Here is a 56,874-nt window from a genome sequence, read left to right on the forward strand (position 1 = left end):
GCTCAAGCATGCCGTGGACGAGATCCTCGACGGTGCCGCCCCGGTTCGCAACGGCTGTGAAGTCGCGCAGGTACTGCCGGCTTGCCGTCAGGTTCTCGGGCAGATCCGGGGCACCCACGCTCTTATGACCGGCAACCACGATCTTCGGGTTCAGCGCGGCAACCGCGTCGATGCTTGCAATCCATGCTTCACGCTTCGCCTCGTCGGCTTCGTACATCATCATGTGCACGTTGTTGTAGACGACGTCGCCGCAGACGACCGCCTCAGACGACGGGACGTGGAAGATCGTCGAACCCTCCACGTCGCCCTGCCCAACGTGAATGACCTTGACGACCTGCCCGTCGACGAGGATCTCGTCGCTCTCCAGCACCTCAGGCACGACCGGGGGCTCGGGGAGCTCCCCGGGGAAACGCGTGGTCCAGTAATTTGTAGCCTTGTTGAACTCCACCTCCCACGCGGCGCGAGCAGCGACTTCAGGAGCCGCGTAGCCACGTGCCTCGGGGAAATGCTCGAGGAGCCGTGCGAGGCCGAGCCAATGATCCGAGTGTCCGTGGGTGATGTAAATGCCCCTGATCTTCTTGCCGAAATCCTTGGCCCACGCGCCGATCTCGTTCGCATTGCCGATAGTAAGCATGGCGTCGATCAGGATCCCCTCGGTCGGTCCCGAGATCAGCGTGCAGCTCATCGGGGCCCAAGTGGCCACCTCGCCCTCACCGAGCTGATCGGGACACGCATAGGGGCGCATCGGACTAACGTAAACATCAATCGAGAGCGGACTGGTGTTCATGACTCTCTCCCTTTCATGCCTACGACGGCGAACTGCATTGCGAGGTGGGACTGAGTATAGGGCGATCCGCCGGTTGTGAATATGACGATCGACATCGAGTGGCTTCCATTGTCGCGGGATGTCGTCCTAAAGTACGCAAAAAACGCTCCTCCGGGATGATTCCGGAGGAGCGTTTTTGTGATGGAGGGTCGTGGGAATCTAACTCATTTGTGGAGGAGCGTTCCTGCCGATGACACCTTGACCGGGACCCCACTTGCCAGCGACTCCTGCGCGGCATCCGCAACGCGGGAAGCCGCCACGGCGTCCTCCGGGGTGCACGGGTTTTCCCGTTGGCCCAGGACCAGTTCAACGAAGGCTGCCATTTCCGAGCGATAGGCCTGATCGAAGCGTTCGGCGAAGGTCTTGTGGGGTTCTCCGGACGGGAAGGCAATCCCGGCCTCGGCTGATTCCAAGGCTGTCTTGTCGTCCAGGCCAACCATGAGGGAACGCTTGGAGCCTTGGATTTCGAGGCGGACGTCATGCCCTGCACCGTTGTAGCGGGTTGCCGAGACTGCGCCAACAGTCCCGTCGTCGAACGTGATCAAAGCCAAGGCCGTGTCCACATCGCCCACTTCGCCGATGGCGGGATCACCGTTGTTGGAACCCTTGGCATAGACCTCCACGATCTCGCGGCCGGTCAACCAGCGCAGGATGTCGAAGTCGTGGACCGAACAATCGCGGAACAGCCCGCCGGACGTAGCGAGGAACTCCACGGGCGGCGGAGCCATATCGCAGGTCACGGCGCGCAGCGAGTGGATCCAGCCAAGTTCCCCCGTCTGGTAGGCGCGCTTGGCCTCGAGGTAACCGGCATCGAAGCGACGCTGGTGGCCGATCTGCACCACACCATCATTGGCGCGGATATGTTCCAGGACAGGCAGCGAATCGGCCACATTCATGGCCACGGGCTTCTCGCAGAACACCGGGATACCGGCATCCACTCCCGCGCGGATCAGTTCCGGGTGCGTGCCCGTTCCGGTTGCGATCACCAGCCCATCCAGTCCGGAGGCGATCAAAGCCCCCACCGACGGCAGGAATTGGGCGCCGAGACCGGCCGCCACCTTGCGGGCGTGTTCTTCGGCCACATCCGTGAGCCGCAACTCCACGTTGATGCCCTGCGCATTCAGTTCCCCGTTGAGGGCCGCGATGTTGTTGGCGTGCATGACGCCGATCCGCCCTACTCCAACCAGCCCGAGAACGACGTCCTTCATAGTGCTACCTCCGTTGAAAAAGCTGAGTCGTCCTGGGATTCCGCGACGCCAAGCGTGAACGCCCTGCGGAACGCCTCAAGCGCCCCCAGGTCGTCGCCGCTGGCCCATGCCTCCATGCCGACGGTGCCTTCGTAGCCCGCAGCGACGAGCGCCCGGGCCACAGCCAGGTAGTTGATTTCGCCGGTGCCGGGCTCGCAGCGCCCCGGGACATCCGCCACCTGGATCTCGCCGATGTGCGGCAGGGCGGTGCGAACCAGCTCAATGAGGTTCCCCTCCCCCAATTGTGCGTGGTACAGGTCCAGCATCATCTTCACGTTGGGGTGTCCCGCCGCCTCCACGAGCGCCAGGGTGTCCTTTGCACGGGCCAGCGGAATTCCGGGGTGATCCAGCACCGTGTTGAGGTTTTCGAGGCAGAACGTCAATCCGTGTTTTTCCCCGAGCGCTCCAAGGCGCTCCAGGGTCCGGGCACCCGTGATCCACATGCTGCCGTTGGAGCGGTAGACGGGACGGGCTGCTTTGCCGTCGATGAGCTCGGCCGAGTGCACCACCATGCGGCTGACGCCGAGTTCCAGGGCGGTCGGAATCAGCGTCTCCGCCGTCCTCACCACGTCATCGGCGGTGTCGGCGTCAACCAGGCTCCCGGAGGTGTACCCGGTCATGGACGAAAAGACCGCGCCGCTCGCCTTGAGTGCCGCAATGTCCTTGCTCCTCGAGTCCCAGAGTTCGACGTCGAATCCGGCCTCATGGATCCGACGTACCCGTTCGGTGAACGGCAACTCCGTGAAGACCATTTCGGCGCAAACTGCCAGCCGCATCAGACACCCGCCTTGCTGTTGCTCGAAACAGCTGTAACGGCCACCGGTCCGCCTTGCTGGACCGACTCGATGCAGGCCAAAGCCATTGCCAGGGCTCGCCGCGCGTCAGCGCCTCCCGGGGTGAGGGTGAAAGCGCCCGACGGCGGTTGCGTGCCGTCGCGGCGCGCGCGGACTGCCGCTGCGAAGTCCACGAGTTCTTCGGTATAGGCATCGCGGAACAGTTCCACGTTGAGCCTCGGAGTCTCCGCGGAAAGGCCCTCGGCGGTGTACCTCACGGCAGCCGTTTCAGTGGGCCGTCCGGCCTGCACCATGCCCTTGGAGCCGAAGACTTCGCCCCTGACGTCGTAGCCGTAAAGAGCGCTGAAGTTGGCTTCCGCCACCGCCAAGGCTCCGTTGCTGTAGCGGATGGTGACGACGGCGGTGTCCAGGAATCCCTGGTCACGCAGGCCCGGTTCCACCAAGGCGTCCGCGACGGCGTAGACCTCCACCGGCTCGGCACCTTCGTTGAACCAGTTCAGGGTGTCGAAATCGTGGATGAGGGTTTCCAGGAAGATCGTCCAGGCCGGAATCCTGGCTGCGTGCCCGATGCTCCCGGTGCCCGGATCCCTCGTCAACGAGCGCAGGAGCTGCGGCTCCCCCACAATGCCTTCGGCCAGGTCCTTCTTGGCGGCCTGGAAGTCGGTGGCGTAACGGCGGTTGAAGCCGATCTGGAAGTGTACCCCTGCTGCTTCGACGGCGAGGAGCGCGGCGTCGAGCTCTTCGAGGTTCTGCGCGGCTGGCTTCTCGCAAAACACGTGCTTGCCGGCGGCTGCGGCCTGGGCGATCAGGGAAGCGTGGAAACGCGCCGGGCTGGCAATGATGACGGCATCGATGTCGGGATCCGCCATGATGTCCGCGGCGTCGGCGGTGACCTTCGCCGTGCCAAGCTGGGCAGCCACGGACGCTGCAGAGTCCACGTTGGGATCGGCGACGGCGGCCAGGACCGCACCGGGAACCCTGCGAGCTATGCTTTCGCCGTGGAACGCTCCCATCCAGCCGGAGCCTATGAGGCCAAGCCGCACCGGCGTGGGGAGACTGGAGGAGTGCTGTTCGATGTAGGCCATGGGCCTGTCCTTTCGATAGTCAGTACAACAATTGCTTAGGCGGCGTTGCCTTCGCCCGGAAATTCAATGCCCACTTGGCGGCGGATCTCGTCCGCAACTTCCATCGTCCGGATGGAAGAGGCCAAGGGACGTTGTCGGGTTTCGGTCTCACCGGCGGCGATGGCGCGGGCCACCGCTGCGGCTTCGTAGTGCAAGCCTTCCAAATGCCCGCCCGCCGCTTCGTTGTGACGAAGCCGCGTGCCATCCGGGAACCGGATCTCGAAAGCACCGGGCATATTGAAGGGGCCGTCGATGGTCAACGTGGCCTCGGAGCCAACGATCGTTGCCGCGGTCGGAGTGAAGTTGTGCAGGTGCGTATTCATGACGGCCTGGCTTCCGCCGGGGAATTGCATGATGGCGGAGAGCTGGGCATTGACACCCGATTCGTGGGGCTCGCCGAAAGCGCTCAAGCGTTCCGGGGCGCCGAGGATCTCTGTGATCAGGGCCAGCGGGTAGGTGCCCAGGTCCAGCAATGGCCCACCAGCCAGTGCTGGGTCGAAGATTCGGTGGCTGCGTTCGAAGTGCTCGCCGTATTCCGCCAGGACGGTTGTCACAGTACCCAGCATCCCGGCGTCGAGCACTTGCCGGATCACGTCGAACTTCGGAAGGAAGAAGCTCCACATGGCCTCGGCGGCGAAAACGCCGGCTGCCTTGGCCCGCGCGGCGATATCCCGGGCCTGCGCAGCATTCAGGCCGATCGGTTTCTCGATGAGGACGTGTTTGCCGGCGTCGATGGCGAGCACAGCAGCCGCGTGGTGGAAGTTGTGTGGCGTGCACACGTACACGATGTCTATGTCCGGTGCGGCGGCCAGTTCTTCGTAGCTCCCATACGCGGCGGGCACGCCGAAGGCGTCCGCGAACGCCTTGGACCGATCCAAGGAACGGGAGCCGACGGCGGCAATCATTTGCCTTGAATGGGCCTTCGCCGATTCCGTGAAGCGCTCGGCAATCCACCCCGGGCCCATGATCCCCCAGCGCAACGCGGGAGCGTCACGGGAATCCGGAACGCGGGACCCCGCAAGACCAGACACCGGAAGACCAGATATCGGCAGGCCGGATGAAACCATCAGTAGACCACCTTCGTGTAGGCTCCGTCGCTGTGGAGCGAACGGATCATGGCTTGGGCGAGCTGCGACGCACGCAGGCCGTCCTCACCGGTGGCGAGGGGCGCAGGTTCTCCCTTTTCGAGGGCTGAAATCCAGGCCTGAAGTTGCAAGCGGTAAGCGTCGGCGAAGCGTGGACGCCAGTCGGCAGGGATTTCGGAACTGCGCTTCCCTTCCTGCCGGACATCGAGGGCAGCCGGTTCCGGGAGTGCCGCGGTGCCGAACTCTGATACGACCTCGCACCGGGTGGTGTAGCCGTACTGCGCGTTGAGGAAGAGTTCGAGGGTGGCCAGGGTGCCGTCGGCCGCGCGCAGGAGCATGAAGGCTGGATCACGCAGGTCACCGGTACTGTGCCGGGAACTCCGTCCCGCTTGCCAGGACACCTCAGTGATAGGCGAATCCAGCAGCCAGGGGATGATGTCGAGCTCGTGGATGGCCGAGTTGGTGATGGCGGACTCCGAGCTCGCGCCCGGTCCCGCAGCTGCCGTCCGGCTAGTGCAGTGGACCTGCAAAGGCTCGCCTTGAGTGCGTGCCCGGGTGGCTTCGCGCAGCGCGACATAGCCGGGATCGAAGCGTCTCATAAAGCCCATCGACAGCAGCCGGGCACCCGTTGCGGCCAGGAGGTCAGCTTCGGCCTCCACCACTTCGCGGCTTTCCAGGAGCGTGGGAGCCAAAGGCTTTTCGCACAGCACCGGGGTCATTGCTTCGAAGCATTCCAGCACCAGTCCCGCATGGGTGGAGTCATGTGAAGCGACGACGACGGCGTCAACGTCACTGGAGCTGATCAGCTCGGAAGGATCGGTGGTGATGCGTGCGGATGGTGGCGCCGCGGCTGCCGCACGTCCGGCGTCGAGGTCTGCCACGAAGGTGACTTCGGCCCCGCTGATGGTGGTGGAGAGGTTCCTGATGTGGTCTGCGCCCATGACACCGGCGCCGATAACGCCAACCCGGATCGGCATGCTGTCTTCCCGTCTACTACTTCGTGCACATTCCCTCGGTGGCATGGCGAGCGGGGGCCCATCCGGTTTTCCGGCGGACCCCCGTCTCCGTCCGCGCTGTCTTCCTGCGCGCTAGGCGTGCCGTGGGCTGTTTTCCTTTGAATTGTCAGCGACGTCGGCAGCTTCGGATACTCCGGCGACTTCGGCTTGGACTTCCTTGAGTGCCTCCGTGTGTCCGCCGAGCTGTTCGAGTTCGTGGGCGAGTTCGGCCAGTTCCGCGCCGCCGGCCATCTGGGCCGTGAGCTCGTCCAAGGTGATGTCCTTCTTGTCGTAGTAGCCGATCGACTTGCCGCGCTTGAGCAGCAGGAACCGGTCACCGACGGGGAAGGCGTGGTGCGGGTTGTGAGTAATAAAGATGACGCCCAGTCCCCGGTCGCGGGCCTGCAGGATGTAGCGGAGCACGACGCCGGACTGCTTGACACCCAGCGCGGCCGTCGGTTCGTCCAGGATCAACACCTTCGCCCCGAAGTACACGGCCCGGGCGATCGCCACGCACTGGCGTTCACCGCCGGAGAGCTGGCCGATGGGCTGTTCCACATCGCGCAGGTCGATGCCCATCGCGGCGAGTTCCTTCAGGGTGATGTCCTTCATTTTCTGGACATCCATGGACTTGAACGGGCCGAAACCGGAGGTCAGTTCCGAGCCGAGGAAGAAGTTCCGCCAGATCGGCATCAACGGAACCACAGCCAGGTCCTGGTAGACCGTGGCGATGCCGACGTCGAGCGCGTCCCTGGGGGAATTGAACTTCCGCTCATCGCCCATGACGTGCAGCACGCCTTCGTCGTGCTGGTGGAGGCCGGCGATGATCTTGATCAGCGTGGACTTGCCCGCGCCGTTGTCGCCCAGCACGCAGGTGACGCGTCCGTTGTCCACGGCCATGGTCACATCCCGCAAGGCGATGATGTTCCCATAGTGCTTTCCGACACCGTCCAGGGACAGCAGGTGCACGGGGGTGTGGGTCAGCGGATCCTTTTCATCCTTGAGCAGGGTCTGCTGGTCGATCTGTTTGGCATTCATTTGGTCCGCCCCTTTACTTGAGCTCTGCGCGGCGTTTGACGATGAGGTTCACGATGGTGGCCAGCAGCAGCATCAGGCCCAGGAAGAACTTGAACCAGTCAGGGTTCCACTGTGCGTACACGATGCCCTTGTTCGCCATGCCGAAGATGAACGCGCCGATCGCACCGCCCACCGCCGAACCGTAGCCGCCTGTCAGCAGGCAGCCGCCGATGACCGCCGCGATGATGTAGAGGAATTCGTTGCCCACGCCTTCACCGGACTGCACGGCGTCGAAGGCGAAGAGGTTGTGCATGCCCAGGAACCAACCGCAGAAACCGACCGCCATGAACAACCCGATCTTGGTCTTGGTCACCGGGACACCCACCGCGCGGGCCGCGTTCGCGTCACCGCCGGCAGCGAAGATCCAGTTGCCGACCTTGGTCCGCAGCAAGATCCAGGAGGCGATGAGCACGAGGATCACCCAATACAGGATCGGGATCTTAATGTCGACCCCTCCGACATTAATGTCCGATGCGAAGACGGCCCGGGCCGAGGCGAAACCATCCATGGTCGCGATCGACGGCGACGACACACTGCCGCCGATGGCGCGCGTGAGGGCGAGGTTGAGGCCCGTCAGCATCAGGAATGTCGCGAGCGTGACGATAAAGCTTGGCAACTTCGTCTTGATCAGAATGTAGCCATTGATGAATCCGATCCCGAGCGACACGACGAGCGCCAGGGCCACCCCAACCCAAACGTTCATTGAGAAATACCAGCTGAACATCGAGGCAGTAAGCGCCGACGAGATCACGGCGACACCGGCGGAAAGGTCAAACTCGCCGCCGATCATCAGCAGAGACACCCCTACCGCCATGATTCCGATCGTCGAAGAGCCATACAGCACGGTCGCAAACGCGTTCGGCTGCAGGAAGGTGCTGGAGACGAGGGAGAAGAAGATGAAGAGGACCACTGCTCCTACGAGCGCGCCCACCTCGGGGCGGCCCAAGAGCTTCTGGAAGGGGCTGCGCTGCCCCACCCTCTCATCGCCACGCGGGCCGGGGCCAGAAGCCGGCGCCGGCGGCAGGGTAGTTGTGCTTGCCATGGGAATAACTCCTTGTTGGTCAGGCCGCGCGACGGTCACCCGCCGCGCGGCCACGTTCCTGGATCTAGCGGAGGCCCTGCTGGGCAAACTTGAGGACGTCCTTTGCGTTGGACTTGTCAACGATGGCCGGTCCGGTGAGCACCGGCTGGCCACCTCCGATCTTGAAGCCACCGCGCTTGTTTTGCCAGATGGCGTCGATGGACATGTAGCCCTGGAGCCACGGCTGCTGGTCGACTGTGAAGAGAACCTTGCCGTCCACGATGTCCTGGGCCAGTTCGGCATTGAGGTCGAAGCTGGCCACCTTGGCCGAGCTGCTGGCATCCGTGACGGACTTGAGCAGGGTGATCGTGATGGGGGCGCCGAGCCCGATGATGACGTCAGCGTCCTTTGTAGCCTGGAGTTTCGCCGTCGCGGTCGACTGGACCGAGGTCATGTCCTGACCGTTGACGTACAGGATCTCAGTGCCGGGCACCTTTTGCTTGACACCGGCACACCGTGCCTCGAGTCCGACGTGGCCCTGCGCCTGGATAACGCAGACCGGGTGCTTGAAGCCCTGGGCAGCGAGCTGGGTACCAACAGCGGCGCCAGCGAGCGTCTCATTCGATCCGAAGTGCGTGAATGCTCCGAGCTTCGCGGAAACGTCCTCGCCGGCGTTGAGGCTCACCACCGGGATTCCGGCGTCCTCGGCCTTCTTGAGGACATCCTTGAGGGCGTCCGGGGTGGCGAGCGTGACAGCGATACCATCAACCTTCTGGTCGATGGCCTGCTGGACGAGCTGGGACTGGCGACCGGCGTCGGGATCGTTCAGGTACTGAAGATCGACGTTGTCCTTCGCGGCTGCTTCTTCAGCACCCTTGCGGACGATGTCCCAGAAAGTGTCGCCGGACGGTGCGTGGGTGATGAGCGCCACCTTGATCCGCGGAGTGCTCGCGGCTTGACCGCCGCCGGCGGCGTTCGCGGTGTCGGCCGGCTTTCCGCCTGTGCTGGAACACGCGCTGAGAGCCATCATCGGAACGACGGCTGCCACAAGTGCCGCCTTCCGCCAGGAAAACTTCTTCACGATTTATCTCCTTTGATAGGGGTTACGGCCCTGCCACTCTGCAGGAGCTCAAAGCCCTCTACACAGATCATGGTGACTAGCCTCACAGATGTCAATACTTTGTCCTGACATTAGGATGTTTTTACGTGAGACGGTCTCATGATCCCCCGCGAACACCGTGAGATCGAGGCTACGGAGCCGGTCGGGCCGTGGTACTTCGCACAACAAGGACGGGATCAATCAAAGTGCGCTCGGGCTTGATAGTGGGGTCTTCAATCCTCGCGAGCAGTCTGTGCGCTGCGTCAATACCGACGAGGTCGCTTCGGTTGTCGACGGAAGTGATGTCCAAGTACCTCGACTTGGCCAGCGGGGAATTGTCGTAGCCGATCACCGAAATGTCGTCGGGCACGCGAAGGCCCCTGGCCTTGAGGACGGCAAAGGCGCCCACGGCCATGGTGTCGTTGGCCGCGAAGATCGCCGTCGTGTCCGGGTGGTGATCCAGCAGCCAAGAAGCGGCGGCGTAGCCATCTTCCTCCGAAGTACCTTTGGACTCGGCAATCAGGAGTTCGACGCCGGCCGCCTGGGTCTGCCGCCGGAAACCGGCACGCCGATGGGCTGACGCGCCGTCGGACCCTGAGAGATGGCCGATGCGGGTATGACCCAGACCCAGCAAATGGCTGGCGGCCATGCCGCCACCGCCGTCGTCGTCGTTGGTAATGAGGTCCGCGCCTCTCGGCATCCCATTGCGCCACCCGGCCACCACCGTGGGCACCCACGTCCGGGTCAACATGGGCTCGCTCGGTTCCGCGGCGATCACCAGCGCGTCAATGTGCATGGCGAGGAGGCCGTCCGTGGCTTCTTTGATGCGGTTCTCGCCAGGCCGGGAGTCGGCCAACATGACGTGGTAGCCAAGATCGGAGAGGACGGACTCCATGCCCCTGAGCAGGTCCACGAACCAGAGGTTCCGGTAGTCGTCGATCACCAGGCCGATGCTCTTGGTCCGGTTGCTCGCCAGGGTGGTCGCGGCCCGGCTTGGCCGGTAGCCGAGCTCCGATATTGCAGCCTGGACGGCTTCGCGGCGCTTGTCACTGACCCGCGCCGGCGCCTGGAGGACCAAAGACACCAACGACGGCGAGACGCCGGCTAGCTTGGCAACGTCATAGATGGTCGGGCGGCGGGTTTTTGGACTGGTGGCACTCATGGTTCGGAAACCTTTCTCCTCTGCTGTCAAGGGTATTCGCAAGACATTGACAGGACATACTCACATGATTAGGCTTTGAGTCCAGTGCTAAATTGTAGCGCTCCAAAATGCCAAAAGGGGTGTTCGGCACCCAGGCTGAATTTCGAAGGAGAAATCAATGGCTGAGAGCCTAGGGGTCGCCGTCATCGGCGCAGGAATGGCCGGCAAGGCACACGCGGCGGCCTACCGCACCGCGTCCGCCCTTTACAGCCCGGTGCTTCCGCCGGTGCGTCTCGTGTCGATCGGCGATGTGAACGCTGAGTTCGGGTCCCTCGCCGCCCGACGTTTCGGTTACGAACGCAATGACACCTCATGGCAGGCGATCGCGGAAGCCGACGACATCGACGTCGTGAGTGTCGTCATCGCGAATTCCCTCCACCGCGAGGTGGTCGAGGGACTCCTGGCCGCAGGCAAGCACGTCCTCTGCGAGAAGCCGCTGAGCGACTCCATCGAGGATGCCCGCGCGATGGCCGAGGCCGCCCGCAACGCCTCCGGCATCGCGCGCATTGGCTTCACGTTCCGCCGCACGCCCGGCATTGCCTACATCCGCGACCTCATCCGCAACGGGGTGCTCGGCAACGTCCTGCACTTCAGCGGCCGCTACTGGACCGACTACGGCTTCAGCCCGTCGGCTCCCATGAGCTGGCGCTACAAGGGCGGGCCCGGCTCGGGTGCGCTGGCCGACGTCGGAAGCCACCTGGCCTACGTCTCCGAGTTCCTCTGCGGCGACATCAAGTCCATCAGCGGCGGACGCCTGAGCACCGTGATCGGCAAGCGCCCCCTGCCGCTCGCCGCCGTTATGGGCCACGACCACGTTGCAGTCAGCGACACTTTCGAGGCCGTCGAGAACGACGACTACGCCGCCTTCAACGCAGAGTTCGAAAGCGGCGCCGGCAGCTTCGAAGTCTCCCGCGTTGCCGCCGGCCACGCCAACAGCCTCAACTTCGAAGTGTTCTGCGAAAACGGTGCGGCCAAGTTCGACCAGCGCCGCCCCTCCGAAATCCAGCTGTTCCTCAACGATGGCTCCGGCAACGAGAACGGTTACCGCCAGGTCATCCTCGGCCCGGGGCACCCCTACATCGCCGGCGGCCTTGCCATGGACGCCCCTGAGGTGGGCTTCGGCCAGAACGACGCTTTCGGCTACCAGGCCCGCGCGTTCCTCGAAGAAGTTGCCGGCCTTCCCGAAGCCGAGTCCCTCCCCCGCTGCGCCACGTTCGACGAGGGCGTCCGCAACATGGAGCTGCTCGGCGCTGTCACGGAATCCGCACTCAACAACGGAAAGACCATCACGCTATGAAACTCGGCGTCTACAACGCAATCCTGCACGACCGGCCGCTTCCCGAGGCCCTCAAAGTCATCGCGGATCTCGGGCTGACCGGCATCGAAATCAACACAGGCGGCTTCCTGCCCGCGGTCCACGTCCCCACCTTCGACGACATTCTTGTATCGGATGCAGCCCGCGACGACTACCTCGCGATCTTCGAGGGGACGGGAGTCGCGATCGCAGGACTGAACTGCAACGGCAACCCCTTGCACCCGAAACGCGAGATCGGCGAGAAGCATGCCGAGGACATCCGCCGCTCTATCCGGCTTGCAGAGCGTCTCGCCCAGAACCGGGTAGTGACCATGTCCGGCCTGCCCGGCGGTGAGCCCGGCGCGACCGTGACGAACTGGATCGTCAACGCCTGGAACTCGGCGGCTTTGGAGGTGTTGGACTACCAATGGGACGTCGCGGCGAAGTTCTGGCGCGAGACCGACCGCCTGGCCGCTGACCATGGCGTCAAGGTGGCCCTCGAACTGCACCCGCAGAACATCGTGTTCAACACCGCCGACGTGCACAAGCTCATCGAGCTCACGGGAGCTACCCATGTGGGCGTTGAACTGGATGCTTCGCACCTGTTCTGGCAGCAGATGGATCCGGTAGCCGTGGTCCGCGAACTCGGCCCGCTGGTTTTCCAGGCAGCCGCGAAAGACGTCCGCGTCAATACCGAGAATGCCGCCCTCTACGGTGTCCTCGACAACAGCTTCCGTCGCCTCTCACCGGACGAAAGCCGCACGAACCTCGGCGGCGACGAGTGGGCCAACGAATGGCCCAAGAACTCCGCGTGGGACTTCGTTGCCCTCGGCCGCGGGCATGACACCGCCTACTGGACCGAGTTCCTGCGTGCCCTGCACGAAGTGGACCCGAACATGCTGGTCAACATCGAGCACGAAGACACTTCGCTCGGCCGGATCGAAGGGCTCGAAGTGGCCGCCAAGGTCCTGCGGGACGCCGACGCAGCGCTCACGGCGTCGCTGAAGGTGACGGCATAGGAACTAGTCGCTACACCACGGAAATTGAGTGGGAGGGTCGGGTTTCCCGGCCCTCCCACTCAGTCTTCACGCCGGGCGGTCGATTTCCACGAGAGTCAGTGCGCCGATGACCATCATTGCCATTCCAATCCCTCCAGAACCTACAAAGGTGAATTCCTTTGCGCGGGTACCTGGCTTCAGAAAGGTGCTCACTGAAAGCCCGAGCACCAAGACCCCAGCGCCTGCTACGGTCATGCTCGCTGAGAATATTCGAACCGGGTAGCTGTCTGTCCACAGCGCAGGCAGCGCAATCGCGATCACAATAATTAGCACGCCCAACAATGCTGTAAGCGCCATGATGGGACGGCGCCGTAGCTCACTGATGGAGAAACCGTTCTGTTCGACCATGTGCGGGCATCTCCTGGAGTTTCTTCATCGTTCGGATTATTTGCCCTTGGGGGCCACCTACTTGACATCTCTCGTGGCTATCCTCTGAGCGTCCGAGGGCATCCGCGCCCTCTAAATTTCGGGGGGAAATTTGAGACTACGCAATCAAACTCGTCTTTTTGCCGTAACGCTTGGGACCATAATTTTGGCTGCAACTTCTGCCGTCCCAGCGAACGCCAACATCGCTGTTAAATCAGATTCCGGGGACAAGACAATTGTACCGGCATCGAAAATGGAGAAACTCGGAGTTCCGACCACTATCTACGAAGCGCTCAAGTCAGTGCAGAAGGACTTGGAGCCTTCACAGACACCAATGACGGTGGATCCGACTTAAAGCTGATTAGCACTCTTGCTGGCAGCGCAACGTCGTTCGGCGGTGTTATCTATGACGGACCCACCAACAGCAACACAGGCTTGGGAGTCAAGGGAGCGGTACCCCCAATCCTGAATGACTATTGGTGCTATTCCGGGTCCCAGTCGCGGATGATTTGCAACAATAAGGTCACGGAAATCAACAAGAGCGTTTGTTACGGCTTCGCTGGACTTGGACCTTGCTATAGCCAGATGGCAATCTCTGTCCAGCAGGACGGCATTTCCGCGGCCGGCAACGGCGACTCCGGAGGGCCCGTGGTCGCTGCACGTAACGGTTACGCATATGCTGCAGGCATCATTAGCGGAATTCGCGGCAGTGGCAACAACTGCCAAGGCGCGCCTGCGACCGAAACACGGAAGTGCAGCGCAACGGTCATCACCGCTCCAGTCCAGGCATTCTTCAACGCCAATCCCAACTATGGAATATTGACCAACGGGTAGCATCGCTTCTCAGGGCGCTGAAGGCGACGACCCAGGAACCTGCAACAAGCCAGCGTAACGAGAGGGCCTCATCCGAGAAGTCGGATGGGGCCCTTCGCGCTGGCCCGTAAGGCTTTCCGTTCCCGCCCTTGTATGCTGGATGATGAATCCATAAAATAGTCAAGCAAGGGCTTGTGCTGACGGGCAAGGAGCGGTCATGGAAGAGTTCGCGGATTTCCGGGCACCTCTGTACGAGGTGAAGGCCAATCTGTTCAAGGGGCTGGCCCACCCTGTCAGAATCCGGGTACTGGAGCTGCTGTCCGCGGCGCCCGAAGTGTCAGTGACAGAGCTTCTGGCCGCAACAGGCCTGGAGGCTTCGCACCTGTCTCAGCATCTGTCGGTGCTGCGCCGATATCAGCTCGTCAAGGGAGAACGACGGGCGCTGCAGATGTTCTACACCTTGGCGTACCCTCAGGTCGCCGAACTCCTCTCCGTGGCGAGACTGCTGCTCAACGACATGCTGCACACCACCCGGGCGCAGCTTGAGTCCTCAGAAGCGACTGCACCCGCGTCAGCCGCAGCGGCCAGCACCCCGTGAAGGTCCTGGTCGCGGCCCGGGCTTTCCTGCCCGTGCGGCAGGATTACGCGCTGTTGCCGCGTACCTGGAAAGGAGACCTGGTTGCCGGGGTCACCGTCGGCATCGTCGCGCTGCCGCTGGCTTTGGCGTTCGGTGTCAGCTCCGGCGCGGGTGCGGCCAGCGGACTGATCACCGCTGTGATCGCTGGCGTGATCGCGGCCGTCTTCGGTGGTTCCAATATCCAGGTCTCCGGACCCACCGGCGCCATGGTCGTGGTTCTGGGCCCGGTCATCGCTGCCCACGGGATCGGTGCACTGGCCGCAGTCTCGGTCCTTGCCGGGGTGATAGTGGTGGCCGCCGGGCTACTCAAACTCGGGCGGGTCGTGACTCTCCTGCCCTGGCCTGTGATCGAGGGCTTCACCGTCGGAATCGCGGTAATCATTTTCCTGCAGCAGGTCCCTGCCGCGTTCGGCGGCAAGCCCGGGCCTAGCAGCAACGCCGTCATCTCGGCGATCCAGGCCATCGGCACTGTGTCCCCAGCCTCGGTTCTTGCCCCGGTTGCCGTGGTAGCTCTGGTCGCGGTGATCATGGTTGCCTCACCGCGGATCCATCCCCGGATCCCGGGCTCGCTCATCGCGATCATCATCGCCACTGTGGCCGCGCAGTTCCTCGATCTGCCCGTGACCCGGATCGGTGCCCTGCCCGACTCCCTGCCGGCCCCGATGATGCCTTCGCTGGACCTGCCGACGATCACCGCACTGGCCGGGTCCGCGGCCACGATCGCGGCCCTGGCCGCGATCGAGTCCTTGCTCTCGGCACGGGTCGGGGCGTCGATCTCCGATACCGGCCCCTACGACGCGGACCGTGAGCTCCTGGGCCAGGGCCTGGCGTCCGTCGCGTCCGGATTCTTCGGCGGCATGCCGGCCACGGGTGCCATCGCCCGCACCGCGGTGAACATTCGCTCGGGCGGCCGGACACGCCTCGCCGCCATCACCCATGCGCTGGTCCTGCTGGCCGTGGTGTACCTGGCCACAGGCCCGGTTTCCCGCATCCCCCTTGCCGCGCTGGCCGGGGTGCTGATGGTCACCGCGACACGCATGGTCTCCCTCAAGACGCTGCGCAGCGTGATCGGATCAACCCGCGCCGACACGGTCGTGTTCTTCGTCACCGCGCTGATCACCGTGTCCTTCGACCTGATCGAAGCGGTGGAAATCGGGATCGCGGTCGCCGCCTTCTTCGCGCTGCGTGCCTTGGTCCGGTCCAGCGGGGTGCACCGGGAGGAAATCCCGGGCCCGGTCCACGAAGGCGACGAGCACATCGCCGTGTTCCGGCTCGACGGGGCATTGTTCTTCGCCGCCGCCGAGCGCGTCCTGGAGCGGGTCAGCGCCATCCGGAACGTCGACGTCGTGATCATCCGCATGTCACAACTGCAGATCCTGGACGCAACCGGGGCCAGAACAATCACGGACATCGTCCAGGCTCTGGAACGCCGCGGAATCACTGTGCTGATCAAGGGGATCCAGGAGCGCCACCTTCGGCTCGTCACCCAGGTGGGAGTCCTGGACTCCCTTCGCCACCACAAACACCTCTTCACCGAACTAGGCCCCGCCGTGGACCACGCCCGAAGCCACGTCGCCCGCGCCGCCAGCGCACGCAACCCCGGCAAGAACCAGCAACCGGTCCAGCCACAGGCGACCCTACAGACGCCAACCTTGAAAGAAGACTAATGCCTTCCTTGAACGAAACCAGCGCCCGTATCCGGGCCGCCCACCTGCTCGTGCGGTCCACCGAAGAGTGGGACAGCCTCTCCGAAGATTTGCTTCGGAGCTACGATCTCAATGACAACGACAAGATCGAAATGCTCTGCGAATCCTTCGTTGCCGCTTGGAGGTCGGTCGTCCGCAACCTCCTCACCGACACGCTGAACGCCATCGACATCACTGTCACACCGGCCGTTCGCCCTTGGGGCATCGCCACCCTGGAAACCGCCGGTCGCAGCTGCGAACCGCTGCTGTGCTCCCCGGAAGAACTCCCCGCATTTCACAAGACCACCGTTCATGGCAGGCCGCGACTGCTTAGTTTCGAGGAAGTCATGGCCGGATACAACACCTGCCTGGCATCCCTGCTTCGGTAGCTGGGGCGATCTTGAGAGATCGCCGCCTCCCTTTGTTGTCTGCCCTTACTGGACCTTGGCGATGTACTTGCCCATGGTCTCCAACTGGTAGCGGGAGACCTCGTTGGCGTTGTCGTCCTCGGCGAAGACGCTGGACACCATGACGGTGTTGTCCTTGTCCAGGAAGCCGATTTCCTTGAGTCCACCGAAGAACTCGTCCCAGTTGACGTCGCCGTCGCCGATCTTGAGGTGCTGGTGCACGCGTACGGCGTTTCCGGGCGGGTTGGTGATGTAGCGCAGCCCGTGGGAGGCGTGGTGGTCCATGGTGTCGGACACGTGGACCAGGCGCAGCTTGTCCCCCGCGGCCCGCATGATGTCGAGCGGCTTGTTGCCCATGTGGAACGTGTGGGAGGCAACGTAGACCATGCCGATGTTGGGCGAGTTCACGCCCCGGATGACGCGCAGGGCGGCAAGTCCGTCTTCAACGAAGTCGTCCGGGTGCGGGTCGATGAGGACGTCCAGGCCTTCGCGCTCGATGATCGGAAGCAGCTCTTCCATGGAGCGATAAAAGGCCCTTTCGGACTCCTCTGCCTTCTCTGGGCGTCCGCTGAATTCGGTGTTCATGGTGTGCACGCCAAGATCAACGGTGATCCGGATGGCACGCTTCCAGTAACGGACCGCGGCCTCGCGGGCGTCTTCGTCCGGTCCGGACCAGCGCAGAACGGGAAGCACCGAGGCGATCTCGACGTCGGCGTCCTTGCAGGCCTTCTTCAACTGGCCCACCAGATCGTCGTCAGCCTTGGGGTGGTTGAAGAACGGGATGAAGTCCGCGTGCGGGGTCAGCTGCAGGTATTTGTAGCCGAGGTCGGCGGCCAGCCGCGGAAACTCCAGCAGGCTGTGGCTGTGATGGAACGGGGTGGGATCGAGGGCAATCTTCATGGTCACTCCTACTTGTACAGCTCAGGCTTGGTGTTGAGCTGTACCGCGACCTTTTCGCCCGACTTCTGGGCTTCGACGCCGGCTTCGCAGCAAGCTGCGGTGGCGTACCCGTCCCAGGCGGTGGGGCCGCCGATTTCGCCGCGGCGGGCGGCGTCAACCCAGGCCTGGACCTCGACGTCGTACGCGGCACCGAAGCGCTCTTCGAAACCTGGAGTGACCTTGCCGCCCCAGCGGCCGGCGCTGCGGACGTAAGGTCCGCCGTCGCCGCCGATGCTCACGATGCCGTCCTCGAAGGACGCCTGGGTGGCGACTTCGTAGCCGAACTTGGCGTTCACGTAGATTTCGACGTCGGCCAGGACACCGGACTCGGTCTCGATCAGGACGTGCTGGGGGTCGTGCTGCCCGTTGGGGGCGTTGCGCGTCGCCTTGCCCAGGCGGACCTGCACCGAGGTGATTTCCTCACCGGTGAAGAAACGGATTGCGTCGAATTCGTGGACCACGGAGTCGTTGATGAGCATCTCGTTGGTGAAGCCCGGCGGGGTGGTCGGGTTGCGGTGCTGGTGGTGCAGCATGAGCAGCTCGCCGAGTTCACGGTCGCGGATCACGGAACCCAGGGCGGCGTATTCGGCGTCGAAGCGGCGCATGAAGCCCACCTGGATGCGCTTGTGGCCGAGTGCCGTTTCGGCCTGGACAACCTTCCAAGCGCTTTCGGCGTCCGGGGTAAGGGGCTTTTCGCAGAGGATGGGGAAGTCCTTCTCCAGTGCCTTGTAGAGGATTTCCTCGTGCAGGAAACCGGGCGTGGCGATCAGCACGGCGTTGACGTCGCCGTTGTTGAGGGCCTCTTCGGCGCTGGCGAGGGCGACGGCGCCGTCGATCCCTGCGATGGCGGCCTGCGCCCGGGCGAGGTCGACGTCGACGACGGCGGCCACTTCGGCGCCGTGGATGCGGGTGCTGAGCCGCTTGATGTGGTCGGCGCCCATGCGGCCTGCGCCGATGACGGCCACGCGGAGAATGTCAGTCATTGTTCTGTCCTTAGTTGTCTGTGCTTGAGAGGCAGCGTTAGTTGACAGTCGTGCGGGAGCCGCACGAGAGCAGGTAGTTTCGGGTGCGCTTGGCGATGGGCATCGGGACGTCGAAGGCCACGGGGTACATGTCCTGTTCCACAATGCCAAAGATCGGGCGGTTAAGTCCTTCAACGGCTTCGATGACAGCGCGAAGATCCGGCAGTCCGTTCGGCGGTTCGGTCATGACACCGGCCAGGTTGGCAGCGGCCCAGGTCATGTTCTCCTCGTTGACTTGTCTCAAGACTTCCGGGTTGATCTGCTTCAGGTGCAGGTAGCCGATCCGGTCCGGGTAGTTTTTGATCAGTTCCAGGCTGGACGCTCCGCAGTATTCCGCGTGCCCGGTGTCCAGGCACAGATTCAGGTACTGGGGATCGGTAGACGCCAGAAGCGTTTCGATATCGGCCTGGGCGCCGACGTGGGAATCTGCGTGGGAGTGGAATTGCTGCTTGAGCCCGAAGTCTTCCAGCAGCACTTTGCCCATGCGGTTGTGGCCGGCGAACAGGTCGCTCCAGGCTTTCTCGGTGAGTTCCCCGCTTTCCACAGCCTCACCCGTGACGTCGTCGCGCCACATGGCCGGGATGACCACGATATGCTCGCCGCCCATGGCAGCCGTCAGTTCGGCAACCTTGCGTGCCGGCTCCCAGGCTTCCTCGTACTGTGCGGCGCCGCGGTGGAAGGCCGTGAAGACCGTCCCCGCCGTGACCTTCAAGTCGCGTTGCTTGAGCTCCTCGGCGAGGCGGGTGGGATCGTTCGGCAAGTAGCCATAGGGACCCAGTTCGATCCACTTGTAGCCGGACTCGGCCACTTCGTCCAGAAAGCGTTCCCACGGGGTCTGCTTGGGGTCATCCGCGAACCAGACGCCCCAGGAGTCCGGGGCCGTGCCGATGATGAGTTTGTTCTCTGTCATTGCTCAATCCTTGTTCAAACGGCGCTCGGCCGGCCCAACTGACTCGCATTTGTTGTCGTTATGAGGGCCCATAACGACAACTACTGCTAGTCAGTTGGGTGGGAGGGACTAGTTGGAGGGGAAGTTGTAGGAAGCGCCGGAGGCGTGGGTGGGTTCGGGCCAGCGGGAGGTGACCACCTTGCCGCGGGTGTAGAAGGACACGCCTTCGGGTCCGTAGATGTGCTTGTCGCCGAAGAGCGAGGCTTTCCAGCCGCCGAAGGAGTGGTAGGCCACCGGTACCGGTAGGGGCACGTTGATGCCCACCATGCCCACGGTGACGGAGCGCTGGAACTTGCGGGCGTTCGCGCCGGAGGAGGTGAAGATCGCGGTGCCGTTGCCGTAGGGGTTGGAGTTGATGAGCTTGATGCCTTCGTCCAGGTCCTCGACGCGGACGACGACGAGGACGGGTCCGAAGATTTCCTCGGTGTAGGCGGTCATTTCAGTCTTGACGTGGTCGATCACGGTGGGGCCGACCCAGAAGCCTTCTTCGTGGCCGGGGACCACCAAGTCGCGGCCGTCCACGACCATCGCCGCTCCCGCGGCTTCGGCTTCGGTGACGATCCGCACGATGCGTTCCTTGGAGGCCGGGGTGATGACCGGTCCCATTTCGGCGTCGGGCTCGGTGCCGTTCTTGACCTTCACGGCCAGGGCGCGCTCCTCGACCTTCTTCACCAGCAGCTCGGCGGCATCGCCGACGGCGACCGCGACCGAGATGGCCATGCACCGCTCGCCCGCGGAACCGAACGCGGCGGCCGCCAGATGGTCGGCGGCGTTGTCCAGGTCGGCGTCGGGCATGATGATCGCGTGGTTCTTCGCGCCGCCCAGGGCCTGGACCCGCTTGCCGTGCTTGGTGGCGGTTTCGTGGACGTACTTCGCGATCGGAGTGGAGCCGACGAAGGAGATGCCGTCCACATCCGGGTGGGTCAGGAGCCCGTCGACGGTTTCCTTGTCACCGTGCAGGACCTGGAAGACGCCGTCGGGCAGGCCGGCCTGCTTCCACAGCTTCGCGAGGAGCATCGAGGCGGAGGGGTCCCGTTCGGAGGGCTTGAGGATGAACGCGTTGCCCGTGGCGATCGCCATCGGCGCCATCCAGAGCGGAACCATGACGGGGAAGTTGAACGGGGTGATGCCGGCGACGACGCCGAGAGGCTCCCGGAACGAGAACACGTCGATGCCGGTGGAAACCTGGTCCGAATAGTCGCCCTTGAGCAGCTGCGGGATGCCGCAGGCGAACTCGATCACTTCCAGGCCGCGGCCGATCTCGCCCTTGGCATCGGAGATGACCTTGCCGTGCTCGGCCGTGATCAGGGCCGCGAGTTCGTCCACGTGTGAGGCGACCAGCTCGCGGAACTTGAACAGCACCGCGGTGCGCTTGGCCAGGGAGAAATCGCCCCACTTCTCCGCCGCGGCCTTCGCCGCGGCAACCGTGGCGTCAAGATCGGCCCGGTTCGCGAGCCGCAGCTCCGCGGTCACGGCCCCGGTGGCCGGGTTGTACACCGGCTGGCTGCGGTCACCGGAGCCGGCAGTTTCAACACCGTTGATGAAATGCTTAATGGTGGTCAGGGTGGTCGTCGTCGACATGTGCGGACTTCCTTGTCTGTAGCTTGAAGGAGCTTGGGGGCTAGCCGAGCAGCTTGCGCTGGCGGTTCTTGTGGTCTGTGTAGGTTTTGTATGCCTGTTGGGTGGATTCGAGTTCGGAGACCTGCGAGACGGGAACGTCCCACCAGGATTCGGAGCTCGGGGCGTCCAGCAGGGGGTCCGATTCGACGTGGATGACAATCGGTCCGGTCTCTTCCGGTGCCGCTTTCGCGTCGCGGATGGCTTGTTCCAGTTCGGCGATGACCTTCTCCCCCGGTTCGATGCGGATCACCTTCGCGCCGAGGGACTCCGCATTGAGGGCCAAGTCGATGGGCAGGTTCTCGCCAGCATCGAAGGAGTGCTGTTCCTTGTCCAGGACCCGGTACTGGGTGCCGAAGCGCTGCGAGCCCAGCGACTCGGAGAGCGAACCGATCGAGGCGTAGCCGTGGTTCTGGATGAGGACCACGATCAGCTTGATGCGTTCGGCGACGGCGGTGACCAGTTCGGTGTGCATCATCAGGTAGGAGCCGTCCCCCACCATGACCACGACGTCGCGATCCTTGCCGCCCGCTGCGGCCTCGGCCAGGGCGGCACGCTTGACGCCCAGGCCGCCGGGGATTTCGTAACCCATGCAGGAGTAGGCATATTCCACGTGGTAGCCGAAGGGGTCCCGGACACGCCACATCTTGTGCAGGTCACCCGGCAAGGATCCGGCGGCGCAGATGACAACGTCCTGCTCATCCATGGCCCGGTTGGTGGCGCCGATGATCTCGTTCTGCGCCGGCAGCGGCGTGTGCCTGGTGTCGAAGGCTTCGTCCACGATGCCGTCCCAGCGTTTCTTCTCCGCCGCGATCTTCTGCTCAAGGTCCGCGCCGACACGGTAGCCGCCGAGCGCCTGGTTCAGCTTGACCAGGGCCTTGCGGGCATCGGCGACGATCGGCAGCACGGTGCCGTGCTTGTACGCGTCGATCGCGGCCACGTTGATGTTGACGAACTTCACGTCGGGGTTCTGGAACGCAGTGCGCGACGCCGTCGTGAAGTCCTCGTAACGGGTACCGATGCCGATGATCAAGTCAGCCTCGGCCGCGATGGCGTTCGCCGCCGTCGTGCCCGTGGAGCCGATGGCTCCGAGCGAGAACTTGTGGTCCCACGGAAGGACGCCCACGCCGGCCTGGGTGTTACCCACCGGGATGCCGGTAAGCTCGGCGAACTTGGCGAGTTCCTCGTTGGCGAAGGCGTAGAGGACGCCGCCGCCGGCGATGATCAAAGGCCGTTTCGCGGCGCGGATGGCCTCGGCGGCGCGGCGGATCTCGTCGTCGTCGGCTTCGGGGCGGCGAATCCGCCATTCGCGCTCGGCCAGGAATTCTTCCGGGACATCCAAGGCTTCTGCCTGGACGTCCTGCGGCAGCGAAATGGTGACCGCGCCGGTCTCGGCCGGGTCCGTCAGGACGCGCAGGCCGTGGTGGAACGCCGAGAACAACTGCTCCGGGCGGGAGACCCGGTCGAAGAACTTGGACAGCGGACGGAAGGCGTCGTTGACCGTGATGTCGTAGGCGTAGGGCAGCTCGAGCTGCTGCAGCACGGGGTCCGCGGTCCGGGTGGCGAAGGTGTCGCTGGGCAGCAGCAGGACCGGCAGCCTGTTGGTGGTGGCCAGCGCCGCGCCGGTCAACAGGTTCGAGGAACCCGGGCCGATCGAGGTGCTGATTGCGAAGGTCTGGCGGCGGCGGGTGTGCCGGGCGTAGCCGACAGCCTGGTGCGCCTGGGCTTGCTCGTTGCGGCCCTGGTAGTACGGCATGATGCTCGGGTCGAGTTGCTGGTACTGCTTGAGGGCCTGGCCGACGCCGGCGACGTTGCCGTGTCCGAAGATCCCGAAGGTGCCGGGGATCAGTCGCTCCCGGTACTCGCTCCCGCCGACTGTGTCCACCGTGTACTGCTTGGACAGGAACTCGACAACCGCCTGGGCGACCGTCATTCTGCGCGTTGACATTACTCTTACTCCGATACTTTCGCAGGTGTCTTCAGCAGCGCTGGCGTTTTCAGGAGCGAGGCGGCGGTGGCCACGGCCCCGGCCACGTCCCCGTCGGCCGGATACAAAAGGGTCCGTCCCACAGTCAATCCCTGGACTCCGGGCAGGGCAAGCGCCGCCTGCCAGCTGGCGAAGACCTCGTCCTGGCCCGCGTCCGGATCTCCGCCCAACAGGACCGTGGGCAGTGTGGTGGCGGCCATGACGCGTTCCATCTCGGCCACGACCGGGAGTTTCATCCAGGTGTAGGCGCTCGTGGAACCAAGGCCCTGCGCAATCGCCACCGACTTGATGACCGCGTCCGGGGAAAGGTCGTTGCGGACCTTGCCGTTCGCCTCGCGGACGGACAGGAAAGGCTCCACCATGGCGATGAGCTTGCGCGCTGCGAGGGAGTCCACCGCCTTGGCCGTCGATTCCAGGATCGACGCCGTATCCGGGTCACCGAGGCAAATCCGGGTAAGCATCTTCCCGCCGTCGGCACCGAGGGCGTCCAGGGCGGCTGCGGTGTGGCCCGTGAAACGGTCGTCGATTTCGTTGACCAGCCCCGCGAGGCCGCCGCGGTTCATCGAGCCGAAGACAAGCTTGCCCTCAAGCGCCCCGAGCAGGAGCAGGTCATCCATGATGTCCGGCGAGGCCAGGACACCGTCGACGGCGGGATTCGCCAAAGCGATCTGCAGCCGGTCCAAAAGTTCCCGGCGGTCAGCCATGGCCACCGGGTCGGCGCCGACTCTCAGCGCGCCGCGGGCCGGGTGGTCGGCTGCGACGATGAAGTTCTGGGAGCCGTACTTCAGGCCCGGGTGGCGGCGACGTGCAGCGGCGGCGCGGGCAACCGCGTCGGGATCTTCAAGCCGGATGGCACTGAGGTGCTCGTAACGGCGGGGGTCATCATTGAAGCTCAACGTGTTGCTCCTTCGGAAACTGCTGCGTGGGAAGCTGCTGCTTCAGCGCCTGCGGTGCCGGCAGGGGTCAGGCGGCCGCGTTCGGCGAGCAGCGAGGTGACTTCCTCCGGCGTCGGCATCGCGTCGGCGCAGGAGAGGCGGGAGGCGACGATAGCCCCTGCGGCGTTGGCGTAGTCCAGGATCTGGGCCAAAGGCCAGCCGGACAGCAGACCGTGACAGAAGGCGCCGCCGAACGAGTCGCCGGCACCCAGGCCGTTGACGGTCTCCACGGGGACGGGAGCGGAGACAACGCGTTCGGTGCGGGTCTTGGCCATGACGCCTTCGGGTCCGAGCTTGACGACGGCGATCTCGACGCCGGCGGCCAGGAGGCGGTCGGCCTGCTCGTCCGGGGTTCCCTCGCCTACGGCCACGGCGCATTCCTTGTCATTGCCGATGGCCACCGTGACGTGCGGAAGGATCTTGGCGACCTCTGCCCGCGCCTCATCCTCGGAAGCCCAGAACATCGGCCGGTAGTCCAGGTCCAGGATGGTGTACTGGCCCTCGTTCAGGCCAGTGCGCGGCCTGGCTTCATGTGCTGCGAGGTGGGCGGAACGGCTGGGTTCCTGGCAGAGGCCGGTCACGGTAGACCAGAAGATGCCGGCGTCCTTGATGGCAGCCAGGTCGAGTTCCTCGGCCTTGATCTGCAGGTCCGGAGCCGTCGGGAAACGGCCGTAGAAGTACAACGGGAAGTCGTGCGGAGGCTGGATCGCGCAGAATGTGGCCGGGGTCTGAAGGCCCGGCACCGGGGTGACGAATGCGTCGTCGACCTTGAACTTGCGCAGCTCGCGATGGAGGTAGATGCCGAAGGGGTCATCCCCCGTTCGCGTAATCACGCCGGATCGGCGGCCGTGGCGGGCGGCGGCAACAGCCACGTTGGACGGCGAGCCGCCAAGATACTTGCCGAAGGACTGCACATCCTCCAGTCCCACACCGATGTCGTTCGGGTAGATATCAACGCTGATGCGCCCGATGGTGAGCAGTTCGTGGGTCACGGTGATCGCGGACCTTTCTGTAGTGAACTCTTCTTGCGGGACGGTGAGAGCTCCGGTGCTTTTGCCGGCCCGCAGTGAGCGGGGCCACAACCACTACTTTGCACCAGAATTCATGTCCTGTCAAAGGTTTGTACTGACATATTTACAACGAAACGTAATGGCATAAATTACGCGGCGACTTGGGCTTGAATCCGCCCCAAACCGCGTCAGTTACCGCACAGGAACAGCAAGCTCGCCAGTGACATACTGGGCGCGGCCAAAGCCGAAGGACCAGTCATCGGCACTGTTTTCGACGTACCCCAGGAAGACATCCTCGCCGGCGACACCAATCTCGCCGAGCCCGGCGGCGATGGCGGCGAACAGGGACTGCTTGGCTTCGCGACTCCGCCCGCCCTGGGTGAATATCTGGATCATGACCACGCCGGAACTTCGTTCGAAACCGAGGCCGGCATCCTGCGCAACAATCTGGCCTGCGGGATGCTCGGTGATGATGTGGAAATAGTCGCGCTCCGGGATGCCAAACTCGGCGAGGATAGCGTTGTGGATCCGCTTGCTCAGGTCGTCGAGCTGCTCTGGTGTGCGGCCTTCGTTGACATCAATGCGAACGAGGGGCATCTGCTCTCCTTTAATAGTTTGTCCTGACATACTAACAAACTTTTCCATGGGGCCACAAGGACGGTCTGGCGCCCAATCCGGCCGGCCGCCGTCGGATTCTGCTGGATCACTCCGCTCGACGCGGGATACGGCCACGAGATTCCGCGCCTCCGAGGTTTGTCCATTCGAATGATTTAGCAGAATCCAACGCGTCGCCGCTGAAACGACATGCTAAAGACCCGGTCCAGGGTTGATCTCGGATATCCCGGCCAAACACGACGATGCGCCACTCCCCTAGCAAGGAGAGGCGCATCGTCATGGCGGGCTGGTACATCGAAACAACCGCTACCAAACGGTCATTGGCTCCTTCCAGAGTCGGAATTTCTGTTGCTGACGATCAAGGGAACGACGATAAAGACGTAAACAACCGACATCACCGAAAGCGCCGCGACGGCACCCGGCATCGACTGCACAACCGGCAACCAAGGAAGGAAAATGCAGCCAGCCATCAGAACCCAGGAGATCAAGCCCGTCCAACCCGTGGCAAGTGTGGCTTGGAAATCTTTCATTGGCGCGGATTTCTTTTGCATGGAGGCCTCCTACCTGCAGTTTGGGCCGTTGTAGATGACCGGCCATACAACCTGCATGCCAGTTCCCACATATTGAATACCCAAGCACCGCCCCGTGTCACGAGCGTGCACGGTTGTATTCCAAATCGCCCGCCCATATGTCAGGCATGCGACACCCAGCCACGGCATCGCGAGCGCGCACATCGCACCAAACGCTCCTGCATTGCCGCCTCCGACGTTGGCGACAGTATTTGTCTCATTCTTATTCAGTTGCTGGGTGCACAACGCCCAATCGCAACTAAGCGCCGGATCTGCCACTACCGGATACGACGCACCCCGGAGCTCAACAGTTTGGGTGAGGGCGTTGCCTCTGATGCTGTAAGAAGTCGGGAGTTGTTTGCCGGTGGCGTCCACAGCCCAAGCAGGCGCAATCGTGTTCATCAACCTCCCGGATGCATCCTTCAAAAGGACTTGCCCTGTGGATCCTTTAGCCAGAGTCGCAGGGGCCCCATCAACGAAGAACTCGCACTCGAACGAGTCTTGAGAACCAGAACCGTGAATAATCGCGTAGGCTGCGAAACGCCCACCATCTGCGGAAGCCGCAAAATTCACGGCATTGCCGCTGGCACCATAAACTGCGCGCTTCTGGTTTCCCGCGAGCTTCCCTCTTGCCGCCCCATCAACAAATCGGAGCTCGATGCTGTGTCCAGAGGCCTTTGAAAGCGCACCCGTGTCGGTGAGCTCAGCCAGAAACCGAGTGCCGCCAGGCCCTGAGCTTGCGGCATGAACGGGTTGATCAAGGGGCAACACGCGGTCCAGCGCCTCTAGGGCAGTTTCGGCCCGTTGCTCGTCGATCGCTTCTTGAGCCGTCGCAGCCGTAGCCGCACTTGGTGTCAAAATCGCGACGGCAAGAAAACATCCAAGTGCCATTTTTAATAGGTTCCAAGTCTTCACAGCGTTCCCCAATCTGTTGATTCCAGAACAGGACTAGCCACTGCGTCGAGGTGGGTCTCGCACATTCAGACCCGGAGAGCACTTGGAAAGCCATACGGCTGTTTTCGTCCCGTTCCCCTATGTATTTTGATCTACCAGGATCGGCGCCTCCTTGGTTGAGGCTAAGCCATCGTTTCTGCCGCTGGGGTGCAATGAAGACAAAATGAGTGTCCGTAAGCGACAAAATGAGTATTCCAAAGCACCAAAATGAGCGTTTGATGGTCGTCTGGTGTGAGATCTCGGGCGTCTCACGGCGATCTTCAGGTTCGGGCCTTAAGCGGCGGCGAGGCGCTCCCTTACAAGACGTGAGCGAGCGCCGGGCCAAAAGCCTTCAAAGGTGAGCGAGCGTTCGTGAAAAAGGCGCCAAAGGTGAGCGAGCGTTTGTGAAAAGGCCGCCAAAGGTGAGCGAGTGTTTGTCGTGGCAACGTTCGCCGGCCTATCCACAGTTAAACAACGACGGCGCCCGTCACCTTCACATGGAAGGTGACGGGCGCCGTCGTACTTATGGTCGCGCAGAGAGCGCCTGCGCAGGGTCCTGCTAGAGGGTTGCGAAGACCTCGCGGAGCAGCTTGGCGGTCTCGGACGGCGTCTTGCCGACCTTCACGCCTGCAGCTTCGAGAGCTTCCTTCTTGGCCTGAGCCGTACCCGCTGAGCCGGAGACGATGGCGCCTGCGTGGCCCATGGTCTTGCCCTCGGGGGCGGTGAAGCCTGCAACGTAGCCGACAACCGGCTTGGTGACGTTGGCCTTGATGAAGTCGGCTGCGCGCTCTTCTGCGTCGCCACCGATTTCGCCGATCATGACGATTGCCTTGGTCTCCGGGTCAGCCTCGAACGCAGCCAGGGCGTCGATGTGGGTGGTGCCGATGACGGGGTCGCCACCGATGCCGATGGCGGTGGAGAAGCCAAGATCGCGCAGTTCGTACATCATCTGGTAGGTCAAGGTACCTGACTTGGAGACCAAGCCGATGGGGCCCTTGCCCGTGATGTTTGCCGGGGTGATGCCAACCAGGGCTTCGCCCGGGGTGATGATGCCGGGGCAGTTCGGGCCGATGATGCGGGTGATCTGATTGCCGTCAGCGTCAACCGTGGCCTGGGCGAGTGCCCAGAACTCGGCGGAGTCCTGGACCGGCACGCCTTCGGTGATGACAACGACAAGGCCGATGCCTGCTTCGATGGCTTCAACGACGGCGGACTTGGTGAATGCCGGCGGAACGAAGACGATCGAGACGTCGGCGCCGGTCTCTGCAATGGCTTCCTTGACGGTGCCGAAGACAGTGATTTCCTTGTCGCCGTGGAGCACCGTGGTGCCGGCCTTGCGCGCGTTGACGCCACCGACGATGTTGGTGCCGGCCTTGAGCATCAGGGCGGTGTGCTTGGTGCCTTCGCCGCCGGTGATGCCCTGGACGATGACCTTGGAGTCCTTGTTGAGGTAGATAGACATAGTCTTGCGTCCCTTTACTTAGCTGCGTTGGCGAGTTCGGCGGCCTTGTCGGCGCCCTCGTCCATGGTGGCTGCCAGGGTAACCAGCGGGTGGTTGGCCTCGGCCAGGATGCGGCGGCCCTCTTCGACGTTGTTGCCGTCGAGACGGACAACCAACGGCTTGTTGGCGTGGACACCAAGCTCGGCCAGTGCACCGACGATGCCCTTTGCCACAGCGTCACACGCAGTGATGCCGCCGAAGACGTTCACGAAAACGCTCTTGACCTGCTCGTCGCCGAGGATGACGTCCAGGCCGGCGGCCATGACCTCAGCGGAGGCTCCACCGCCGATGTCCAGGAAGTTGGCCGGCTTGACGTTGCCGTGGTTTTCGCCTGCGTAAGCAACGACGTCAAGGGTGGACATCACAAGACCGGCGCCGTTGCCGATGATGCCAACCGAGCCGTCAAGCTTCACGTAGTTGAGGTCCTGCGCCTTGGCCTTGGCCTCGAGCGGGTCGGCTGCGTCCTTGTCCTCAAGGTGAGCGTGCTTGGGGTGGCGGAAGCCTGCGTTCTCGTCCAGCGAGACCTTGCCGTCAAGGGCAACGATGTCGCCAGCGCCGGTCTTGACCAACGGGTTGACCTCAACAAGGGTTGCGTCTTCCTTCTTGAAGACGTCCCAGAGCTTCAGGATGACGGAAGCAACCTTGCCGCGCAGTTCCTCGGAGAAACCAGCAGCCGCAACGATTTCGTCGGCCTTGGCCTGGTCGATTCCGACGGCGGGATCGATGGCGACCTTGGCGAGTGCCTCCGGGCGCTCAACGGCAAGCTGCTCGATTTCCATGCCGCCTTCAACCGAGCACATGGCCAGGTAGTTGCGGTTGGCCCGGTCCAGCAGGACGGAGAAGTAGTATTCCTCAGCAATGTCGGCGCCCTGGGCGATCATGACCTTGTTGACGGTGTGGCCCTTGATGTCCATGCCAAGGATGTTGGTGGCGTGCTCAAGCGCTTCGTCAGCGGACTTTGCGACCTTGACACCGCCGGCCTTGCCACGGCCACCGACCTTTACCTGCGCCTTGACGACGGTCACGCCGCCGATGTTCTCGGCAGCAGCCTTTGCTTCTTCAGGAGTGTGCGCCACGATGCCGGCGAGCACGGGTACACCGTGCGCTTCGAACATATCGCGCGCCTGATATTCAAACAGGTCCACGGTTTAGTGTCCTTCTACGTCGAAGTAGTTTCTGTACAGCCGGAAACCACGGTGACCGCGAAAACCGGCTGCGGATAGGTGCGCATCGAACGGCCATCTAACAGCCGGTCACATTGCGCAAGTTCCTCTCGAACTTTAGCCCCCCGGGGAGGCCAGCCGGTTCTACAGTACCTGTTAAGTGAGTAAGCACACACTTCTATCGACCGTAGAAAAACCGCTATATGACGCGGTTTTCCGGCGCGTCCAGCCACCATAATGCCAGGACGACAGGACGCCGGAAGCCGCTAGGAATCCAGTTTGGTCAGCGGCGCGTAACGCAGCAGCAGCCGTTTCTCGCCGACGTCGAACTTTACCTTTGCCTCGGTCTTGTCACCGGCTCCTTCGATGCCGATCACGGTGCCGTTGCCGAAGCTCGTGTGGTTCACTTTGTCCCCCACGACGACGGCGACCACTTCCTTTTGCGGCTGGACACGGTTGCGTACGACGGCGGCCGGCACGTCGGCGTTGAAGCCCGCCGTGCCGCTGGCGGCAGCGCCGCGCGACGTTCCGGCACCCCAGAAGGAGCCGCCATAACGCCCGGAGCCGATGGGGGCGTTACCCCAGCCGCTCACTTGGCGGGAGGTGCCTTCGCGCTTCCACTCCACGAGACCGGTGGGGATCTCCTCGAGGAATTGGCTGGCGGGGTTGTATTGGCTCTGGCCCCACATGCTGCGGACCTCCGAACGGGTCACGTAAAGGCGCTTCCGTGCACGGGTGAGGCCCACATAGGCCAGGCGACGCTCCTCCGCCAGTTCCTTCGGATCCGTTGCGGAACGTTGATGCGGGAACAGCCCGTGTTCCATGCCGGTGAGGAAGACCACGGGGAATTCCAGGCCCTTGGCCGTGTGGAGGGTCATGAGGGTGACCACGCCCATCCGCTTGGCCTCGGCCACGGCCGCGGCAGCGTCCTCGGAGGATCCCTCTGGGGCGTCCGGGATCTGGTCGGCGTCGGCTACGAGGGAGACTTGCTCGAGGAATTCGCCCAGCGAGCCTTCTGGGTTGTCGCGCTCGTATTCCCGGACCACCGCCACCAATTCGGCGAGGTTTTCCACACGGGATTCGTCTTGCGGATCGGTGCTCGCGCGGAGCCCGGCCAGGTAACCGGTCTGTTCCAGGACAGCTTCCAAGGCAGCCGCGGCCCCGGAACCCGAGGCCACTTCGGCCAGGTCATCCAGAAGCTTCACGAAGCCCAGGACCGCGTTCACGGAGCGGGTGGCCATGCCGGGAGCCTGGTCCGCCTTGCGTGCCGCGGTCATAAACGACGTGCGTTCGCGTTCGGCGAGCGCCGCCACGGCACCTTCGGCACGATCGCCGATTCCACGCTTGGGTTCGTTGAGGACGCGACGCAAATTGACGTCGTCGTCCGGGTTCACCAGGACGCGAAGGTACGCGAGGGCGTCCTTGATTTCCTTGCGTTCGTAGAATCGGGTACCGCCCACCACTTTGTACGGCAGGCCAACGCGGACGAGGACGTCTTCAATGGAGCGTGACTGGGCGTTGGTGCGGTAGAAAATGGCGACGTCGCCAGGACGCAGGCCCTCCTCGTCCTGGAGCCGGTCGATCTCCTTGGCGATGAACTGGGCTTCGTCGTGCTCGTTCTCCCCCACGTAGCCGATGATCTTTTCGCCGTCGCCTTCGGCCGTCCAGAGTTTCTTGTCCGGGCGGTTGGGGTTGCGCGAAATAACGGAGTTCGCCGCGCTCAGGATGTTCTGGGTGGAGCGGTAGTTCTGCTCCAACTTGATGGTGCGGGCTTCCGGGTAGTCCTTCTCGAATTCGACGATGTTGCGGATGTCCGCACCGCGGAAGGCGTAGATGGATTGGTCGGAGTCGCCGACGACGGTCAGCTCGCTCGCCTGCGGACCCTCGCCGACGATTTCGCGGACCAATGCGTACTGGGCGTGGTTGGTGTCCTGGTATTCGTCCACGAGGACATGGCGGAATCGACGTCGGTAGGACTCCGCGAGCGCAGGGAAGGCCCGGAACATGTACACGGTCTGCGCGATGAGATCGTCGAAGTCCATGGCATTGGCCTGGCGCAAGCGCTGCGTGTAGCCCTTGAAGACCTCGGCCACGGCCTGCTCGAACGGTTCGTTGTAATTGGCGCTCGAGGCGAACGCGTCGTCGTCGATGAGCTCGTTCTTGAGGGCCGAGATCTTGTGCTGAATGGCCTTGGGGGCGAACTTCTTGGGGTCAAGGTCCAAGTTCTTCGCTACGAGGGTGATGAGCCGCAGGGAGTCCGCGGAGTCGTAGATGGAGAAGTTGGAGTTCAGTCCCACGTTGGCGGCTTCGCGGCGCAGGATGCGCACACAGGAGGAGTGGAACGTGGAGATCCACATCGACTTGGCGCGGGCACCCACCAGAGCTTCGATGCGCTCCCGCATTTCCGCGGCCGCCTTGTTGGTGAAGGTAATGGCCAGGATCTCGCCGTGGTGCGCCCGCCTGGTGGCTATCAGGTACGCAATGCGGTTCGACAGCACGCGGGTCTTGCCTGACCCTGCACCGGCGACGATCAGCAAAGGGCTGCCGGCATGTTTGACGGCTTCCTCCTGCTGGGGGTTCAACCCTTCGAGCAATGCCTCCGCAGACGGCAAGCCCGCGTGGCCCCCGTCTTGCCCACCGCCGGGCGCGCCACCCCAAGACACGCCGCCACCGGACGCAGAGTCGCCAGGCGCAGAGCCGCCCGGCCCACTACCACTCTGCGCAGGGCCGCTTCCGGCGCGTGAAAGCATGGCCGGAGCGGCCTTGGTGGCAGCTCGGCTTCCAGCTTTGAAGGGGCCATCCGCGTACGGGTCAAACAACATATCCATGGTGTTTACCAGTCTAGGCGGTGGCTCTGACACCGGAGGACCCGCATGATCTTCCTCGATGTCCGTCAAATACCGGCTCAGTCGGGAAATACCGAGGCTCCGAAGTGCTCTCCCAATTATGCTTCTTAGGAGCTACAAGTTCGCTGGCTCTGGGACACATCCAAAGGAACGGCATGCGGGGAAAACGAGGGATTCGGACTACGCGCCGCCCCGGTGTGGTGTCGAAATACGGAACCCTTCTGGGGTTGGGCATCACCATTGCCTCCAGCCTGTTCCTGGCTGCGGCCAAGCGGCTCCAGCCGTGGGAATTCGTGGGCGCGTACCTTGTCCTTGCCGCGGTCCTCGTCTGCTTCGCACTGATGCTCCACTCGGATGCGTGGCCACAGCGCCTTGCGGTTCTGCTCGGGCTGATCCTGCTCGCGGAACTGTTGGGCTCCGAACAACGCGATGAGTTCAATCCCGTTTTCCTCCCTTACGCCCTGGTCCTTTCAGCGAGTTCCGTCCTCGTCCTCTCGATGCGCAAAACCTGGCGCTCGATGCTGTTCACCTTCTTGGCGTTCCTTTTCGTCCTGGGGTACACGGTTATCTCGGCCGCGGCGGTGGGCGTCCGTCCGGCGAGCGCTTTCATACTCGCGGCGACCTGGATCATCACCTTGGCGATGCGGATTGGCGGACCACGGGCGTTGGCCCTGTATTGGGGAGATTTCGCCGTGCGCCAGGAATCCGTGGCAGCCCACATCGTGGCACAGAACCGGCGTAGCTCCGTGGCCTGGAACACGAGGCATTTGCACGACACCGCCTTGCGCACCCTCACCGTGATCGGCCGCCAAGGCGCCGGTCTCTCCTCGAAGCAACTGGGAGAAATGCTCGACGCCGGCACCTCCTCGGGAGCGGTGGCCCGGCCGGGACCACCGCTGCCAGGAGGGACCGACGTCGACTTTGGCGCTTCGACGCCCCCCGAGACCCCGGAACCCGGCGAGCTTGCCGTTCGACTGCGGCGAATCGCCGAGAAACGGGCACGGGACGGCTTCAGCGTCGAGATCCACGGGACGACCGGAGCACTGGCCGCTCCTGTCCAAGCTGCCTTGCTGGCGGCAGTGGATGAATGCATCTTGAACGCCGACAGGCACGCCGGCGCAGGACATGTGGATGTCCTGCTATCCCGGACCTCGGACCACGTGTCAGTGGTCGTCAGCGATTCCGGTTGTGGATTTGACCATACAACGCTCCCCACCGACAGGCTGGGCGTCAAGGAATCCATCCTCGCCCGGATGCGCGACGCCGGGGGACGTGCGCGGGTCTTTTCCGCGCCTGGACGAGGAACCACGATCCTCCTCGAAGCCGTGGCCGCATGACCATGCCGGCTATGTCGCGGACCAGCGTGGAGGGACCCCTCTTCGTGTCCCGTGGAATTCTGGCGACAGCCTGCTTCGTGCTGTGGATCCTCAATTTCTATCTCACTTTTGAAGCCGGCAACAAGACGGGCGCTGCCCCCTGGCACGCCCTGGCTACAGGCCTCGACTTGTTGGGGCTCGCCGTCGCCATCCGGGCATCCGACGCCGCTACTCCACGGGGCCGGCTGGCCAATCTGCGGGTCACGTGGCTCGTCCTGGCCATTGCTTCCGCTTGCTGTGCCGCATTGGCTACCGTGCAGGAAACGGGGCTCGCCCTGATCGGAGCGAATGCACTGCTCTCCGCAGTCGCAGTCCTCCTGGTGTCCCACCTCTGGAACCTTCGTGGATTCGTCACCCTCACGCTCGCGACCGCGGCAGTCAACACCGCCCTCCACGCCGTCACTCCCGGAGCCGACCCGCGGACGACGTCGAACATCCTGTTCCTTTCGCTCCTTCCCGGTGTGGTCGGAACTTTGAGCGTGCTATTCCGCAGGGACGCCCTCCAGCGGAAGGGCGCGAGCGGACTGAGCGGGCGGCTCGACGCCCTGACACAGGCAATCAACGCCAAAACGTCCGTACGGGAGCTCGAACTGGCGGTCACCAAGACCCAGATCGATGAATTGTTTGCCAACGTAGCGCATGCCCCCTCGCTGCCTCTGGACCCAGCGACGGCCCGCGAAGCGAGGGAGCTTGCGGGTCATTTGCGGCAGTTGTTACTGCAGGAATGGTCCGACAATTGGCTTGCTGAGGCCTTGGAACTCGAGGGCCTTGGCCACAATGTCATTGTTGCCCAGCCCACTGACGTGGTGGAAGGGCTGCCGGAGAGCTCACGCCCGGCCATCCTGGCTGCCACCATGCTGATGGCAAGGGGCGCCACGCTGCGGGGCGCACACCGGGGCGACGCCACTCCGCGGCGAGGGGCTGCCCACCGGATCCATTTCTTTGCCGAGAAGTCCGGCCAGGACGGTGCACGCCTGACATGGCGCATTGGCGGAGTCCGCAAGAACCATCTCTCACCTCTGTTGTGGACCGAGCTTGATTCGCTGGGCCTAGGCAAAGCGCACAATGACCGGGAAGGCTGCAGCATCGTGGTTGAGACAGCCGGGTGGCGACGTTGACCCGCGTTCTGCTCATCGACAACCACCAGCTTTTGGTCGACTCCTTGTCACAGTGGCTTCTCGTGTACGCTCCGGAAATCCGCGTCCTGGCCGGGGCCTCTTCCTGGCCTCTGGAAGGCCTCACGCCCCAAGGTCACGGGGCCGCCAAGGCCGATGTCGCCGTCGTCGGTGAACTTCACGGAAGCGAAGCCCCGAATCTTGCCGGTATCGTCTCCTCGCTGAGGGCGTCGGGGATGCAGGTGGTCCTGCTGGCGGACCAGCAGCCTGTGATGGCCATCAACTCAGCCCTCGACGCCGGCGCGCTGGCCATTGTGCCCAAGTCCGCCGCCCCGGGCCACACCGCGGCCGCGATCCGCGCGGCGGCATCCGGCCGGCCATACCTTCATCCGGATATCAAGGGCATGCTTGAGTCAACAGCCAGCACGAGAGTCGAGTTGTCCGTCAGGGAACGGCGGCTTGTGGAGCTGTACCTTGGGCCCACGCCCCGAAGCATCAGGCAGGTGGCGGACCTTCTGGCGATCAGCGAGCAGACGGTCAAATCCCATTTGCACCGGGTCCGGCAACGCTACGCAGCCGCAGGCTTCACCGTGGGAAACATCATCAGCCTTCAGGATCAGCTTCGAAAAGACGGCTGGCTGAGCTAGACGGCGGCCGGCTGCGATCCTGGCTGCGTCGATTTCGACGCAAGAATGCTCACCAAGGCCACCAAGAGCGGAACGCACAATGCCGACATGAACCCGGCCGCAATCATCTGGCGGTGGATCTCCGCCTGCCCGTCCAAAATGAGAACAACCCAGAACTGCGCCCAGCAGCCGAGGACCATCACCACGGCAAGGCGTCCTATTGCGGACTTCCGTCGAGCGGCAACGGCGAAGCCCAAGAGCAAGGTCAGCAGGTGGAGTCCCACCAACGCAACCGGTGCTGCTTTCATTGCCGTGTACAGGCCCAGGACAACGGGCAACCTTCGTTCTTTGACGGCGGGACCTTCGCCCGAATCCGCCATGTACGATCCCGCATCACTGAGTTCGGGCGTGAGCAGGGCGCTGATTCCCCGCTCCCCGAGGCCGATCAGCCGTTCCGGGTGGGTCGCAAAGAACTCGGCGATCTTGCCTCGATCGATCTGTTCCCCGAACTGAGGGTAATGCGGGTTGTACACCGCTGAATTGACGGAGTCCATCGTGCTGCCCGCGGACGGCACGAAACTCCGGTCCAGTCCCAGCCACTTCAAATCCGCGACGGGATCCGGGCTGTTGGGCAGGATCGACGCGAAGACAGTGTTGTAGAGATTCACCTCGATAGCACGCTTGGGTTCGACCGAGAGGAACGCTACGGCAACCCCCGCAATGGCAACCACAGCTGCCGTGGGCATCACGAACGCCTGCCACCGACGACGCGTGGAACTCGCCCGCCGTCGGGCGCGCGCGGCAGGCAACCACAGGAGCGCCAGGGCAACCGCCGGCACCCACGAGACCATCTGCGGCATGGCCGAGACCGTGAACGCGGCCGCGAGGACCACCATCAGCACCCATGCCCAGCGTGACCTTCCCCCGTTCCAGTAGCGCAGCAGCGCCACCGCCAAGGCAAGCGTGCCCAGGAACGCAGCGGGTTCACTGTAGGGCGACACGAAGAAACCCGCGAAAACCCCGTCCGCCGTGACCAGCGTGACGAGCGCAGCGATCAGCACACGGAAGGGTTTCCGGCCCGGCAACGCAGCCACGAGTCCGGCGATGAGGGCGCCGAAGGCAACACAGCAGACGATCCCGACCGCACGAGTATCCAGGCCAGGTCCCCACCCAAGAACCGGCGTGAGCCATTTCCCGAGCCACAAGAGCAGCAATTGCGAGGAATAGACGGGCTCTCCGGATCCAGTGAAGCCGCAAGCCTCACCGTAGTACTGATGCGGCACCCAGCTCGGTTGGATGAAATCCGTGAAGTCGGCATAGCCCCAGGGTCTGAGGTTCCGGACGCCCAGAGAGCAAAGCAGTTGTTGACCGGTCCCGTCGTCTGCCATGCCAACGGTCCGGGGCAGGAACAAGCGGAGGATCATGACGAGCGAGGCAAGCGTGCCGGACAACCCGGCAACAGCGCGCAAACGGAGCGACCCCGGCGCGCCTTGCCCCACCTCACGCAGCCCCACCTCACGCAGCCCCACCTCACCCGGCCCGAACGTCCTGGCCAGGTAACCGGCCGCGGAGCGCAGCGGGCCCGCGGCCCCGTTCTTCCGGCGGAGGGGTTCCGGGTCGAACCTCGTGGACGGCTCGGACTTCTCGGCATCCGGCCTTGCGTCAACCATGCTTCCGCCCTCCCGCCGGCGCGAGCGTGCCGGTGATGGTGCCTGGACTGGACTACAAATTGGACTGCAGGGGCGCGACCGCGCACCGCACCGTGTACGCGCCGTTCACCGTCCGGATGATCGGACGCAGCGCGATTCCGGCCGGGAGCGCGTCAGCGCCGAGGAACTGCAAGGCATAAGGCAGGCACCGCGCGTTTCGCGCGGCAGGGGTGGCCACACTGCTGTCCAGATTGACCCAGGCACTGACGTCCTCTGCGGTGTGGGGTTCGGTACACGGAATGTCGACGCCGTCGTCGCTCAATTGGCCTTCGGCGATTTCCTGTCGATAGCAGAGCCGCAGGGCGGCCGACTCGGGGCCGGCCAGCACGCCCTTGAAATCCGCGGTGGTGGTCCGGGGAGTGCCGTCGTTGGCGGCCAGGAGCACGTCGCAGCGCACAGCCCGGGCGCCGCGTTCCCAGTCGTCACGGCTCGGGGCGTACGCGGCGATGGCCAGGCCTGTTGTGCCATCACGTTCACGGGCGCCGAGATACGTCCGGAGTGAGGCAACGTCGCACAAGCGCTGGGTGAGTACCTTGAGTTCCTGTTGTCCCGGCCTTGTTTCCTGACCTGACAAGGGAGCCGGAACCTGGGTGACCTTGTAGGTCTGGGCGGTGTGCGCCTCCATACAGGAGACCGGTGGGCTTGGTTCGCTGACGGCGTCGAATTGTTCCGGCGAGACAATCAGGTGGCACTCGCCCACTGCCGGGTTGCCGGTGGGCGCCCCGGGAAGTGTCTGGTTGCATCCACTCAGGAGCCCTGCAATCAGGAATGCTGCAGCCCCCGACGTCGCCCGTTTCGCCAAGCTACGCGGCACGCCGCCCCCGGCTGGTCTTGCCTGCGCGGACCAGGACAATGATGGCCGCGACAAAGCCGGCGATCACCACGAAAGAACCGAGGAAATGATGCATGATACTGAACCCCTGCTCTCCCCAGGCCTGCTGTGCGCCCGCGATCATGAAGAACCTCAACCCGTTGCTGACAACGACAATCAGCAATGCCAATGCGGCGGCGCGGGCCAATCGTGGCACCGCGATACGGCCCATGAGGAACAAACCACCGGTCAAGGCCAGGACGGGGGCGATCAGTACCGCGCTTGAGCACAATCCGGTCACCATCAGGCCGAAGGGTTGCCCACCGCCGATGTTGTGGAAGACGATGTCGCGGACGCTGTAGGACGAGCCTCCCAGGACCCGTTCGAACACCCAGGCCATGCTCAAGGCCTCGAGACTGCGGATGCTCTCCTGCTGCAGCATGGCCAGGGCTGCCGCCGCCAGGCATACCAGGCCGGGGAGAATACCGCCCTGGCTCGAGCGGAGCGTTGCGACCCGTTGGCCTTGTGGGCCTCTGGAGTATTGGACACTCATGGACACTAGGCTTCCTTCGCTAACAGCTGGGCGTCGTCCTCATTGTTGCGCCGGGTTTTCGCCCAGCCCTGGCGTCCCGTGACCAAGCGGTAAGTTGCCCTCAACACGGAAACGTAGTTCTGGTACATGTAGAGCCAGTAGCCAACTCCCCACAGGACGCCCGCCCACCAGCTCTTGTCCGGGACTGCCTGCTTGCGATAGACGGGACCCCACAAAGCGAAAGGCGCGATGCCCGTGACAATGATGAGCGGGATGATGAACCAGGACGCCGCCAGCCACGCCTGGAAGCCACCCATCGTGAGGGAGCCCTGGGCCACCATCGTGATGAACAGCGTGGGCCACAAGGCCAGGCCCAGGATCTGGATGAACGGCTGGACCAGGAAATAGCTGCATTCGATGGCCCCGATGTTGCTGAAGTACGGAGACTCGAAAATTCTCCCTAGGTAGCTGCTGCACTGCATTCCGCCGTGGCACCAGCGGGTTCTCTGGGTCAGCAGTCGGCGAAGCCCCGGAAGTGCCTCCTGCGACACATGGGCGTCATGCATGTAGACGGTCTTGTAGCCGCTCAGCATCACGTGGATCGCGAGCTCGTAATCCTCCAGGAGGGCTCCATGCCAAGGCTCCCCGGAGGTCCTGGCGATCGCGTCGAGGGCGGAAAGCCGGGTGAACTGCCCGTTGCCGCCCAAACCAACGGTCAAGGTGTGGCGTCGGAGCGACTGCATGGCGGCGATGGTGGTGCGGAACTCCATGTCCTGCATAAGGATGAGGTACCGGGCGAAGCCCTGCTTCACGCGTCCGAATCCTACGGCCGTCTTCAGTGCAGGGTCATCCACGTTGGACATCCACACAGCAGTCTGGGCGGCTCCCACCTCGGGATCCCCGAAGGCAAGCGGTCCGGCGGCCTGGCGGAACGCATTTTCGGACATGAGCCCATCGGCGTCGAGCACCATGACGATCACCGTTTCGCGGTCGGCCCCGGAAGGCAGCCAATCATCCAGGGCCCGGTACGCCGCGTTCAGGGCGTCGCCCTTGCCCGAACGGGCGTCCGGGAGAAAGCGGCGCACTAGGTGAACCAAGGGGTCGGCCACCGATACGCTCTGCACAATGTGGGCCGTGGCGTCTTCACTTGCATCGTCCACAACCCAAACGTGGGCCTCGGGGAATTGTCTCCGCAGCTTCGCCAGGGTATTTCCAATCACCGTCTCCTCGTCGCGGCACGGGATGAACACGTGCCAAGTGAAGCCTCCCGGTGTTCCCTCCGGATCGGGAGTCCTGCGCAGGAACGGAACCAGGATCACACTGATGTAGGCCAGGAACACCACCAACAGAACGAATGCCAAGGCTTGCGCGGACTCGAGTACTGACATGTCTCCCCGATAGTGCTTTGAGGCTGTTTACGGCCGTTTCAAGAGAAGGTGAAGCGGGGCGCCCCCTGAGGTGGGGCCGCCCCGCGGATGATGCAGCTAGGAATCCTTGCGGTCGGCAGCCCGCTTCGCGGTCTTGAGCCTGCTGTTGCGCAGGACCACGAACCCGGCGACCAACAACGCAATACCCAGGAGGATGACCCAGCCAAGGGCCGGTGCCCCGGTGACGGCGAGGGTTCCGGTGCCCGCCACCGCTCCCCCCGTCGTCAAACTATTTCCGTACATGCTGCACATTCCTTCCGTGGTTCTTGACAGGTGCGGGCAGACGCAATCAGACGGCCGGAACCGCGGTCCGACGGCGTGCACGCATCAACAACCAGCAAACAAGCGCTAGCAATGCCACTACGCCGCTGATGGCCAAGGTGTCGTTGTTGACCACCGGGATTGCTGCTGCAAGCAGGTTCGGACCCACGGAGGCGTTGGCGAGGTCGACGGTGGCTATACTGCCGCCGGCTATGCCTACCTGGAGCGCACGCTCGGTGAAGGTGCCTCCGTTGCTTTCCTGTACGTTGACCTTCGCCGAGACCAATGCGGTCAAAGCGTTGGACAACGGGGTCACGATGGTAGAGGACACTCCGGAGACGACGCCGTTCAGGGCGGCGGTCAGAACGGCCAGTGCGGGGCCAGCAGTTATCTGCGCAATCGGTCCGAGCGCGTTGACTGCGGCGGTCGCGCTGGCGAGCGTGGAGTTGACCACGCTGGTGATCTTGGCGGCAACAGCCTGCGGCAGGAACGAAACGAGGTCCGTGCCAGGGGGCAGGGCGTTGAGGCTCGGCACACCGGCAACGGCCAGGAGGTCTGCCTCGGTGATGGAGATCGTGCCGCCTGCAAGAGGATTCGCCACAGTGACGCCCAAGGGACCCAGGACAAGGTTGGCAGTGTTGATGGCTGTGCCAACCGTGCCGGCAACTCCGCCAATGACCGTTCCGCCAAGATCAGCAGATACGCCGGCAATCGAGTAGGCACCGGCGGGAGCCGCCCCTTGGTCCTGCTTGGCGGCGGCGGCCAGAGTGGTGATCTTCAGGTCCAGGTTCACGAGATCGGCGCCACCAAGGATGTTGGCCGTACCCGCTTTGATTTCAGCCGCCGGGATACTGGGGCTTCCCGACGTCGGCAGGCCGCCGGGCAGGGTGACGAGGCCCGGTGCTCCCGAGACAGTACCTGAGAACGCCGCGGAGGATCCGTCATTGACGGCCTTTCCATACTGGCTGACCGCGCCCAGCTGGATGATGCCGTTGTTGCCCAGCAGCGGAATGTTTCCCGCACCGACGTTCACTATGCCGAAGGCGGCGGAAAGATCGAGCGGAGTGCTGTTTTCAATGACGGCCGGGCCGGATGGCGGGGTGCCGATCTGCCGGGCAGTTGCCGCGCCGTTGGATGCCACGCCGGCGAAGTTCGGTATCGCAAGGACGCTGCCGTCAATGATTTGTCCGCTGCCCGAAGAAATAGCGTCAGTCGGTCCGGCTGTTGCTGCTGGTGCCGCTACCAGGCCGAAACCCAGCGCTGCGATAGCGCTGACGCCCACCGCGGCGGACCATGTCCTGTGTCTCGTATTCAAGTTTTGCCCCCTCGTGAGAGTTGCAATCACGCCGGGCGCGTTGCAACGGAAACCTTGGAGGACACACGTCCCCCGTGGAGAAAGTAAACAAGGCCCGAGGCGAGCGCTTCCCGAAGGTACCCGAATGGGTTAAGCGACGAAGTCGGGGCGTCGCTGACCCGTCCCCAACATGGAGTCGATGGCCGCCACGGCACGCTCGGCCGCGCCGCCGTCGCCGTAGGGGTTCACTGCGGTGGCCATATCCGAATACAGCGCGTCGTCGCTCATCAAGGCGTTGACGGCGTCCACAATGGTTTGCGCATGCGTCCCGATAAGCCGGGCCGTACCCGCCGTCACGGCCTCGGGGCGTTCGGTGTTGTCACGCATGACCAGAACGGGTTTCCCGAGGGCCGGCGCCTCTTCCTGGACCCCGCCCGAGTCAGTGAGGACCACGTGGCACAGGCTCAGGAGCTTGGTGAATTGCACGTAGTCGAGGGGTTCCGTAATGGTGATGTTCTGGACACCTGCTACTTCGGGCAGGACGGCCTCCCGCACAGCTGGATTCCGATGCATCGGAAGGACGATTTCCACCTCGGGGCACTGGGCCGCGATCCGCGCGAGCGCCTTGCCCACGCCCATCATGGCCTGGCCCAGGTTTTCGCGTCGGTGGAGAGTCACCAACAGGATTTTGCGGCCTGAATCCGTGATGGCCCGGAGTGCGGGTTCCGCAAACTCAACGTCCCTTTTGACAGTCCCCAACAGCGCGTCGATGACCGTATTTCCGGTGACCGCGATGTCCTCCGCCGAAATGCCCTCGGACAGCAGGTTGTCCCTGCCTGTGGAGGTGGGCGCCAGATGCAGTGTGGCGATTTGCCCAAGCAAACGGCGGTTCGCTTCCTCCGGAAAAGGTGAATTCAGGTTGCCGCTGCGCAGTCCGGCCTCAAGGTGGACCACCGGAATTCCCTGGTAGAACGCTGCCAGCCCCGCGGCCATGGCGGTGGTGGTGTCTCCCTGGACCACCACCGCGTCCGGCCTGACGTCGTGAAGGACTTCCGTGACTCCCCGCAAGGTCTTTTCCGTGATCCCGGCAAGGGTTTGGCGGGGCTGAATGATGTTCAGGTCATACTCGGGGTGAACGTCGAAGAGCGCATTGACTTGGTCCAGCATTTCCCGGTGCTGACCGGTTACTGCCACTGGCGCCTTGTAGCGGCCGGTTGCGCGCAAGGCATGGACCAGCGGCGCCATTTTGATGGCCTCCGGACGGGTGCCGTAAACGAGCAGGACGGTGCGTTGATCCAATTATTCCCCCTGGGCTTGAGCTGCCGTCCGGAGATTAGCAACTGCCCAGCGCCCTGTGCGGGGTACTCCCCAATAGGGTCAATCCCCCCCAGGGACATGTCCCCTCTTCGCTTGAACCAGTGGACATAACAGCACTATGTCCACCCCTCCAACCAACGAGGGAGCATGCTCACAGGAACCAAAGCACTATGTCCACTCCTCCAGCCAAGGACAGCGCATGCTCAGGCGAATTGCGGCACCGAGGTGAGCGCCGCACGCAACTCGCGGACCGCCGTCGGGCCTCCCGCGAGGAACCAGTCCAGGCCGTTGACGCGCACGACGTCGGTGTCCCCGCCTGCCGCGCGGACGATCGCCTTGCCGGGGAGCCAGTCCCACTCGGGGCAGCTGTGCTGGAACCAGCAGCCCAGTTCACCGTCGGCCACCCGGCCGAGATCGCAGGAGCCGGAACCGAACATCCGCAATGACGCTGCGGACACCGCTGCAGCGTGCCAGGGCATGGCGGCGCGGGGATCGGCAAGCCAGGTGGGGTGGATGTAGGTCGCGGCACCGAGTTGACTGAGGGCAGCCCCCGACGGCCCCGGGATCCGTTCGTCGTTGAGGGTGGCGGGGTGGCCTTCGCCGCCGGTCCAGAGCTTGTCCAACTCCGGCTGATAGATGGCCCCGAGGATCACGTCCGCATCCGAGGCGACCCCATGTGTGGCCGGACGGTCGTGCTTCAAGGCGATCGCCGAGCACCAATAGGTGGAGCCGTGCAGGAAATTGTAGGTACCGTCCACGGGATCGATCACCCAGGTGCGGCCGCTGCTTCCTGCCACCGAGCTTCCTTCTTCACCCAGGATGCCGTCGTCCGGCCGGCAACGGCGCAGTTGCTCAAGGACGTAGGCCTCAGCCGCATGGTCCGCGGCGGTCACCACGTCAGAAACCGAAGTCTTCCGTTCTCCTTGCAACCCGCCCATCCGCATCAGCAGGGCAAGCTGCCCGGCTTCCCGGACCAGGGCCGCAGCGAGTTCGTAGTCGTCGAGCGATGGATCAAGTTCTGTGGCGGAGTGCCTGCCAGTGGTCATGGGTCCAGCTTATGTGGCGGGATAATGAATGACATGGCCAAGACCCCAGCCCAACGCATCAAAAAGCACGGCGCCAATGCCGCTGTCCCCCAGCACCACTTGCCGTCGGTGATCAATCCCACCACCCAGCGGTCCCCGGAGAAGGCGCAGAACAACGGGCGCCTCATTGTGATTGCCGGGGTTGTGGCCAGCCTTTTCCTGTTCTGGTACGTGCATCTGCTGACCCTGAACCAGATGACCCAGCTGTCCGGCGGTATGTCCATGCCCGATTCCCTCATCGGCGGGTTCTCTACCGACTACGTCCATCAATTGCATGGCGCCATGACGGACGACGCCCGGGGACAGCTCAGCTACATCCACAAAACCGCCGGAACCCTGTTTCCGCTGATCTTCGGCTTCACTTGGCTTCTGCTCATCGGCACCAATGTGGCCGGAAAGGCACTGCGCTGGGCTCTGTGGGCTGCCCCCCTGCTATTCGCGGTGGTCCGTTTGTGGAGCAACGTGGCGGTTGACGCTGCGCTCGGATCTGCAACGCCCGTCGCCGGCCAGGTGGCTTTGGCTTCCACGCTCACCATTGTGGGCTGGGTACTGTTCCTGCTGAGCCTCTTGGCTGGCGGCGCGGCTGTGTTCCTTGGCCGGCGTTCCAAGAAGAGCGCCTAACTGGGCCAACGCCCTTTAGGCGCGACTCCTGATCAGAATCAGTCTTCCGAATCGGGCCCCGGAGCGAGCATCTCCCGCGCTTGGAGGGCACGCTGGTGCGCGCCGGCTTTGTCGAAGCGATCGGCCGCTTCGACCAGGCTTTCTTTCGCTGCCTGCTGGTTCCCGGTACCGGCTTGGGCCCGCGCCATCAAGAGGTAGACCTCACCTGCCATCTGCGCGGGCAGTTGGTCAGCGCGGCCCCTGATTTCGTGCAGCAGCTCAAGCGCCGCCCCGGCGTCTCCCGCCAGGTAGTTCCAATGCGCGCGGTTGAGTCGAAGCAGGAGAATTTCCTCTTCGCTGCCACCGACGACATCGGTGGCAAGCTCCGCCCGTTCAATGCACCGCAGGGTGGCCGCATCTGCCACTTCAGCGGCCAGCCTCATCGCTGCCGACGCCTTGTTGAATTTGGCCCAGACATCAAGGTTCCGAGACGGGGAAAAGGTTTCCGCGGCAAGCTCATGGTAGTGGAGCCCTTCATCGACCTTGTCGCAAAGGAAGGCCACATTGCCGATCACCCAGTACGCCTTGCCGGCCAACTGATCATCCATTTCATCGGAGATTCTTTCCGAGAGAGACAGGCACTCCTCCCAAGCCTCCTCAAGTTTTCCGGATTCGCCGAACGCCGCGATCAGTGCCTGCCGTGCGTGGACGTCGATTTCCATGTCTGCGTCGTCATCAACCAAGCCGACTGCCGACGCCGCAGCCGAGGTGGCCATCTCCAAGAGCCCTTCACCCCGCAGGGAGTTCGCCATCAAGATGAGTGCCCGGGCACGGTGTTGGGGTGAAGCCACAGCCAACGATGCCTCGGAAAGGGACCTCGCCAGGGCAGTGCTCGCGGCGAAATCACCTGCGTCGAGAAGATTCTCTGCTTGAAGGAAAGTCATGTTCCACCATCCGGCGGAATCGCCCTCATCAAGGGCAATATCGGCGGCCGAGCGCGCACCATCGGCAGCCTTGGCGAAGTCATGGCTGGCCCGGTGACCTCTCGCTTGCAGTTCCGCGGCGGCGTACGACGGCGCAACCTTCTTTTCTCCCATGGCTCCATTATGTCCCTGAGACACTCCGCCGATGATTCAGGCGAGCGTTTAGCATGTTTCTGCACCGTGTGGACGAACACTGATGACACGGCGTGTCGTTACTCTTATAATGAGCGTGCTTCACTTCGTTCACTCCAGTCGCATCAGTCCCAAAACATCAGGAGCTTTCGCATGAAAAGAACTCTCGCCGCCCTCCTCGCGGCAGCAGCAATCTTGCTCGCAGGAATTACCGGCTCGGCAGCAGTGTCCGCCAGCAGCCAGAGTCCCTCGCAGGATTCGTCCATAGCCACTGGCTGGTGGCCGAACTTCGCCCAGAACTCGGCAGAGGCCACAGGCTGGTGGCCGAACTTCGCCCAGAACTCGGCAGAGGCCACAGGCTGGTGGCCCAACGCCACTACGCAGGGCTCGCCTCAGGCCACTGGCTGGTGGCCCAACTCCGCCACCAACTCCACCCCTTCCAACTAGCTACAGCTGAAAGGCACCGGACCTGAGGTCCGGTGCCTTTCTGTTGCCTGCCTTCCGTACCGGGAGGAGGCGTGCTCAGGTGGCGCGCAGCAGTTCCGCGAATTTTTCTGCTGCCATGGGCCGGCCAAAGTAATACCCCTGGCCACTGGCGCAGCCCAGGCGGGCAAGCTCAGCCGCCTGCTCCGCCGTTTCGATGCCCTCGGCAACGGCCTGCATTCCGCATGCATGAATGAGCTGGAGAACAGCCGCCACAAAGTCCCGTTCCTTGTCGTCCGTGCCCAGGCCTTGGATAAGGGAGCGGTCGATCTTGACCACGTTGACGGGAAGGCTGCGCAGGTAGCTGATGGACGAATAGCCGGTGCCGAAATCGTCGATTTCCAAGCGGATACCCAGACGCCGGAGGCCGGTCAGAGAGTATTTGTCGATGTCGCTGCCGTTCACCGCCATTGACTCCGTCAGCTCGATGACCAGCTTGGACGCCTCCACTCCGGTTTCGGCGAGCACTTCCCGCACATGCTCGATCAATTCCAGGCTTTGCAGTTCGGTTGTCGAAATATTGACCCGCATGCTGAAGTCTTCGTCCACGCCCGGGCCGTCCAGCCACTCGCGCAATTGCTGCATCGCCCGCCGAAGAACCCAATAGCCGAGATCGATGATGATTCCGGTTTCCTCAGCCAGAGGGATGAATGCATCCGGCATCAACAATCCCCTGTCGGGGTGATTCCACCGCACGAGCGCTTCAGCGCCTTCAATCCGGCCCGAGGCCAACTCGACAACCGGCTGGAAGTGGAGGACCAGCTGATCTGTCCGGATGGCTTCACGCAGCTCGGAGATCATGAGTCCTTGGAGTCGGCGCGCATACAACAAAGCCGGCTCGAAAACCCTGACGCTGCTCCCCGGCTCGGCCTTTGCCGCATACATGGCCGTATCGGCTTCCATCACGAGGTCGTCCACGGACTGTCCGGGCTCGGCGACCCGGAGCCCGATGCTGGTTCCACAGATGATCCGGACTTCGCCAATGTCGATGCTCTCACCGACTGCCCGGAGGATCCGCTTGGCAACGCCCCTCGCGTGAGCCGCATTGGATTTGGGCAGCATGACGGCGAATTCGTCCCCGCCGAGCCTGGCCACCATGTCAGTGTCGCGGACCGCGGCGAGCAGGCGCCTGGCCGTGACCTTCAAGACGGTGTCCCCTGCGCCGTGCCCCAACGTGTCGTTGATCCCCTTGAATGAGTTCAAGTCCAAAACGAGCAATGCGGGTGGGAGCTCGCCCCGTTCGGATTCGACGAGTTCATGGTTCAGCGCCCTTTCGAGTGCCGTGCGGTTGGCCAACTGGGTCAGCGGATCAGTGAGCGCCATCCTTTCGAGTTCGATCTGGGCCTCGCGCAGCATGGCTGTCCGGCTTTCTACCCGTTCCTCGAGCTCCTGGTAGATGGCTTGGAGATCGTCCGCCATGAGGTTGATCCCCGTAATGACAGCAGCCACTTCGTCCCGCGGGCCGGAGACCGGGATCCTCGTGCTGAGGTCGCCGTCCGCAATCCGGACCACCCCTTCAACAAGGGCAAGGAGCCGAGGGTCCTGGGGCTCATGATCCACGGTGGTGCTCTCTCAACCAGTCACGGGCTTCGGCCTCGGAGGTGAAGAACTGTCCTGGCAGGGAGCCTGGCTTCGCGCGCAGGAGAAAGTGCGCGATCACCCGGTCCACAGGACTCTCCCCCAAGAGGGCACAGGCTGAAACGGCCACGGAATTCGAGTACGTCAGGCGTGCGTCGTCCGTGACGGACAGTACTCCGGTCACTCTGAGCAGAAGAGGAAGCCTTCTCCCGTCCGCAAACATTCGAACGGCTGCCGCGGCCGCCCGCGCTTCCGGCGAGCGGACTACGGAGTTCGGCGGCAGGGTGACTTCGACAATCCCGTCCTCCGCCAAGTCGACGGTGATCTGATCGGCAGGGGCCGGCACGTCTTCGGATGAAGCATCCAAGGCATCATCGGGAAGCCGGGCGGGCAGTGTCTGGGCGCTCATCGCTGCGTGGCCTGCCGTCGGACGATCGGCCCGTGGGGGTCCATAAGGGCACTGCCCGAGAGCCCGGAAGCTGCCCTTATGGGGAATATATCGCCTGCGTGTCCCGGACGACGCAGAACAAGCTGATGAGTCATGGGTCCTATGTTCTGCCGTGTCGATCAATTTAGTCTGCGCCAAGACTGCGTGGAACCCTCAGCCCGGCGCCATTCCGGTGAGTGCACTCATGATAGTGCAAAGATTGCCCATCCGCTGACACGAGGCTACCCGCGAAAACTCAGCGTTTTGCAAGCCGCGCCGCCGTTCGCCGTACTTCCCGAACCCTTTGCGCCACCACTAGCCCGGCGGCGGAAAATCCGATCGTGACCGGATAAGCCATCAGGCGTTCCAAGGTTCCAGGCTCGGGGACATCCATCCTTGTCAGGCCGCCGACCACGAGGGCGCCCAGCGTCAACGTCCCGCACGCCACGATGAACCACCCCATGGGCGTATGGGGCAGCCAGAGTACCCCGAGGAGCAACAGTGCTAATGCTCCACCGATGAAGAACATGAGGGCGCCCACGAGGTGGAAGGGAGATCCAAGGTCTTCCGGCACAAAACCAACAACCACGGTTCCCAGCCCGGAGATACCCGCCAGGACCCGGACCGCGACGGCGGTGGGCCACGCTTTGCGGTAGGCGGCACCCTGCAGGATGCGCACTCCGGGACGGGCAGCTATGCAGAGGAGCGCCGAACTCAGCAGCAGCGCCCCGACAAGCATGCCGAGGCCCTGCACCACAAAGGAGGCATTCATAAGCAGATGCAGAGGCGAACAGACGTCGCGGTGCTCGTAGATCCCGCACCTGAGCGCGCCAAGATCGCTGATGAAGCCCGTCCGGCGATCGTAGGGCTCGGGACCGCGCCAGGCTTCGATCACCGCCGATTCGGCCACGAAATACTGCACCACGCTCAATTGGGCCCAGCCGCCGATGTTCGAACGGATGGTGCCCAGATCCGGGAGGTGGTCGCCGAAGGCGGCGGGCGCCGTCATCTGCTCTCTCATGCGGGCCAGCCTAGCGCGCGGCGTTCGGGGGCGCGGGCCGTCGGTGTTCGAGGGCTGCCCCGGCAGCTTGTATGCTTGTATGCGTGCCCGGCCAGCGGCTCCCAGGAGCTTCCAGCACGCGCACAGGCCCTCGTAGCTCAGTGGATAGAGCACGGCTCTCCTAAAGCCGGTGTCGTTGGTTCGATTCCAATCGAGGGCACTTGAAAGACCAGCTGCGCGAATCGTCTCCGGTGCAAGACCTGCGGGCCTACCTGCTGGGCAGCTGGACCGTGGAACGGTCCCTGTGGGACCGGGCGGGCGGCACCCGCGGTACGTTCACCGGCGTCGTGCGCTATTCAGGAACCCCCGACGGCGGGCTCCTCCTTCGCGAGGACGGCACCGTGACCTGGCCCAGCCACACGGGCCCGGCCTTCCGCGAATACCTCCTGCGCCCCTCGGGCTCTCCCGCCGCGATGGATGTCTACTTCCCGGATGGGAAACCGTTCCACCGCATGAGCTTCCGCCATCACGCCAACGAGGACAGCCACTGGTGCGATCCCGATGACTACAAAGTCAATTACCTCTGGGGCGGGCCGGATGCTTTCAGCTACGCCTGGGACGTCCACGGACCGGACAAGGATTTGCTGCTCGAATCCCGGCTAAGGAGAGAGCAATGACCCGCAACAATCCAGCCAAGGACCTGATAGTCGTCAGCGCGGTCTGCGTGTACGACGACGCCGGACGGCTGCTGACGGTGCGCAAGCGTGGCACGGACAAGTTCATGCATCCCGGGGGCAAGCCCGAACCAGGTGAAACCGCGGCGGAGACGGCATCCCGCGAGCTGGCCGAGGAAGTCGGAATCGACGTCGACCCGGCCGATCTGGAGCCCTTGGGGAGTTGGCTCGCCATCGCCGCCAACGAGGCCGCCACGGATATCCAGGCTACCGTCTTCACCGCACCGGGCATGTGGGAGGCCCATCCTTCGGCCGAGATCGCAGAGATCCGCTGGTTGGATCTCTCTGCTGAGCTTCCGGACGATTTGGCTCCACTCCTGACGGACCACGTCCTGCCCTTGCTCGCGAAAAAGTAGGGCCTCCCCGCACCGGGACAATGCTGCGGGTGACACTGCCTGAACTTCCCTGTTTTCCCATGAAAATCCGGTGAGAACTGGCTATAGTGATCGCACAGTTTGTTTTAACTTGATACAGGCTGCATTGTCAGATCCAGCTGGGGGATCGCATGCAATCTCTTGAAGAACGCCGACGCGCCCGGGGAGACGTCGGCGGGGAATCCGGCGCGGAAGTCCGCCGGGAACCGACGCAGTTCCGTGACACTCCTACGGAGGTCAAGGCCTACTCGACGGCGGGAATGGCAGGCTGGGCAGCGCAACTGGGTTCTCCCGCGCCCGAGGCTCCGCGTTCCCGCAGAATCGCCAGGACTGGTGGGATAGCTGCGATCGCAGCGTTGTTGCTCTACCTGACGTGGCGGATCGCATTCACCATGCCGCTTGGAGGCGGCGATCTTGTCATCGCTTGGACGCTGGTGACGTTTGAGGCCCTTCCCCTGACGGGGCTGGTCCTGAAATCCATCACGCTGTGGAACATCGACTGCTATGCGCCGGAGCCGGTTGCCGAACCACCCAATGGCATGAGGGTCGCCGTGCTGATCCCCACGTACAACGAACCCGTCGAGGTCCTTGCCCCCACCATCGCCGCCGCCTGCGCCCTTCAACCGAGCCACGAAACATGGGTGTTGGATGACGGGGACCGTCCATGGGTTGCCGAGATGTGCGCATCCTTCGGTGCGCGCATCGTCACCCGTGCCGAACATGACCATGCCAAGGCGGGCAACATGAACCACGCACTGGATCTCATGGCCGCCGAGGAAGCAGCAGGCAAGGACGCAATAGACATCATTGCCGTGCTGGACTGCGACCACGTACCCCTGCCGACGTTCCTGACAGCCACCTTGGGATGGTTCGCCGACGAGGAAATCGCCCTCGTCCAGGGGCCGCAGGCGTTCTACAACTCAGGGGCCTTCGACGACGACGGCATCTCAGGCGAACAGGGTTTGTTCTTCAACGTCCTGATGCCTTCGCGCAATGTTCCGGGCGCAGGGCCGTTCTGGTGCGGCTCAACCTCGCTGCTCCGGGTCAAGGCGCTTCGCGAGGTAGGCGGAGTGGCCACCGAGACGATCACCGAGGACATGCACACGACCCTCAAGCTCATCCGGCGCGGATGGAAGACCGTCTACCACCACCAGACGCTCGCTGTGGGCCTGGCCCCGGCAACAGCCGATCAATACCTGCTGCAGCGCCGACGCTGGGGCATGGGCGCGATGCAGATCCTGACCTACGAGCGTCTCTGGGCGGCCAAGAGCTGGATGACCTGGCGAAACTTCCACGAATACATCAACGGAACTTTATGGTGGCTGGAGGGCATTGCCACTTTGATTGCATTCATCATTCCCATGGCGGTCATGGTCTCAGGCGCCCAGACCTCCACCGCCGGGCCGGTGGAGTTCACCCTGGCCTTCGCAGCCATGTTCTGGGTCCGTTTGTGGGGCGCCCAGAGACTCATGCGCCACCAGATCCACTGGCCGACGGCGTTCGCCCTGCGGATTTTCCGCGTTCCTGTTGGGATGGCTTGCCTTTGGTGGCTCGTTTCCCGGAAATCCTTGGAGTTTCAAGTCACCCCGAAAGGCGCCGCGGAATTTCGACTCCGCGGACGGGCCCCGCGGATCCTCATTGTGCTGATCGTCATCGTTGCCGCGATTATTCTCTATGCGACCGCCGGAGTCTTCGGCTGGGTGCCTTGGCGGACAAGTCCGGGTTCCACGATTGCCGCCGGCGTCTGGCTGGTTCTGGCCGGGGTTGTCTTGGTGCTGGGAACACTCCGGATCAGAGCCGCCGAATTCGCCACATCACGCAGGAGCGCCCACAGGGTCACAGTCAAGGTACCTGTCACGATCGAGGGCGTCGCTGGAGAATTGCTTGACATCTCCATGGGAGGCGCCGCAGTTCGAGTGGAGGCCGACGCGCTGCCCGAGACCGGTCGCGTTCACCTCGCGCTGCCTGGGGCTGCACCGATTGCCCTGGACATCGTTCGGGTCTGGTCCACGTCGAGGGAAGGCCGCACGGCGTCTCTGCGGGTTCGCGACGGCGACTGGAACGCGTATCGAGGCCTCGCACTCTGGCTGTTCCATACTCCCGATGATGTCCTGCCGGGCTTTCCCCCTGGCGTCCCTGCCGTCGCAACCCGGGAGTCGGCATGAGCGGCCACACCCTGCGCAAGCCCACCCTGGCCTGGACAGTTGTCGTCACCGCTGCGGCGGTGGCCGTCCTGGCGATGGTCCTCGGGGCAAACCAAGGGTCGTCCGCGGCGCAGTCAGCCGGGGACCTCGCCATCCTGGCAGCCGCGCTGCTCGCCACAGTCAGTTGTGCCCGGGCAGCACGGCGCAAAGACGAAAGCTCCCGTGCGTGGCGGGTCATGGCTCTTGCCACCTTGCTCTGGACCATCGGTCAAGCAATCTGGACCTTCTATGGGTTGACGCTCGACCATGACTATCCCTATCCCTCCCTAGCCGACGCCGCTTTCGTCGGCTATTCGATCCCGGCCGCGATTGCCCTCTACTTGTTCCCGCGTCCCCGGGTTTCCCGGGTTGCTTTCGTGCGCGCACTCCTGGATTCGGCAGTGATCGCCTCCGCCGTGCTGTTCATGAGCTGGGCCACTGTCCTCGGTTCCATGTACAGGGCGGAAGACCAGGAAACCCTCGCCCATCTCACTGGCCTGGCCTATCCCGTTGCCGATATCGTGATGGTCTCCATAGTCCTCATGCTCACGATGCGGAGAGCACCGGGAGAACGCCTCAGATGGGTCTGCCTGGGTGGCGGGCTCCTCGTCCTGGCGATCACTGACAGTACCTATGTGAAGCTGACCTCCGACAACATCACGGGGCTCACCGGGACTCCCCTGGCGGCTGGCTGGATCGCGGCCTTCCTTCTGATCGCGCTCGCCCCTCTGGTCCCCTACGCCCCCCGTCCCCGGACGGACCGGCGCCTCTACACCCTTGCGTTGGAGCTCCTCCCCTACGTCCCCGTCTTCGGTGCAGTCATGGTGGCGCCCATACGCGTCGGGCGTCCCAGCGACCCCTTCCTCCAAACCGTAGGCCTTACGGTGCTGGCCCTGGCCATCACCCGCCAGATCCTCATGATCCTGGAGAACATCAACCTCACGCGGGATCTTGAATCCAAAGTTGCCGAGCGCACGTCGGAGCTCGAAGGCTTGGGCGCGATCGTCAACTCTTCGGCAGATGCCATTGTGGGCAAGACCCTGGACGGTGTCATCACCAGCTGGAATCCCGGAGCAGAACGGATCTACGGATACAGCGCCGCGGAGGCAATCGGCAGGAATGTTTCCTTCATCATTCCGGACGAGCTTCAGGACGAGGAAAAAGAACTCTTGGCAGCCATCAGGGCCGGCGGGGAAACCCACAGCTACGAAACAGCACGGGTCCGCATCGACGGTTCGATCGTTCCGGTCTCGCTGACGATGTCCCCGATCCGCGGGACGGACGGCATCCGCGGAGTCGCCACGATCGCCCAGGACATCACGGAACGCAGGATCGCCCAGGCCGAGTTGGTGACTGCCCGGGAAGCCGCCGAGGAAGCCAGCCGCTTGAAGTCGGAGTTCCTCGCGACCATGAGCCATGAGATCCGCACACCGATGAACGGTGTGATCGGGCTAACTGGATTGTTGCTGGACACTACCTTGGAGGAAACCCAGCGCCAATATGCCGAGGGCGTCAAGGGCGCGGGCGAAGCCCTGCTGACCCTGATCAATGACATTCTGGACTTCTCGAAACTCGAAGCCGGCAAGGTCGATCTGGACCCCGCGCCCTTCAATCCACGCACCCTGGTGGAGGAACTCGCAGTCCTCCTCGCCGAAACCGCACAGGCAAAAGGCCTGGAGCTGATTGCGTACTGCCGCCCGGAAGTTCCGGCGATGCTGGTGGGTGACGCCGGCCGCATCAGGCAGATCCTGCTCAATCTGGCCTCAAACGCAGTGAAGTTCACTCCCTCAGGAGAAGTCGTCATGAGCGTGAAGCTCGTGGAGCAAGAATCCGCAAACGCGCGGGTACGCTTCGAAGTCCGCGACACCGGGATCGGGATCGAGCCGGCAGACCATCTCAGGCTCTTCGAATCGTTCTCGCAGGCCGACGCCTCAACCACCCGGCGGTACGGCGGAACCGGCCTCGGACTGGCGATCTCGCGGAGGCTTACCGAGGTGATGGGCGGCGAGATCGGGGTGGACAGTTCCTTGGGCAACGGCAGCACTTTCTGGGCCACCCTTCCCTTGGCGGTGAGCGGGCCTGCCGCAGCTCCGCCGTCGATCTCGCCCGAGCAACTGACGGGACTCCGGGTCCTGGTGGTGGACGACAACTCGACCAACCGGCTGGTGCTGCAGGCGCAATTGGCGGGCTGGCGGATGAATCCGGAGGCTGTCGGCGACGCCCAACAGGGCTTGGACCGTTGCCGCGAAGAAGCGGCCGCCGGACGTCCCTTCGACATTGCCGTGCTGGACATGTGCATGCCCGACATGAACGGCTTGGAGCTGGCCCACAAGCTGAGCAACGACGTCGCTCTCGCATCCACGCGGATCATCATGCTGACGTCCACCATGAATGTGGACAAAGGCGAACTCGTGGCCGCCGGGGTCCAGGAGTGGTTGACGAAGCCCGTGCGCAGCTCCGAGTTCTACGACCGCCTCATGCGTCTCGTCGCGACACGTCCGATCGCGGCTCCCGCGGTTTCTCCCGCAATTCCGGTGACCATCAGCCAACCTTCGCGGGGCCTGATTTTGGTCGTCGAGGACAACGAGGTCAACCAGCTCGTAGCCCGCAGCATGGTTGCGAAGCTCGGGTACGAGGCCGACGTCGTAGCTGACGGCAACGAAGCAGTCGCCGCGACTGCGGCAACAGAGTATGCCGCGGTCCTGATGGACTGCCATATGCCCGTCATGGACGGGTTCGAGGCCACCAAGGCCATCCGGGCACGGAACGATGGCCGCAAGCGGCTCCCCGTCATTGCCATGACCGCAGGCGCCCTGGATGAGGACCGTGAGCGCTGCCTCGCGGCCGGCATGGACGACTATTTGACGAAACCGGTGGACGTGGACAAATTGGACCGGGTTCTCTCGCGATGGATACCGGAAACATCCAAGGAAGATACCGGCCCCGCCCTCGACCCCGCGAGGCTGGAGACGTTGCGCGACCTCGGCCCGGCAGACGGACTGGGATTGCTGCCTGCCGCGGCCCAAGCCTTCAGGCAAGACATTCAACCGAGCCTGCAAGCACTCCGTCAGGCTTTGGACAACGGAAGCGGAGACTCTTTTAGACAGGTGGCCCACAAATTGAAAGGCGCCGCAGCCAACATCGGAGCCGCCCGCGTCGCCCGGATGTGCGAGGCCTTGGAACGCAGCTCATCAAGCGGCAAGCCTGTCGATCCCGCGCTCCTGGCCGACCTTGAAGCCGAACTTGACCTCGTTGACAAAGCGTTGGACCACGCCCTGTCGGTGGCCTCGTGAAGGTCCTGGTGGCGGACGACGACTTCGGTTCGCGTCTGGTGGCGAAGGCGGCAGTGGAGCAGTCCGGCCATGAATGCATCGTGGCCGCGGACGGCAGCGCCGCATGGGAGCTTTACAGGCAACACCGGCCGCAAGTCGTCGTGACTGACCTGATGATGCCCGGACTCAACGGACTGGAGCTGTGCCGCGCCATCCGCAGCGCGGAAGAGGACTCCTACACCTATCTTGTCCTTGTCACCTCGAAGGATTCACGTGAGGACGTGGTCGCGGGCATGCAGGCCGGTGCTGATGATTACGTGGCCAAGCCGCTTGACCCGTTCGCCCTGCATACCCGGCTGTTGGTGGCACAAAGGGTGACTTCGCTGCATACGGATCTTGCCCGCTACCGTGCCGCGCTCGCGGAGCAAGCGCGCACCGATCCCCTGACGAAGCTCCACAACCGGCTGAAGCTCTCGGAGGACCTGGAACAGCTGCACCACGCAAGCGCACGGTACGGCACCGACTACAGCCTGGCGATCTGCGACGTGGACAATTTCAAGAGATACAACGATCTATACGGCCACCAGGCCGGTGACCTCGCCTTGCAGTCGGTTGCGGCCTCCCTTGCCCGCCAAGGGCGCGAAAGCGACGGAATCTACCGCTTCGGCGGGGAAGAATTCCTCTTCCTGCTGCCCGGCCAGACGGTATCCGGCGCTGAAGCAAGGCTCGTCCGGGCCCTG

The 56,874-nt window shown here is 63.6% G+C and carries 52 protein-coding genes and 1 tRNA gene (2 of these 53 running past the window's edge); 17 read left to right on the top strand and 36 right to left on the bottom strand.

What is annotated here, in order from left to right:
• From AC4CS3_RS12940 to AC4CS3_RS12985, 10 genes are all read right to left on the bottom strand, one after another.
• On the bottom strand, positions 1 to 787 hold the 5' portion of the coding sequence (locus AC4CS3_RS12940) for an MBL fold metallo-hydrolase (RefSeq protein ID WP_490783824.1). It extends 71 nt beyond the left edge of the window; 787 of the gene's 858 nt are visible here — the first part of the coding sequence; it begins with the start codon at positions 785 to 787; its stop codon lies off the left edge, out of view.
• Positions 788 to 990: 203 nt separating this feature from the next.
• Positions 991 to 2,034: a Gfo/Idh/MocA family oxidoreductase gene (locus AC4CS3_RS12945; protein ID WP_490783825.1), complete on the bottom strand. Its 1,044-nt coding sequence runs from the start codon at positions 2,032 to 2,034 to the stop codon at positions 991 to 993.
• Positions 2,031 to 2,849 (bottom strand): TIM barrel protein, encoded by an 819-nt coding sequence (locus tag AC4CS3_RS12950; protein ID WP_490783826.1) that lies wholly within the window; start codon positions 2,847 to 2,849, stop codon positions 2,031 to 2,033. The genes AC4CS3_RS12945 and AC4CS3_RS12950 overlap by 4 nt, the downstream gene beginning before the upstream one ends.
• Positions 2,849 to 3,952, bottom strand: coding sequence for a Gfo/Idh/MocA family oxidoreductase (locus AC4CS3_RS12955; RefSeq protein ID WP_490783827.1), 1,104 nt, complete (start codon positions 3,950 to 3,952; stop codon positions 2,849 to 2,851). Before AC4CS3_RS12955 ends, AC4CS3_RS12950 begins: the two co-directional genes overlap by 1 nt.
• A 35-nt stretch (positions 3,953 to 3,987) precedes the next feature.
• Entirely contained in the window at positions 3,988 to 5,022 is a 1,035-nt protein-coding gene (locus AC4CS3_RS12960; protein WP_490783828.1) for a Gfo/Idh/MocA family protein, read from the bottom strand.
• A 35-nt stretch (positions 5,023 to 5,057) separates the two neighbouring features.
• The gene (locus AC4CS3_RS12965; protein WP_490783829.1) at positions 5,058 to 6,053 is read right to left on the bottom strand and encodes a Gfo/Idh/MocA family oxidoreductase; all 996 of its coding nucleotides are present in this window, start codon (positions 6,051 to 6,053) and stop codon (positions 5,058 to 5,060) included.
• 111 nt (positions 6,054 to 6,164) lie between these two features.
• Entirely contained in the window at positions 6,165 to 7,109 is a 945-nt protein-coding gene (locus AC4CS3_RS12970; RefSeq protein WP_490783830.1) for an ATP-binding cassette domain-containing protein, read from the bottom strand.
• 13 nt (positions 7,110 to 7,122) lie between these two features.
• A complete protein-coding gene (locus AC4CS3_RS12975) occupies positions 7,123 to 8,190 on the bottom strand; it encodes an ABC transporter permease (RefSeq protein WP_490783831.1) in 1,068 nt (355 codons plus the stop codon).
• A gap of 64 nt (positions 8,191 to 8,254) precedes the next feature.
• The gene (locus AC4CS3_RS12980; RefSeq protein WP_490783832.1) at positions 8,255 to 9,250 is read right to left on the bottom strand and encodes a substrate-binding domain-containing protein; all 996 of its coding nucleotides are present in this window, start codon (positions 9,248 to 9,250) and stop codon (positions 8,255 to 8,257) included.
• A 169-nt stretch (positions 9,251 to 9,419) separates the two neighbouring features.
• Complete coding sequence (locus AC4CS3_RS12985) at positions 9,420 to 10,430, bottom strand: LacI family DNA-binding transcriptional regulator (protein WP_490783833.1); 1,011 nt, start codon at positions 10,428 to 10,430, stop codon at positions 9,420 to 9,422.
• Positions 10,431 to 10,587: 157 nt separating this feature from the next.
• Between AC4CS3_RS12985 and AC4CS3_RS12990 the strand changes: the two genes are divergently transcribed.
• Positions 10,588 to 11,766, top strand: coding sequence for a Gfo/Idh/MocA family protein (locus AC4CS3_RS12990; protein ID WP_490783834.1), 1,179 nt, complete (start codon positions 10,588 to 10,590; stop codon positions 11,764 to 11,766).
• Positions 11,763 to 12,782, top strand: coding sequence for a sugar phosphate isomerase/epimerase family protein (locus tag AC4CS3_RS12995; RefSeq protein WP_490783835.1), 1,020 nt, complete (start codon positions 11,763 to 11,765; stop codon positions 12,780 to 12,782). Before AC4CS3_RS12990 ends, AC4CS3_RS12995 begins: the two co-directional genes overlap by 4 nt.
• A gap of 66 nt (positions 12,783 to 12,848) precedes the next feature.
• Here the strand turns inward: AC4CS3_RS12995 and AC4CS3_RS13000 are convergent, their stop codons facing one another.
• The gene (locus AC4CS3_RS13000; RefSeq protein WP_490783836.1) at positions 12,849 to 13,169 is read right to left on the bottom strand and encodes a hypothetical protein; all 321 of its coding nucleotides are present in this window, start codon (positions 13,167 to 13,169) and stop codon (positions 12,849 to 12,851) included.
• 603 nt (positions 13,170 to 13,772) lie between these two features.
• Here AC4CS3_RS13000 and AC4CS3_RS13005 point away from each other — a divergent pair.
• From AC4CS3_RS13005 to AC4CS3_RS13020, 4 genes are all read left to right on the top strand, one after another.
• Positions 13,773 to 14,021: a trypsin-like serine protease gene (locus AC4CS3_RS13005; RefSeq protein ID WP_490783837.1), complete on the top strand. Its 249-nt coding sequence runs from the start codon at positions 13,773 to 13,775 to the stop codon at positions 14,019 to 14,021.
• A gap of 196 nt (positions 14,022 to 14,217) precedes the next feature.
• Positions 14,218 to 14,598 carry an ArsR/SmtB family transcription factor gene (locus AC4CS3_RS13010; protein ID WP_441413794.1) on the top strand — a complete coding sequence of 127 codons (381 nt, stop codon included), beginning with the start codon at positions 14,218 to 14,220 and terminating at the stop codon, positions 14,596 to 14,598.
• Complete coding sequence (locus AC4CS3_RS13015) at positions 14,595 to 16,304, top strand: SulP family inorganic anion transporter (RefSeq protein ID WP_490783838.1); 1,710 nt, start codon at positions 14,595 to 14,597, stop codon at positions 16,302 to 16,304. The genes AC4CS3_RS13010 and AC4CS3_RS13015 overlap by 4 nt, the downstream gene beginning before the upstream one ends.
• Positions 16,304 to 16,711, top strand: a complete 408-nt coding sequence (locus tag AC4CS3_RS13020; protein WP_441413792.1) for a hypothetical protein — start codon at positions 16,304 to 16,306, stop codon at positions 16,709 to 16,711. Before AC4CS3_RS13015 ends, AC4CS3_RS13020 begins: the two co-directional genes overlap by 1 nt.
• A gap of 45 nt (positions 16,712 to 16,756) precedes the next feature.
• Here AC4CS3_RS13020 and AC4CS3_RS13025 read toward each other — a convergent pair whose 3' ends face one another.
• From AC4CS3_RS13025 to pcrA, 13 genes are all read right to left on the bottom strand, one after another.
• Positions 16,757 to 17,629 (bottom strand): sugar phosphate isomerase/epimerase family protein, encoded by an 873-nt coding sequence (locus AC4CS3_RS13025; RefSeq protein WP_490783839.1) that lies wholly within the window; start codon positions 17,627 to 17,629, stop codon positions 16,757 to 16,759.
• Between the two features lie 8 nt (positions 17,630 to 17,637).
• Positions 17,638 to 18,651, bottom strand: a complete 1,014-nt coding sequence (locus tag AC4CS3_RS13030) for a Gfo/Idh/MocA family protein (RefSeq protein WP_490783840.1) — start codon at positions 18,649 to 18,651, stop codon at positions 17,638 to 17,640.
• 37 nt (positions 18,652 to 18,688) lie between these two features.
• Entirely contained in the window at positions 18,689 to 19,600 is a 912-nt protein-coding gene (locus AC4CS3_RS13035) for a sugar phosphate isomerase/epimerase family protein (RefSeq protein WP_490783841.1), read from the bottom strand.
• A 108-nt stretch (positions 19,601 to 19,708) separates the two neighbouring features.
• The gene (locus AC4CS3_RS13040) at positions 19,709 to 21,220 is read right to left on the bottom strand and encodes a CoA-acylating methylmalonate-semialdehyde dehydrogenase (protein ID WP_490783842.1); all 1,512 of its coding nucleotides are present in this window, start codon (positions 21,218 to 21,220) and stop codon (positions 19,709 to 19,711) included.
• Positions 21,221 to 21,260: 40 nt separating this feature from the next.
• Positions 21,261 to 23,189 (bottom strand): 3D-(3,5/4)-trihydroxycyclohexane-1,2-dione acylhydrolase (decyclizing), encoded by a 1,929-nt coding sequence (gene iolD / locus AC4CS3_RS13045; RefSeq protein WP_490783902.1) that lies wholly within the window; start codon positions 23,187 to 23,189, stop codon positions 21,261 to 21,263.
• Positions 23,190 to 23,209: 20 nt separating this feature from the next.
• Positions 23,210 to 24,139, bottom strand: coding sequence for a Cgl0159 family (beta/alpha)8-fold protein (locus tag AC4CS3_RS13050; RefSeq protein ID WP_490783843.1), 930 nt, complete (start codon positions 24,137 to 24,139; stop codon positions 23,210 to 23,212).
• On the bottom strand, positions 24,136 to 25,170 hold the full coding sequence (iolC, locus tag AC4CS3_RS13055) for a 5-dehydro-2-deoxygluconokinase (protein WP_490783844.1): 1,035 nt from the start codon (positions 25,168 to 25,170) through the stop codon (positions 24,136 to 24,138). Before iolC ends, AC4CS3_RS13050 begins: the two co-directional genes overlap by 4 nt.
• Before the next feature lie 210 nt (positions 25,171 to 25,380).
• Complete coding sequence (locus tag AC4CS3_RS13060) at positions 25,381 to 25,785, bottom strand: tautomerase family protein (protein ID WP_490783845.1); 405 nt, start codon at positions 25,783 to 25,785, stop codon at positions 25,381 to 25,383.
• Positions 25,786 to 26,120: 335 nt separating this feature from the next.
• A complete protein-coding gene (locus tag AC4CS3_RS13065) occupies positions 26,121 to 26,354 on the bottom strand; it encodes a hypothetical protein (protein ID WP_490783846.1) in 234 nt (77 codons plus the stop codon).
• A gap of 9 nt (positions 26,355 to 26,363) precedes the next feature.
• Positions 26,364 to 27,287, bottom strand: coding sequence for a hypothetical protein (locus AC4CS3_RS13070; RefSeq protein WP_490783847.1), 924 nt, complete (start codon positions 27,285 to 27,287; stop codon positions 26,364 to 26,366).
• 577 nt (positions 27,288 to 27,864) lie between these two features.
• Entirely contained in the window at positions 27,865 to 28,767 is a 903-nt protein-coding gene (gene sucD / locus AC4CS3_RS13075; protein ID WP_490783848.1) for a succinate--CoA ligase subunit alpha, read from the bottom strand.
• A 14-nt stretch (positions 28,768 to 28,781) separates the two neighbouring features.
• A complete protein-coding gene (gene sucC, locus AC4CS3_RS13080) occupies positions 28,782 to 29,951 on the bottom strand; it encodes an ADP-forming succinate--CoA ligase subunit beta (RefSeq protein ID WP_437772615.1) in 1,170 nt (389 codons plus the stop codon).
• Between the two features lie 284 nt (positions 29,952 to 30,235).
• Positions 30,236 to 32,797: a DNA helicase PcrA gene (gene pcrA / locus AC4CS3_RS13085; RefSeq protein WP_490783849.1), complete on the bottom strand. Its 2,562-nt coding sequence runs from the start codon at positions 32,795 to 32,797 to the stop codon at positions 30,236 to 30,238.
• Between the two features lie 173 nt (positions 32,798 to 32,970).
• On the opposite strand from pcrA, the gene AC4CS3_RS13090 reads away from it, so the two are divergent.
• Genes AC4CS3_RS13090 through AC4CS3_RS13100 form a run of 3 tightly spaced genes read left to right on the top strand, consistent with a single transcriptional unit; the run spans position 32,971 to position 35,953 of the window.
• Positions 32,971 to 34,152, top strand: a complete 1,182-nt coding sequence (locus AC4CS3_RS13090) for a sensor histidine kinase (protein WP_490783850.1) — start codon at positions 32,971 to 32,973, stop codon at positions 34,150 to 34,152.
• A gap of 11 nt (positions 34,153 to 34,163) precedes the next feature.
• Positions 34,164 to 35,309 carry a hypothetical protein gene (locus AC4CS3_RS13095; protein ID WP_490783851.1) on the top strand — a complete coding sequence of 382 codons (1,146 nt, stop codon included), beginning with the start codon at positions 34,164 to 34,166 and terminating at the stop codon, positions 35,307 to 35,309.
• Complete coding sequence (locus AC4CS3_RS13100; RefSeq protein ID WP_490783852.1) at positions 35,297 to 35,953, top strand: hypothetical protein; 657 nt, start codon at positions 35,297 to 35,299, stop codon at positions 35,951 to 35,953. The genes AC4CS3_RS13095 and AC4CS3_RS13100 overlap by 13 nt, the downstream gene beginning before the upstream one ends.
• Here AC4CS3_RS13100 and wsfD read toward each other — a convergent pair.
• The 8 genes from wsfD to AC4CS3_RS13140 form a co-directional block, all read right to left on the bottom strand.
• The gene (wsfD, locus tag AC4CS3_RS13105) at positions 35,950 to 37,602 is read right to left on the bottom strand and encodes a glycan biosynthesis hexose transferase WsfD (protein ID WP_490783853.1); all 1,653 of its coding nucleotides are present in this window, start codon (positions 37,600 to 37,602) and stop codon (positions 35,950 to 35,952) included. The genes AC4CS3_RS13100 and wsfD overlap by 4 nt on opposite strands.
• A 52-nt stretch (positions 37,603 to 37,654) precedes the next feature.
• Positions 37,655 to 38,455, bottom strand: a complete 801-nt coding sequence (locus AC4CS3_RS13110) for a septum formation family protein (protein ID WP_490783854.1) — start codon at positions 38,453 to 38,455, stop codon at positions 37,655 to 37,657.
• Positions 38,445 to 39,005: an exosortase S gene (xrtS, locus tag AC4CS3_RS13115; protein ID WP_490783855.1), complete on the bottom strand. Its 561-nt coding sequence runs from the start codon at positions 39,003 to 39,005 to the stop codon at positions 38,445 to 38,447. Before xrtS ends, AC4CS3_RS13110 begins: the two co-directional genes overlap by 11 nt.
• A 5-nt stretch (positions 39,006 to 39,010) precedes the next feature.
• Positions 39,011 to 40,372, bottom strand: coding sequence for an XrtP-associated glycosyltransferase (locus AC4CS3_RS13120; RefSeq protein ID WP_490783856.1), 1,362 nt, complete (start codon positions 40,370 to 40,372; stop codon positions 39,011 to 39,013).
• Positions 40,373 to 40,468: 96 nt separating this feature from the next.
• Complete coding sequence (locus tag AC4CS3_RS13125) at positions 40,469 to 40,654, bottom strand: hypothetical protein (protein WP_441413773.1); 186 nt, start codon at positions 40,652 to 40,654, stop codon at positions 40,469 to 40,471.
• Between the two features lie 46 nt (positions 40,655 to 40,700).
• Positions 40,701 to 41,987, bottom strand: coding sequence for a PVV-CTERM domain-containing choice-of-anchor G protein (locus AC4CS3_RS13130; protein WP_490783857.1), 1,287 nt, complete (start codon positions 41,985 to 41,987; stop codon positions 40,701 to 40,703).
• Positions 41,988 to 42,116: 129 nt separating this feature from the next.
• Entirely contained in the window at positions 42,117 to 43,265 is a 1,149-nt protein-coding gene (gene wecB / locus AC4CS3_RS13135; protein ID WP_490783858.1) for a non-hydrolyzing UDP-N-acetylglucosamine 2-epimerase, read from the bottom strand.
• Positions 43,266 to 43,486: 221 nt separating this feature from the next.
• The gene (locus AC4CS3_RS13140; RefSeq protein WP_437772604.1) at positions 43,487 to 44,329 is read right to left on the bottom strand and encodes an inositol monophosphatase family protein; all 843 of its coding nucleotides are present in this window, start codon (positions 44,327 to 44,329) and stop codon (positions 43,487 to 43,489) included.
• Positions 44,330 to 44,362: 33 nt separating this feature from the next.
• Here AC4CS3_RS13140 and AC4CS3_RS13145 point away from each other — a divergent pair, with 33 nt between their 5' ends.
• The gene (locus AC4CS3_RS13145; protein WP_490783859.1) at positions 44,363 to 44,989 is read left to right on the top strand and encodes a hypothetical protein; all 627 of its coding nucleotides are present in this window, start codon (positions 44,363 to 44,365) and stop codon (positions 44,987 to 44,989) included.
• 38 nt (positions 44,990 to 45,027) lie between these two features.
• On the opposite strand, the gene AC4CS3_RS13150 is transcribed toward AC4CS3_RS13145, so the two are convergent.
• Positions 45,028 to 46,065 carry a hypothetical protein gene (locus tag AC4CS3_RS13150; protein WP_490783860.1) on the bottom strand — a complete coding sequence of 346 codons (1,038 nt, stop codon included), beginning with the start codon at positions 46,063 to 46,065 and terminating at the stop codon, positions 45,028 to 45,030.
• 171 nt (positions 46,066 to 46,236) lie between these two features.
• Here AC4CS3_RS13150 and AC4CS3_RS13155 point away from each other — a divergent pair, with 171 nt between their 5' ends.
• A complete protein-coding gene (locus tag AC4CS3_RS13155; protein WP_490783861.1) occupies positions 46,237 to 46,530 on the top strand; it encodes a hypothetical protein in 294 nt (97 codons plus the stop codon).
• Between the two features lie 75 nt (positions 46,531 to 46,605).
• Here the strand turns inward: AC4CS3_RS13155 and AC4CS3_RS13160 are convergent, their stop codons facing one another.
• From AC4CS3_RS13160 to AC4CS3_RS13170, 3 genes are all read right to left on the bottom strand, one after another.
• Positions 46,606 to 48,126: a putative bifunctional diguanylate cyclase/phosphodiesterase gene (locus AC4CS3_RS13160; protein ID WP_490783862.1), complete on the bottom strand. Its 1,521-nt coding sequence runs from the start codon at positions 48,124 to 48,126 to the stop codon at positions 46,606 to 46,608.
• A complete protein-coding gene (locus tag AC4CS3_RS13165; RefSeq protein ID WP_490783863.1) occupies positions 48,116 to 48,553 on the bottom strand; it encodes a DUF7793 family protein in 438 nt (145 codons plus the stop codon). Before AC4CS3_RS13165 ends, AC4CS3_RS13160 begins: the two co-directional genes overlap by 11 nt.
• Before the next feature lie 274 nt (positions 48,554 to 48,827).
• On the bottom strand, positions 48,828 to 49,592 hold the full coding sequence (locus AC4CS3_RS13170; RefSeq protein ID WP_490783864.1) for a DUF998 domain-containing protein: 765 nt from the start codon (positions 49,590 to 49,592) through the stop codon (positions 48,828 to 48,830).
• Between the two features lie 126 nt (positions 49,593 to 49,718).
• Between AC4CS3_RS13170 and AC4CS3_RS13175 the strand changes: the two genes are divergently transcribed.
• The 6 genes from AC4CS3_RS13175 to AC4CS3_RS13200 all read left to right on the top strand — a co-directional run.
• Positions 49,719 to 49,791 (top strand) — tRNA-Arg (locus AC4CS3_RS13175).
• Position 49,792: 1 nt separating this feature from the next.
• A complete protein-coding gene (locus tag AC4CS3_RS13180) occupies positions 49,793 to 50,248 on the top strand; it encodes a DUF6314 family protein (RefSeq protein ID WP_490783865.1) in 456 nt (151 codons plus the stop codon).
• Positions 50,245 to 50,661, top strand: a complete 417-nt coding sequence (locus AC4CS3_RS13185; RefSeq protein ID WP_490783866.1) for an NUDIX hydrolase — start codon at positions 50,245 to 50,247, stop codon at positions 50,659 to 50,661. Before AC4CS3_RS13180 ends, AC4CS3_RS13185 begins: the two co-directional genes overlap by 4 nt.
• Positions 50,662 to 50,810: 149 nt before the next feature.
• Positions 50,811 to 52,844, top strand: a complete 2,034-nt coding sequence (locus tag AC4CS3_RS13190; protein WP_490783867.1) for a glycosyltransferase family 2 protein — start codon at positions 50,811 to 50,813, stop codon at positions 52,842 to 52,844.
• Positions 52,841 to 56,155, top strand: a complete 3,315-nt coding sequence (locus AC4CS3_RS13195) for a response regulator (RefSeq protein ID WP_490783868.1) — start codon at positions 52,841 to 52,843, stop codon at positions 56,153 to 56,155. The genes AC4CS3_RS13190 and AC4CS3_RS13195 overlap by 4 nt, the downstream gene beginning before the upstream one ends.
• A protein-coding gene (locus tag AC4CS3_RS13200) for a GGDEF domain-containing response regulator (RefSeq protein ID WP_490783869.1) crosses the window boundary here: on the top strand, positions 56,152 to 56,874 show its 5' portion. 210 nt of this gene lie beyond the right edge of the window; only the first 723 of its 933 coding nucleotides appear in the window; the start codon lies at positions 56,152 to 56,154; the stop codon falls past the right edge of the window. The genes AC4CS3_RS13195 and AC4CS3_RS13200 overlap by 4 nt, the downstream gene beginning before the upstream one ends.

It is taken from the genome of Arthrobacter sp. SE2, from assembly GCF_058244265.1.

Excerpts from the sequence above, each read along its gene's own strand:
- AC4CS3_RS13020 (WP_441413792.1), top strand. The coding sequence starts at position 16,304 with ATGCCTTCCTTGAACGAAACCAGCGCCCGTATCCGGGCCGCCCACCTG.
- AC4CS3_RS13165 (WP_490783863.1), bottom strand. The coding sequence starts at position 48,553 with ATGAGCGCCCAGACACTGCCCGCCCGGCTTCCCGATGATGCCTTGGAT.
- AC4CS3_RS13040 (WP_490783842.1), bottom strand. The coding sequence starts at position 21,220 with ATGTCGACGACGACCACCCTGACCACCATTAAGCATTTCATCAACGGT.
- pcrA (WP_490783849.1), bottom strand. The coding sequence starts at position 32,797 with ATGGATATGTTGTTTGACCCGTACGCGGATGGCCCCTTCAAAGCTGGA.
- AC4CS3_RS13125 (WP_441413773.1), bottom strand. The coding sequence starts at position 40,654 with ATGTACGGAAATAGTTTGACGACGGGGGGAGCGGTGGCGGGCACCGGA.
- AC4CS3_RS13030 (WP_490783840.1), bottom strand. The coding sequence starts at position 18,651 with ATGACTGACATTCTCCGCGTGGCCGTCATCGGCGCAGGCCGCATGGGC.
- AC4CS3_RS12945 (WP_490783825.1), bottom strand. The coding sequence starts at position 2,034 with ATGAAGGACGTCGTTCTCGGGCTGGTTGGAGTAGGGCGGATCGGCGTC.
- AC4CS3_RS12995 (WP_490783835.1), top strand. The coding sequence starts at position 11,763 with ATGAAACTCGGCGTCTACAACGCAATCCTGCACGACCGGCCGCTTCCC.
- AC4CS3_RS12955 (WP_490783827.1), bottom strand. The coding sequence starts at position 3,952 with ATGGCCTACATCGAACAGCACTCCTCCAGTCTCCCCACGCCGGTGCGG.
- AC4CS3_RS13005 (WP_490783837.1), top strand. The coding sequence starts at position 13,773 with ATGGCAATCTCTGTCCAGCAGGACGGCATTTCCGCGGCCGGCAACGGC.
- AC4CS3_RS13120 (WP_490783856.1), bottom strand. The coding sequence starts at position 40,372 with ATGTCAGTACTCGAGTCCGCGCAAGCCTTGGCATTCGTTCTGTTGGTG.
- AC4CS3_RS13140 (WP_437772604.1), bottom strand. The coding sequence starts at position 44,329 with ATGACCACTGGCAGGCACTCCGCCACAGAACTTGATCCATCGCTCGAC.
- AC4CS3_RS13185 (WP_490783866.1), top strand. The coding sequence starts at position 50,245 with ATGACCCGCAACAATCCAGCCAAGGACCTGATAGTCGTCAGCGCGGTC.
- iolD (WP_490783902.1), bottom strand. The coding sequence starts at position 23,189 with ATGACGGTCGCCCAGGCGGTTGTCGAGTTCCTGTCCAAGCAGTACACG.
- AC4CS3_RS13155 (WP_490783861.1), top strand. The coding sequence starts at position 46,237 with ATGAAAAGAACTCTCGCCGCCCTCCTCGCGGCAGCAGCAATCTTGCTC.
- AC4CS3_RS13035 (WP_490783841.1), bottom strand. The coding sequence starts at position 19,600 with ATGACAGAGAACAAACTCATCATCGGCACGGCCCCGGACTCCTGGGGC.
- wsfD (WP_490783853.1), bottom strand. The coding sequence starts at position 37,602 with ATGGTTGACGCAAGGCCGGATGCCGAGAAGTCCGAGCCGTCCACGAGG.
- AC4CS3_RS13170 (WP_490783864.1), bottom strand. The coding sequence starts at position 49,592 with ATGAGAGAGCAGATGACGGCGCCCGCCGCCTTCGGCGACCACCTCCCG.
- AC4CS3_RS13090 (WP_490783850.1), top strand. The coding sequence starts at position 32,971 with ATGCGGGGAAAACGAGGGATTCGGACTACGCGCCGCCCCGGTGTGGTG.
- AC4CS3_RS12990 (WP_490783834.1), top strand. The coding sequence starts at position 10,588 with ATGGCTGAGAGCCTAGGGGTCGCCGTCATCGGCGCAGGAATGGCCGGC.
- AC4CS3_RS13025 (WP_490783839.1), bottom strand. The coding sequence starts at position 17,629 with ATGAAGATTGCCCTCGATCCCACCCCGTTCCATCACAGCCACAGCCTG.
- AC4CS3_RS13195 (WP_490783868.1), top strand. The coding sequence starts at position 52,841 with ATGAGCGGCCACACCCTGCGCAAGCCCACCCTGGCCTGGACAGTTGTC.
- AC4CS3_RS13190 (WP_490783867.1), top strand. The coding sequence starts at position 50,811 with ATGCAATCTCTTGAAGAACGCCGACGCGCCCGGGGAGACGTCGGCGGG.
- AC4CS3_RS12965 (WP_490783829.1), bottom strand. The coding sequence starts at position 6,053 with ATGCCGATCCGGGTTGGCGTTATCGGCGCCGGTGTCATGGGCGCAGAC.
- AC4CS3_RS13000 (WP_490783836.1), bottom strand. The coding sequence starts at position 13,169 with ATGGTCGAACAGAACGGTTTCTCCATCAGTGAGCTACGGCGCCGTCCC.
- AC4CS3_RS13145 (WP_490783859.1), top strand. The coding sequence starts at position 44,363 with ATGGCCAAGACCCCAGCCCAACGCATCAAAAAGCACGGCGCCAATGCC.
- AC4CS3_RS12985 (WP_490783833.1), bottom strand. The coding sequence starts at position 10,430 with ATGAGTGCCACCAGTCCAAAAACCCGCCGCCCGACCATCTATGACGTT.
- AC4CS3_RS13150 (WP_490783860.1), bottom strand. The coding sequence starts at position 46,065 with ATGGGAGAAAAGAAGGTTGCGCCGTCGTACGCCGCCGCGGAACTGCAA.
- AC4CS3_RS12950 (WP_490783826.1), bottom strand. The coding sequence starts at position 2,849 with ATGCGGCTGGCAGTTTGCGCCGAAATGGTCTTCACGGAGTTGCCGTTC.
- AC4CS3_RS13010 (WP_441413794.1), top strand. The coding sequence starts at position 14,218 with ATGGAAGAGTTCGCGGATTTCCGGGCACCTCTGTACGAGGTGAAGGCC.
- AC4CS3_RS13095 (WP_490783851.1), top strand. The coding sequence starts at position 34,164 with ATGTCGCGGACCAGCGTGGAGGGACCCCTCTTCGTGTCCCGTGGAATT.
- sucD (WP_490783848.1), bottom strand. The coding sequence starts at position 28,767 with ATGTCTATCTACCTCAACAAGGACTCCAAGGTCATCGTCCAGGGCATC.
- AC4CS3_RS13060 (WP_490783845.1), bottom strand. The coding sequence starts at position 25,785 with ATGCCCCTCGTTCGCATTGATGTCAACGAAGGCCGCACACCAGAGCAG.
- xrtS (WP_490783855.1), bottom strand. The coding sequence starts at position 39,005 with ATGAGTGTCCAATACTCCAGAGGCCCACAAGGCCAACGGGTCGCAACG.
- AC4CS3_RS13065 (WP_490783846.1), bottom strand. The coding sequence starts at position 26,354 with ATGCAAAAGAAATCCGCGCCAATGAAAGATTTCCAAGCCACACTTGCC.
- AC4CS3_RS12970 (WP_490783830.1), bottom strand. The coding sequence starts at position 7,109 with ATGAATGCCAAACAGATCGACCAGCAGACCCTGCTCAAGGATGAAAAG.
- AC4CS3_RS12975 (WP_490783831.1), bottom strand. The coding sequence starts at position 8,190 with ATGGCAAGCACAACTACCCTGCCGCCGGCGCCGGCTTCTGGCCCCGGC.